50 protein-coding genes and 13 pseudogenes (1 of these 63 running past the window's edge) are annotated in these 57671 nt (G+C 34.1%); 44 read left to right on the forward strand and 19 right to left on the reverse strand.

The window, feature by feature from the left end:
* Positions 1 to 135: 135 nt before the first annotated feature.
* Complete coding sequence (locus MHH59_RS28530) at positions 136 to 810, reverse strand: hypothetical protein (RefSeq protein ID WP_340853411.1); 675 nt, start codon at positions 808 to 810, stop codon at positions 136 to 138.
* Between the two features lie 467 nt (positions 811 to 1277).
* Between MHH59_RS28530 and MHH59_RS28535 the strand changes: the two genes are divergently transcribed.
* Together MHH59_RS28535 and MHH59_RS30930 are read left to right on the forward strand one after the other, a co-directional pair.
* A complete protein-coding gene (locus MHH59_RS28535; protein WP_002016670.1) occupies positions 1278 to 1448 on the forward strand; it encodes a hypothetical protein in 171 nt (56 codons plus the stop codon).
* Between the two features lie 38 nt (positions 1449 to 1486).
* Positions 1487 to 1594 (forward strand): IS3 family transposase, encoded by a 108-nt coding sequence (locus tag MHH59_RS30930; RefSeq protein ID WP_374102185.1) that lies wholly within the window; start codon positions 1487 to 1489, stop codon positions 1592 to 1594.
* 98 nt (positions 1595 to 1692) lie between these two features.
* Here the strand turns inward: MHH59_RS30930 and MHH59_RS28540 are convergent, their stop codons facing one another.
* Positions 1693 to 1989 carry a hypothetical protein gene (locus MHH59_RS28540; RefSeq protein ID WP_002016668.1) on the reverse strand — a complete coding sequence of 99 codons (297 nt, stop codon included), beginning with the start codon at positions 1987 to 1989 and terminating at the stop codon, positions 1693 to 1695.
* A gap of 1150 nt (positions 1990 to 3139) precedes the next feature.
* Here MHH59_RS28540 and MHH59_RS28545 point away from each other — a divergent pair.
* A complete protein-coding gene (locus MHH59_RS28545) occupies positions 3140 to 4141 on the forward strand; it encodes a LacI family DNA-binding transcriptional regulator (RefSeq protein WP_340853412.1) in 1002 nt (333 codons plus the stop codon).
* A gap of 88 nt (positions 4142 to 4229) precedes the next feature.
* On the opposite strand, the gene MHH59_RS28550 is transcribed toward MHH59_RS28545, so the two are convergent.
* Positions 4230 to 5510, reverse strand: a complete 1281-nt coding sequence (locus tag MHH59_RS28550) for an MFS transporter (RefSeq protein WP_002016662.1) — start codon at positions 5508 to 5510, stop codon at positions 4230 to 4232.
* A gap of 491 nt (positions 5511 to 6001) precedes the next feature.
* On the opposite strand from MHH59_RS28550, the gene iolG reads away from it, so the two are divergent.
* The 7 genes from iolG to MHH59_RS28585 all read left to right on the forward strand — a co-directional run bounded on the left by iolG (position 6002) and on the right by MHH59_RS28585 (position 14609).
* Positions 6002 to 7027: an inositol 2-dehydrogenase gene (gene iolG / locus MHH59_RS28555; protein ID WP_340853415.1), complete on the forward strand. Its 1026-nt coding sequence runs from the start codon at positions 6002 to 6004 to the stop codon at positions 7025 to 7027.
* A 104-nt stretch (positions 7028 to 7131) separates the two neighbouring features.
* Positions 7132 to 8130, forward strand: a complete 999-nt coding sequence (iolC, locus tag MHH59_RS28560; RefSeq protein ID WP_201055175.1) for a 5-dehydro-2-deoxygluconokinase — start codon at positions 7132 to 7134, stop codon at positions 8128 to 8130.
* A gap of 77 nt (positions 8131 to 8207) precedes the next feature.
* Positions 8208 to 9671, forward strand: coding sequence for a CoA-acylating methylmalonate-semialdehyde dehydrogenase (locus MHH59_RS28565; RefSeq protein WP_201055177.1), 1464 nt, complete (start codon positions 8208 to 8210; stop codon positions 9669 to 9671).
* A 154-nt stretch (positions 9672 to 9825) separates the two neighbouring features.
* On the forward strand, positions 9826 to 11760 hold the full coding sequence (gene iolD, locus MHH59_RS28570) for a 3D-(3,5/4)-trihydroxycyclohexane-1,2-dione acylhydrolase (decyclizing) (RefSeq protein WP_201055179.1): 1935 nt from the start codon (positions 9826 to 9828) through the stop codon (positions 11758 to 11760).
* Positions 11761 to 11882: 122 nt separating this feature from the next.
* Positions 11883 to 12779, forward strand: a complete 897-nt coding sequence (gene iolE / locus MHH59_RS28575; RefSeq protein ID WP_340853421.1) for a myo-inosose-2 dehydratase — start codon at positions 11883 to 11885, stop codon at positions 12777 to 12779.
* 88 nt (positions 12780 to 12867) lie between these two features.
* Positions 12868 to 13713: a class II fructose-bisphosphate aldolase gene (locus MHH59_RS28580; protein ID WP_340853424.1), complete on the forward strand. Its 846-nt coding sequence runs from the start codon at positions 12868 to 12870 to the stop codon at positions 13711 to 13713.
* Positions 13714 to 13817: 104 nt separating this feature from the next.
* Positions 13818 to 14609 carry a 5-deoxy-glucuronate isomerase gene (locus MHH59_RS28585; protein ID WP_201055183.1) on the forward strand — a complete coding sequence of 264 codons (792 nt, stop codon included), beginning with the start codon at positions 13818 to 13820 and terminating at the stop codon, positions 14607 to 14609.
* A 685-nt stretch (positions 14610 to 15294) separates the two neighbouring features.
* Here the strand turns inward: MHH59_RS28585 and MHH59_RS28590 are convergent.
* Both MHH59_RS28590 and MHH59_RS28595 read right to left on the reverse strand, forming a co-directional pair.
* Positions 15295 to 15453, reverse strand: a complete 159-nt coding sequence (locus MHH59_RS28590; RefSeq protein ID WP_098180350.1) for a Phr family secreted Rap phosphatase inhibitor — start codon at positions 15451 to 15453, stop codon at positions 15295 to 15297.
* Entirely contained in the window at positions 15453 to 16553 is a 1101-nt protein-coding gene (locus tag MHH59_RS28595; protein WP_201055184.1) for a response regulator aspartate phosphatase, read from the reverse strand. Before MHH59_RS28595 ends, MHH59_RS28590 begins: the two co-directional genes overlap by 1 nt.
* 364 nt (positions 16554 to 16917) lie before the next feature.
* Here MHH59_RS28595 and MHH59_RS28600 point away from each other — a divergent pair, with 364 nt between their 5' ends.
* The 4 genes from MHH59_RS28600 (at position 16918) to MHH59_RS28615 (ending at position 21573) form a co-directional block, all read left to right on the forward strand.
* On the forward strand, positions 16918 to 17136 hold the full coding sequence (locus MHH59_RS28600; protein WP_002144183.1) for a hypothetical protein: 219 nt from the start codon (positions 16918 to 16920) through the stop codon (positions 17134 to 17136).
* Positions 17137 to 18230: 1094 nt separating this feature from the next.
* The gene (locus MHH59_RS28605) at positions 18231 to 19652 is read left to right on the forward strand and encodes an IS110 family transposase (RefSeq protein WP_340853427.1); all 1422 of its coding nucleotides are present in this window, start codon (positions 18231 to 18233) and stop codon (positions 19650 to 19652) included.
* Positions 19653 to 19733: 81 nt separating this feature from the next.
* A complete protein-coding gene (locus tag MHH59_RS28610) occupies positions 19734 to 20615 on the forward strand; it encodes an aminoglycoside 6-adenylyltransferase (protein ID WP_340853428.1) in 882 nt (293 codons plus the stop codon).
* Between the two features lie 397 nt (positions 20616 to 21012).
* Complete coding sequence (locus MHH59_RS28615; RefSeq protein ID WP_340853429.1) at positions 21013 to 21573, forward strand: GNAT family N-acetyltransferase; 561 nt, start codon at positions 21013 to 21015, stop codon at positions 21571 to 21573.
* A gap of 123 nt (positions 21574 to 21696) precedes the next feature.
* Here MHH59_RS28615 and MHH59_RS28620 read toward each other — a convergent pair whose 3' ends face one another.
* A complete protein-coding gene (locus MHH59_RS28620) occupies positions 21697 to 23079 on the reverse strand; it encodes an alpha/beta hydrolase family protein (RefSeq protein WP_201055186.1) in 1383 nt (460 codons plus the stop codon).
* Between the two features lie 488 nt (positions 23080 to 23567).
* Between MHH59_RS28620 and MHH59_RS28625 the strand changes: the two genes are divergently transcribed.
* The 7 genes and pseudogenes from MHH59_RS28625 to MHH59_RS28655 all read left to right on the forward strand — a co-directional run.
* Positions 23568 to 23960, forward strand: a complete 393-nt coding sequence (locus MHH59_RS28625; RefSeq protein ID WP_340853432.1) for a collagen-like protein — start codon at positions 23568 to 23570, stop codon at positions 23958 to 23960.
* A gap of 53 nt (positions 23961 to 24013) precedes the next feature.
* Complete coding sequence (locus MHH59_RS28630) at positions 24014 to 24508, forward strand: hypothetical protein (protein ID WP_340853433.1); 495 nt, start codon at positions 24014 to 24016, stop codon at positions 24506 to 24508.
* 23 nt (positions 24509 to 24531) lie between these two features.
* A pseudogene (locus MHH59_RS28635) lies at positions 24532 to 24756 on the forward strand (DDE-type integrase/transposase/recombinase); the annotation flags it as partial.
* Positions 24757 to 25411: 655 nt separating this feature from the next.
* Positions 25412 to 25846, forward strand: coding sequence for a sodium:proton symporter (locus MHH59_RS28640; protein ID WP_340853435.1), 435 nt, complete (start codon positions 25412 to 25414; stop codon positions 25844 to 25846).
* A gap of 238 nt (positions 25847 to 26084) precedes the next feature.
* Positions 26085 to 26786 (forward strand): YrrS family protein, encoded by a 702-nt coding sequence (locus MHH59_RS28645; protein WP_201055191.1) that lies wholly within the window; start codon positions 26085 to 26087, stop codon positions 26784 to 26786.
* A gap of 43 nt (positions 26787 to 26829) precedes the next feature.
* Positions 26830 to 27288 (forward strand): annotated as a pseudogene (locus MHH59_RS28650) (Rpn family recombination-promoting nuclease/putative transposase); the annotation flags it as partial.
* Positions 27289 to 27559: 271 nt separating this feature from the next.
* Positions 27560 to 27655, forward strand: a pseudogene (locus MHH59_RS28655) (helix-turn-helix domain-containing protein); the annotation flags it as partial.
* A gap of 155 nt (positions 27656 to 27810) precedes the next feature.
* Here the strand turns inward: MHH59_RS28655 and MHH59_RS28660 are convergent.
* Positions 27811 to 28119 (reverse strand): annotated as a pseudogene (locus tag MHH59_RS28660) (amidohydrolase family protein); the annotation flags it as partial.
* A 411-nt stretch (positions 28120 to 28530) separates the two neighbouring features.
* Here MHH59_RS28660 and MHH59_RS28665 point away from each other — a divergent pair.
* The 7 genes and pseudogenes from MHH59_RS28665 to MHH59_RS28695 all read left to right on the forward strand — a co-directional run bounded on the left by MHH59_RS28665 (position 28531) and on the right by MHH59_RS28695 (position 32273).
* Positions 28531 to 28916, forward strand: a pseudogene (locus MHH59_RS28665) (DUF6018 family natural product bioysynthesis protein).
* A 48-nt stretch (positions 28917 to 28964) separates the two neighbouring features.
* A complete protein-coding gene (locus tag MHH59_RS28670; protein ID WP_181777929.1) occupies positions 28965 to 29102 on the forward strand; it encodes a hypothetical protein in 138 nt (45 codons plus the stop codon).
* Between the two features lie 102 nt (positions 29103 to 29204).
* A pseudogene (locus MHH59_RS28675) lies at positions 29205 to 29324 on the forward strand (DUF6094 domain-containing protein); the annotation flags it as partial.
* A gap of 65 nt (positions 29325 to 29389) precedes the next feature.
* Positions 29390 to 29961, forward strand: a pseudogene (locus tag MHH59_RS28680) (hypothetical protein); the annotation flags it as partial.
* Between the two features lie 16 nt (positions 29962 to 29977).
* Positions 29978 to 30690, forward strand: a pseudogene (locus tag MHH59_RS28685) (transposase).
* A 318-nt stretch (positions 30691 to 31008) separates the two neighbouring features.
* Entirely contained in the window at positions 31009 to 31638 is a 630-nt protein-coding gene (locus MHH59_RS28690) for a hypothetical protein (protein WP_113937310.1), read from the forward strand.
* On the forward strand, positions 31638 to 32273 hold the full coding sequence (locus MHH59_RS28695; protein ID WP_002069133.1) for a hypothetical protein: 636 nt from the start codon (positions 31638 to 31640) through the stop codon (positions 32271 to 32273). The genes MHH59_RS28690 and MHH59_RS28695 overlap by 1 nt, the downstream gene beginning before the upstream one ends.
* 53 nt (positions 32274 to 32326) lie before the next feature.
* On the opposite strand, the gene MHH59_RS28700 is transcribed toward MHH59_RS28695, so the two are convergent.
* Positions 32327 to 32941 carry a hypothetical protein gene (locus tag MHH59_RS28700; RefSeq protein ID WP_340853441.1) on the reverse strand — a complete coding sequence of 205 codons (615 nt, stop codon included), beginning with the start codon at positions 32939 to 32941 and terminating at the stop codon, positions 32327 to 32329.
* Complete coding sequence (locus tag MHH59_RS28705) at positions 32925 to 33509, reverse strand: hypothetical protein (RefSeq protein WP_340853442.1); 585 nt, start codon at positions 33507 to 33509, stop codon at positions 32925 to 32927. Before MHH59_RS28705 ends, MHH59_RS28700 begins: the two co-directional genes overlap by 17 nt.
* 124 nt (positions 33510 to 33633) lie before the next feature.
* On the opposite strand from MHH59_RS28705, the gene MHH59_RS28710 reads away from it, so the two are divergent.
* Both MHH59_RS28710 and MHH59_RS28715 read left to right on the forward strand, forming a co-directional pair.
* A complete protein-coding gene (locus tag MHH59_RS28710; protein WP_340853444.1) occupies positions 33634 to 34017 on the forward strand; it encodes a hypothetical protein in 384 nt (127 codons plus the stop codon).
* A gap of 16 nt (positions 34018 to 34033) precedes the next feature.
* Entirely contained in the window at positions 34034 to 34672 is a 639-nt protein-coding gene (locus MHH59_RS28715; protein WP_002204088.1) for a nuclease-related domain-containing protein, read from the forward strand.
* A gap of 776 nt (positions 34673 to 35448) precedes the next feature.
* Here MHH59_RS28715 and MHH59_RS28720 read toward each other — a convergent pair.
* Positions 35449 to 35565: a YjcZ family sporulation protein gene (locus tag MHH59_RS28720; protein ID WP_002069235.1), complete on the reverse strand. Its 117-nt coding sequence runs from the start codon at positions 35563 to 35565 to the stop codon at positions 35449 to 35451.
* Positions 35566 to 35991: 426 nt separating this feature from the next.
* Here MHH59_RS28720 and MHH59_RS28725 point away from each other — a divergent pair, with 426 nt between their 5' ends.
* Entirely contained in the window at positions 35992 to 36417 is a 426-nt protein-coding gene (locus MHH59_RS28725) for a DUF4879 domain-containing protein (protein ID WP_340853445.1), read from the forward strand.
* A gap of 23 nt (positions 36418 to 36440) precedes the next feature.
* Positions 36441 to 36960: pseudogene (locus MHH59_RS28730) on the forward strand (transposase); the annotation flags it as partial.
* 172 nt (positions 36961 to 37132) lie between these two features.
* Here the strand turns inward: MHH59_RS28730 and MHH59_RS28735 are convergent.
* Positions 37133 to 37330 (reverse strand): hypothetical protein, encoded by a 198-nt coding sequence (locus MHH59_RS28735; RefSeq protein ID WP_113937305.1) that lies wholly within the window; start codon positions 37328 to 37330, stop codon positions 37133 to 37135.
* Positions 37331 to 37619: 289 nt separating this feature from the next.
* On the opposite strand from MHH59_RS28735, the gene MHH59_RS28740 reads away from it, so the two are divergent.
* The 3 genes from MHH59_RS28740 to MHH59_RS28750 all read left to right on the forward strand — a co-directional run bounded on the left by MHH59_RS28740 (position 37620) and on the right by MHH59_RS28750 (position 40011).
* Complete coding sequence (locus MHH59_RS28740) at positions 37620 to 38813, forward strand: oxalate decarboxylase family bicupin (RefSeq protein WP_340853766.1); 1194 nt, start codon at positions 37620 to 37622, stop codon at positions 38811 to 38813.
* A gap of 45 nt (positions 38814 to 38858) precedes the next feature.
* Positions 38859 to 39101 carry a hypothetical protein gene (locus tag MHH59_RS28745; protein WP_113937304.1) on the forward strand — a complete coding sequence of 81 codons (243 nt, stop codon included), beginning with the start codon at positions 38859 to 38861 and terminating at the stop codon, positions 39099 to 39101.
* A 457-nt stretch (positions 39102 to 39558) separates the two neighbouring features.
* Positions 39559 to 40011 (forward strand): CBO0543 family protein, encoded by a 453-nt coding sequence (locus MHH59_RS28750; protein ID WP_002204079.1) that lies wholly within the window; start codon positions 39559 to 39561, stop codon positions 40009 to 40011.
* 345 nt (positions 40012 to 40356) lie between these two features.
* On the opposite strand, the pseudogene MHH59_RS28755 reads toward MHH59_RS28750, so the two are convergent.
* Positions 40357 to 40515: pseudogene (locus tag MHH59_RS28755) on the reverse strand (IS4 family transposase); the annotation flags it as partial.
* A gap of 414 nt (positions 40516 to 40929) precedes the next feature.
* Between MHH59_RS28755 and MHH59_RS28760 the strand changes: the two are divergent.
* Complete coding sequence (locus MHH59_RS28760) at positions 40930 to 41124, forward strand: hypothetical protein (protein ID WP_002204078.1); 195 nt, start codon at positions 40930 to 40932, stop codon at positions 41122 to 41124.
* Positions 41125 to 41254: 130 nt separating this feature from the next.
* On the opposite strand, the gene MHH59_RS28765 is transcribed toward MHH59_RS28760, so the two are convergent.
* Entirely contained in the window at positions 41255 to 41392 is a 138-nt protein-coding gene (locus MHH59_RS28765; protein WP_082179736.1) for a DUF3956 family protein, read from the reverse strand.
* A gap of 63 nt (positions 41393 to 41455) precedes the next feature.
* Positions 41456 to 42161, reverse strand: a pseudogene (locus tag MHH59_RS28770) (IS6 family transposase).
* 725 nt (positions 42162 to 42886) lie between these two features.
* Here MHH59_RS28770 and MHH59_RS28775 point away from each other — a divergent pair.
* The 5 genes and pseudogenes from MHH59_RS28775 to MHH59_RS28795 all read left to right on the forward strand — a co-directional run bounded on the left by MHH59_RS28775 (position 42887) and on the right by MHH59_RS28795 (position 48063).
* Positions 42887 to 43651, forward strand: a complete 765-nt coding sequence (locus MHH59_RS28775; RefSeq protein WP_002204075.1) for an ADP-ribosyltransferase — start codon at positions 42887 to 42889, stop codon at positions 43649 to 43651.
* A gap of 391 nt (positions 43652 to 44042) precedes the next feature.
* Positions 44043 to 45410: a glycosyl hydrolase family 8 gene (locus MHH59_RS28780; RefSeq protein ID WP_016093800.1), complete on the forward strand. Its 1368-nt coding sequence runs from the start codon at positions 44043 to 44045 to the stop codon at positions 45408 to 45410.
* Positions 45411 to 45816: 406 nt separating this feature from the next.
* Positions 45817 to 46477, forward strand: a pseudogene (locus tag MHH59_RS28785) (IS6 family transposase).
* Positions 46478 to 46643: 166 nt separating this feature from the next.
* Positions 46644 to 46853 carry a hypothetical protein gene (locus tag MHH59_RS28790; protein WP_080020964.1) on the forward strand — a complete coding sequence of 70 codons (210 nt, stop codon included), beginning with the start codon at positions 46644 to 46646 and terminating at the stop codon, positions 46851 to 46853.
* 637 nt (positions 46854 to 47490) lie between these two features.
* On the forward strand, positions 47491 to 48063 hold the full coding sequence (locus MHH59_RS28795) for a tyrosine-type recombinase/integrase (RefSeq protein ID WP_340853449.1): 573 nt from the start codon (positions 47491 to 47493) through the stop codon (positions 48061 to 48063).
* 94 nt (positions 48064 to 48157) lie between these two features.
* Here the strand turns inward: MHH59_RS28795 and MHH59_RS28800 are convergent, their stop codons facing one another.
* The 3 genes from MHH59_RS28800 to pdxR all read right to left on the reverse strand — a co-directional run bounded on the left by MHH59_RS28800 (position 48158) and on the right by pdxR (position 52673).
* A complete protein-coding gene (locus MHH59_RS28800; RefSeq protein ID WP_201055194.1) occupies positions 48158 to 49048 on the reverse strand; it encodes an ETX/MTX2 family pore-forming toxin in 891 nt (296 codons plus the stop codon).
* Positions 49049 to 49551: 503 nt separating this feature from the next.
* Positions 49552 to 50982 (reverse strand): IS4 family transposase, encoded by a 1431-nt coding sequence (locus tag MHH59_RS28805; protein ID WP_340853453.1) that lies wholly within the window; start codon positions 50980 to 50982, stop codon positions 49552 to 49554.
* A 290-nt stretch (positions 50983 to 51272) separates the two neighbouring features.
* Positions 51273 to 52673, reverse strand: a complete 1401-nt coding sequence (gene pdxR / locus MHH59_RS28810; RefSeq protein WP_085311910.1) for a MocR-like pyridoxine biosynthesis transcription factor PdxR — start codon at positions 52671 to 52673, stop codon at positions 51273 to 51275.
* A gap of 131 nt (positions 52674 to 52804) precedes the next feature.
* Between pdxR and MHH59_RS28815 the strand changes: the two genes are divergently transcribed.
* Entirely contained in the window at positions 52805 to 53698 is an 894-nt protein-coding gene (locus MHH59_RS28815) for a DMT family transporter (protein WP_371411794.1), read from the forward strand.
* 262 nt (positions 53699 to 53960) lie between these two features.
* Here MHH59_RS28815 and MHH59_RS28820 read toward each other — a convergent pair.
* Positions 53961 to 54641, reverse strand: a pseudogene (locus MHH59_RS28820) (MBL fold metallo-hydrolase); the annotation flags it as partial.
* Between the two features lie 231 nt (positions 54642 to 54872).
* On the opposite strand from MHH59_RS28820, the gene MHH59_RS28825 reads away from it, so the two are divergent.
* On the forward strand, positions 54873 to 55151 hold the full coding sequence (locus tag MHH59_RS28825) for an AbrB/MazE/SpoVT family DNA-binding domain-containing protein (RefSeq protein WP_201054001.1): 279 nt from the start codon (positions 54873 to 54875) through the stop codon (positions 55149 to 55151).
* 447 nt (positions 55152 to 55598) lie between these two features.
* On the opposite strand, the gene MHH59_RS28830 is transcribed toward MHH59_RS28825, so the two are convergent.
* Complete coding sequence (locus tag MHH59_RS28830; RefSeq protein ID WP_340853455.1) at positions 55599 to 56501, reverse strand: TetR/AcrR family transcriptional regulator; 903 nt, start codon at positions 56499 to 56501, stop codon at positions 55599 to 55601.
* Positions 56502 to 56692: 191 nt separating this feature from the next.
* On the opposite strand from MHH59_RS28830, the gene MHH59_RS28835 reads away from it, so the two are divergent.
* Positions 56693 to 57671, forward strand: partial view of a DHA2 family efflux MFS transporter permease subunit gene (locus MHH59_RS28835; protein WP_340853456.1) — the 5' portion only. It continues 521 nt past the right edge of the window; 979 of the gene's 1500 nt are visible here — the first part of the coding sequence; it begins with the start codon at positions 56693 to 56695; its stop codon lies off the right edge, out of view.

Raw genomic sequence — 57671 nt, forward strand, 5'->3', positions numbered from 1 at the left:
AAGAAGCTAAAGTATGATAGATGTCACTTATGGTCACTCGAATATCTATTACTAATTTACTCTATTTAAAAAAAGTAGCTGCACAAAAGCGCTGCTACTTTTTTTCATACAAACATTATTATGCAAATAAAAACCTTAACGTAAACTTGCGCTTAATGGTACTTGAGAATAAACTTTGAAATTACTACCATAAGTACCGTGTTGAGAAAATGAGGAAGAAATTGAGCTGTTCCAACTTTTGTAGGTAGATCCAGATGTATCTGCTCTTAGAAGTACGTTTGAAAAGCTAGCTTGGCTAAAAGAATTACTTCCAGTATCTTCAACGCCCTGAACCATTTTTACTGGTTCATATTGAGAAAACGTACCATATACAGGTTGATTTACATATTTAGGACTTCCATTTACATATATAGTAACCGTACCATTTCCGTTATTAACTAGTTTAAGGTTTACTCGATCACCATCTTTAATTGATGTATCATACTGTGTGTTCCAATACTTACTGTTTTGACCTGATTCATTATATCCTGAATTAAGAAATACTTTATATCCACTTGATGTTTTTGAAATACCACCCTCAACTTTAGATGCTCCAATACCTAAATACCAATTCACATATCCATCCTTAACAACAACTGATTTTGGTAGATTTATATCAGCTGCAATCCCGGTATAGTTACTATTTGTAACACTTTTTACAGCACCTTCTGTAGCTGCAAAACTAGTAGTTGAAAACATTAATAGAGAAATTAGAAGTGAACCAACTAGATACATCATTTTTTTCTTACTTTTCCTTAATACTTGATTCATGTTAGATCCCCCATATTTTAAATTATTAAATTGTATGGAAAGTTGGCCAACTAACTACAACTTACAAATTAAAGATATATCAGGTTTCATTTAATGTATATATTTTCCTGTTATAAGTCATTGAAATGTCAAATGAATTTGATTTTTCATATTTATCAATATAGATGGAGTTGACAGAATAAAGTAGTATGTCTATTTAAATGTAAGAAGATTTTGTTAAAAAATATAAAAACCTATAGGTCTGTTGGGGATAGTATGTACTACGATTCATTTAGGAGAGAGAAATATGGAATGAATATAGTTTTTTTCAATGGGTAGATCTGAAATATTTAGAAATAGATTAAAAACAAAGGAAATAAATGAATCGTTTTTCTTAAGGAATTCATTGAAATAGTTAGTAGACGAAAGGAAATATATGATTTATAAGACAGGGATTTCCTATATAAAAGAAGAAAGGGGATCCAGCTATGGGAATTACAAATACAAGATCAAAGTTAGATAATGCAGCTATTGAAGAGGCCATAGAGGCATTAAAAGATGAAAATGAATGTTTATGTATGGAAATCGATTACTTAAAAAAGTTAAAGGCCTTCCTTCAAAAAGAGATGGAATTACAGACCAAGACAAAGCAAGAGTAATTTATCTTACAAAGTTCGAAAATATATAACATATTAAGATAGTACTAGATAATTATAGAGGTCATTACAATCGCAAAAAAATCAAAGTATACTTAAAAGGAATGAGTCCAGTACAATACTGGACTCACATTCAAACAGCCGCTTAATTTTTTGTTTAATTCTTCAGGTCCAGTTGATTATAGGCAATCAATTGTTGGCTTGCTACGCTCAGTGAGTGTTATTCTTTAACTCATCTCATATAACGTTAGTTTAAGTATTGAGAGTAAAAGAATAGGAATAGAAAAATTAATGTTTTGCTAAATAATCTATTAAAGAAACTTAAAGGAATAACAAGTTCTCCTATTGTAAGGATTTTAAGTTTATCCTTATTTAGTCCTATTATTAATTCTTTTAATGTTTGGAAGTTTATTTTATTAACGAAAGACCAACTTGGCACAGCTTTTGTATCTGTACCTATTTTGAAAATAATATGAATACTATGTGCATGAAAACCGCTTATTATTAAAATAAGCATAAATCCTAAAATAATGAACCAAGTCATTTTTCAACACCTCCTTTCAGTATCTAATATTAAGATATTAAAACTGCTGAGAAAGTGTGCTGTTGTCCATGAAAAATATTGAGAAATTGTTGAGGAAACATTGAGGATGTTGCAATGCTATTGATTGTAGCTGAGTTAATAATGCTTGTCATATTATATGTGTGAAAAAAGGAAATAGGAAAGAGAACAGTTGCGTAGACTGTTCTCTTAAGGAGCGGAAGTGCTGAACATTTTCAATGACAATGATTCAAGCATTCCGTTAATAGTATGTGTAAATATTTATAATCCATACAAGCAAGGTGGCTAGAATAAATAGCCGCCTTGCTTCAGGGAGAATTCAAGAAAATTAGAGATTCATTATGGATACAGATTGGCTGTTACCAATCTATTATTAGTATTGGAAATAATTACATAAATTATTCGTAAGTTAAAATCTCAATTCATCGTAGGATGAGTGACATGCAAAGTAAAAAGAGCACTTTTTAAAAGTGCTCTTTTTAAGGTGTGTATTAGGAATTGAAAGAGGCATCAATGACAATTTAGAAGGAGATATCTCTATACAACATATGGAGGTACTATGGAAGGGTGACGATAAAACATAAAAAGAGCAGTTAGAATGAACTAACTGCTCAGCTCCAGGGGGATTGGAGACTTGGTATTTTATATTATTAGCAAATTTTCGGTGTATTATTCGAAAGTAGATATAGATAGATAATTATTAATATTGTATTAGTACATTTTATCCTTTAAATAGTGTTCCTCCATCAGTAACATGGGACTCTCCAATTTCTCCAACTTCTTCAGCAGGAATAAGCGGTAAATTATTATTACCTTTTTCATTATTCCTGTTCATAGCATTAAAAATAATTAGAAATTACCGTGAGGTGGTGTAAAGGAGAGAAAGAACGTGAGTTCCTGCATTCTCTGGTTGTAATGAGCCTTGCATGTGGAGATTAAATGTCTAATAAGTATATTGGTCAAATTTTTTTCTACTGGTGTTTCATTAAGGTTGATTAGTTCATAAATATGAAGCACAACGATAAAAGATAGAAATACTTACAAATTTTAAGAGAATTCCTTTTGTCTACCAAGAAGCAAAATATTTTTATGATAAAATATAGAAAAAGATGATTAAGAAGGGACAATTAAAGTGAAACCAACAATTTATGATGTTGCTGAAAAAGCAGGCGTATCAATAGCGACTGTATCCAAAGTAATTAATCAAACGGGGCGTATTAGTGAAAAAACAATAAACAAAGTAAATAAAGTAATGGATGAATTGGATTACCAGCCAAGTAGTGTAGCAGCAGCGTTAACAGGTAAAAAAACATATACGATTGGGGTACTTGTCCCAGACATTTCAAACCCATTTTTTGCAGAAGTAGCAAGAGCTTTTGAAAATAGTGCACGAGAATCAGGATATACACTCATTTTATGTAGTACAGATCATCAAACAAAACGTGAGCACGAATATATTGATTTATTATTTAAAAAGCAAGTAGATGGCATTATTATTGCGACGGAGCTAAATGATTATAAACTAGTTAAAAAAATCGTGAACCGAGATTTGCCACTTGTATTATTTACCGTAGATCATCCTTCCATCACAACTCATGTTGTGACAACTGATGATATGAGGGGAGGCTATCTAGCTGGACAGTATTTAACGCAGAAAGGCCATAAGTCTTTAACGATTATGATGGAGAAGGATAGAAAAAGTAGCATAGGGAGACTGAATGGTTTCAAGCAGGCTCTTACGGATTCAGGGATTTCGTTAGATGATGATGCTATTATTAGCTGCTATTCGACAGTAGAAGATAGCAAACGTGCAAGTAAAGAATTAATTAGTTTGCCTAGCAGGCCTACAGCGGTTTTTGCTTGTACAGATTTAATTGCTATATGTCTTATGAATGAAGCAAGAAAACAGGGACTTTCGATTCCGGAAGATTTATCAATTATCGGATTTGATAATACAATCTATGCTGAGATTGCTGATCCAGGGTTAACGACGATTGAACAGCCAATCACACAAATGGCAGCCTGTACATTTGAACAACTCTTAAAAACGATGGAAATGAAGGCGCATGCTAAGCAAAAGATTACAATTATTCCTCAGTTAGTAGAGCGATCCTCAGTAAAGGATATTACATGAAAACTTTTTTAATAGCCTACTTGAATGTAACGAAAAGAAGGTCATCGTAACCATGTACAGTTATGATGACCTTCTTTTTATTTAGAGTTTATACTGAGAATTGCTCGCCGTTTTTCGTATTTAAATCCTGCTTCATCTCATTCTCCTTTGGAATAGTAAGGAAATGAGTTAGAAATGCACCAAAGAAGTACAAACCAGCAAAGATCCACATCACGCCGCCTACACCTAATGGACCGATGAAGGCAGTTACTACTAATGGACCAACAAAAGCTGATAATCCTGAACCTAAATTTAATACAGACATGGCGGCTCCTTTATTTTCAGGAGCTAAAGATGGTACTAAAGCTGTAAGAGGTACATAACCGGCAAGTGTTGCTCCGTAGCAACAGGCAACAAATAATATAGCCCAATAATTATGTCCTACCATTTGTGGTACATAATAGAGTGCAAGAGTTACAATTCCGCAACCGACTCCCCCGAACCATTTAATCGTATTTACCCAGCCCAACTTGTCTCCAACAATACCAAAAATAATATTAAACACCATATTTACAAAGAATAGAGTGCCCCAAATTTGAAGCCATTCCGTCATTGTAAAATTATATTTCATCATATAAGTAGGCAGGAAAACAACAAATCCAAACTGAGCGGCCGAGTTTATTATTTTTACAATACCGCCTATACCAACTTTAGGGTTTTCAAATGCGATGGTAATGCCTTTTAGTAATTCACTAGATTTGTTAGCGCTTACGGTTTGTGCCTTAAATCTGTCCTTATTTACAACAATTGAGAATAATCCCCCAACGACAACAAAAATTAAGGCGCTCCATAAAGTAGCGATTTCCCCAATCTTAGGAACCATATAGCTAGAATAAAAGGCTCCTATAACACTAAGCCCAAGCTGGAATACGAACCAGAACCAGCCAACTGCTCTTGAAAGCATTTGCTGTGGAGTACTGTAAGATACCCAAACTAGAAAAGAATAAGCAAATAAAGGATAACCGAAACCTCGTAGGGCATAGCAAAGTAATATAACGGGATAATTCATATGTTGAATGCCTATACCTATGAATCCAATGGAACCTAAAATGAATGATATTAAACCAAACGTCATGACTTTTCTTGGTCCCCACATTTGTACAAATACCCCCGAAAACCAGGAAGAAGCGGATACAGTAATTCCGTAAATAGTAAACAGAAAAGCAGCGTGTTCTAGCGTTAAGCCATTCTCAACGAGATAAGGGGATAACCATCCTTGTTCTAAACCATCCCCAATCATAAATACAATAATCCCTATGTATCCCCAAGTTAAATTAGAAGGGATACCAATCTTGTCCATAAATGTTTTGTTTGAACCAATTGCGTTCATTCTCCCACCACCGATATTTTTTTGGTTAAGCGCTTAATTCTTTTTGATAAAAAAAGTATACGCTTACATTATGAGGTCGTCAATGAAATTTTTTGACAATTTACAACTTTCTTTCATAGGGTGCAATCTATTTACTTATCGGACACTAAAATAATTGTGAGTATGAAAAGAAGGGAATACCTTATAGATGGGAGTTTACTATTTAAAAGGCTCGGTTTTCTTTGTTATATCAGTATTTTAAAAGAATATATTTATAGCTTTTTAGATTATTTATTTCTAATTATTATTTTTTATTTTTATGTAATACGTTTATTGAGGGAACTTAAAATTCAGATGAAAAGGGGAGTATTCCAAAAAATAAAAATGTTTTCAATTTAGAATCAAGTGTGTATAATGAAGAAAAATAGGGAAAGCGCTTAACTAACTTGATGCGCTAAACCCTATAGACTTTCATTTCGTTTCTTAAATTTTAATATAGAGGGAGAAATCATATGAACGTTTTAAAGATTGGGATTATTGGTGCTGGAAGAATTGGGAAATTACATGTTGATAATTTGCAGCTTATGCCACAAGTAAAAATTAAAGCGGTTTCAGATGTAGTAATTAGTCATCTAGAAAAGTGGGCTCAAGATAAAGGGATTACCACTCTAACTAAAAACTATCAGGATTTATTAGCAGATCCAGAAATTGATGCTGTCTTTATTTGTTCACCAACAAATACACATGCGCAAATTATTAAAGAAGCGGCTCTTGCCAAAAAACATATCTTCTGTGAAAAGCCTGTTAGTTTCTCAGTAGAAGAAACTTTAGAAGCATTAGAAGTAGTAAAAGAACAGGGAGTATCTCTTCAAGTAGGTTTTAACCGCCGTTTCGATCCTAACTTCAGAAAAGTCTATGATCTTATTCAACAAGGAGAAGTGGGACACCCACATATTTTAAAAATTACGTCTAGAGATCCACAACCGCCAAGTATAGAATATGTTCGTTCTTCAGGTGGATTGTTTATGGATATGATGATTCATGATTTTGATATGGCTAGGTATGTGATGAATAGCGAAGTTGTTGAAGTATTTGTATATGGTACAACATTAATTGATCCATCCATTCAGGAAGTAAATGATGTTGATACAGCAATTGTCACATTGAAGTTTGCGAATGGAGCTTTAGGGGTAATTGATAATAGCCGCCAAGCTGTTTATGGATATGACCAACGTCTTGAAGTGTTTGGTGAAAAAGGGGCTGTCGCTGCGGATAATTGCTGTCCGACAACAGTACAAGTGTCAAAAACAGAAGGTGTTGTAAAAGATAAGCCACTTTATTTCTTCTTAGAGCGCTATACGCAGGCTTATATTGAGGAAGTAACACAATTTACAAAGTCAATTATAGAAGGACAAGCTGTTATTTGCAGTGGTAATGATGGGTTACAAGCGGAGCGAATTGCGAAGGCCGCGAAAGAATCTTTACTAACAGGAAAACCTGTTCAAATTGAGCATAAACAGCCTGCTTTAAATCAATAAAGAGAGCGCTTACTTCTAAATAGTTAAAGAGTGGTGAATAGTATGGCCATAAAATTTCTGAACCATATCATTTACCTTTACATAAAGCACGGGAGGTAGTAGCAATGAATCCACTTATTTTTAAAGAAGATTGTCCATTAGATCTAATTGCAGTTGGACGTTTATGCGTTGATTTAAATGCCAATGAAACACAACGTCCTATGGAAGAAACAAGAACGTTTACTAAGTATGTGGGAGGATCTCCTGCGAATATCGCAATTGGTGCGGCGCGTCTTGGCTTACAAACAGGATTTATCGGTAAAGTGTCCGATGATCAAATGGGCCGTTTTATTACAGGATACCTAAAGGATAACAATATTAATACAGATCAGATATGTATTGATCGTACTGGTGCAGTGACAGGTTTAGCTTTCACAGAAATTAAAAGCCCTGAAGATTGCAGTATTTTAATGTACCGCGACAATGTCGCAGATTTAAATCTTGATCCAACAGAAGTATCTGAGGACTATATTAAACAATCAAAAGCTCTCTTAATTTCAGGAACAGCTTTAGCGAAAAGTCCTTCTCGCGAGGCGGTATTTTTAGCGCTAGAATATGCGCGTAAGCACGATGTAGTCGTATTTTTTGATGTTGATTACCGCCCTTATACATGGCAGTCAGAAGCTGAAACGGCTGTGTATTACAATCTAGCGGCCGAAAAGTCTGATGTCATTATTGGAACGCGTGAAGAATTCGATATGATGGAAAAACTATTAAACTACGAACAGTCTAATGACCAAGTTACGGCTGAAAGATGGTTTTCTCATCATGCGAAGATTGTAGTTATTAAGCACGGCGGGGATGGTTCAATTGCTTATACGAAAGACGGTCAATCGTACCGCGGCTGTATCTTTAAAACAAAGGTATTAAAGACGTTTGGTGCTGGCGACTCGTATGCATCTGCGTTTATTTACGGCTTAATGCAAGGGCTTGAGATTCCTCAAGCGATGCGATTAGGTGGCGCTTCTGCCTCAATCGTTATTTCTAAACATAGCTGTTCAGATGCAATGCCAACAAGGGCAGAGATTTCTGCATTCATGGAAACGGCTGAGGAAATGGTATAGAAACATCATAAATGAGTAATCAAGTAAGGGCGTATCTTATGTACGCTTCTACATTACATAAAAGGGAGAGAATGAATATGACAGTAGAAACAGCACAAATTGTAAAAAACTACATTGGCGGCGAATGGGTAGAATCTTCTTCAACGAAGATGGAAGCCGTATATAATCCTGCAACGGGAGAAGTAATCGCCCGGGTACCACTTTCAACAAAAGTAGATGTTGAACTAGCCGTACAAGCAGCAAATGAAGCGTTTAAATCTTGGTCCAAAACAGCTGTGCCAAAACGTGCTCGCATTTTATTTAAATATCAACAATTACTAGTAGATAACTGGGAAGAGTTAGCGAAACTTATTACGATTGAAAATGGAAAAAGTTATAACGAAGCTTACGGTGAAGTTCTTCGTGGTATTGAGTGCGTGGAGTTTGCTGCAGGTGCTCCTACATTAATGATGGGAAAACAGCTTCCTGATATTGCGACAGGTATTGAGTCTGGTATGTATCGTTACCCAATTGGTGTTATAGGCGGGATTACACCTTTTAACTTCCCTATGATGGTTCCATGCTGGATGTTCCCACTTGCAATTGCTTGTGGTAATACATTTGTGTTAAAACCTTCAGAGCGTACACCACTTCTAGCAGCGAAATTAGCCGAATTAGCTGAAGAAGCAGGCTTACCAAAAGGTGTATTAAATATCGTAAATGGCGCACATGATGTAGTAAACGGTCTTCTTGAACATAAATTAGTGAAGGCAATTTCATTTGTAGGTTCTCAGCCGGTTGCAGAATATGTATACAAAAAAGGAACAGAAAGCTTAAAACGCGTTCAAGCACTAGCGGGTGCGAAAAATCATTCTATTGTATTACATGATGCAAATCTTGAACTAGCAACAAAGCAAATTATTAGTGCTGCATTTGGTTCAGCTGGTGAGCGTTGTATGGCCGCTTCTGTTGTAACAGTAGAAGAAGAAATTGCTGATCAACTAGTTGGAAGATTAGTAGAAGAAGCAAATAAAATTGTGATTGGTAATGGTCTTGATGAAGATGTATTCCTAGGACCGGTTATTCGTGATAACCATAAAGAGCGCACAATTGGTTACATCGATTCAGGTGTAGAACAGGGCGCTACATTAGTTCGTGATGGACGCGAAGATGCAGCTGTAAAAGGAGCTGGTTACTTCGTTGGGCCAACAATTTTTGACCATGTTACAAAGGAAATGAAAATCTGGCAAGATGAGATTTTTGCTCCTGTTTTATCCATTGTTCGTGTGAAAGCATTAGATGAAGCAATTGAAATTGCGAATGAGTCTCGCTTTGCAAATGGAGCTTGTATTTATACAGATAGCGGAGCAAGTGTACGTCAATTCCGTGAAACAATTGAATCAGGTATGTTAGGTGTCAATGTTGGGGTACCAGCACCAATGGCATTCTTCCCGTTCTCTGGCTGGAAAGACTCTTTCTATGGTGATCTTCATGCGAATGGTACGGACGGCGTTGAGTTTTATACTAGAAAGAAAATGCTTACATCTCGCTGGGAAAAGTAATCATTAAGAGAGAAGTAGAATCACTCTAGTTGTTCGTAAGCGAAAGTAACGAAAGTAGTAAAACATAAGAAGGAAGTATTAGGAGTCTATCAAATTCCTAATACTCCTTTTTCATATGTAGAATGAATGATAGAGATAGAAAGGAGCAAACAAAATGCAAACTGTTAGAATGACGACGGCGCAAGCATTGGTGAAATTTTTGAATCAGCAATACGTAGAGTTTGATGGAGAACAACAAAAGCTTATTAAGGGTATCTTTACTATTTTTGGTCATGGAAATGTAGTAGGCCTAGGTCAAGCTTTAGAAGAGGACGCAGGAGAACTAGAAGTATATCAAGGAAGAAATGAACAAGGGATGGCAAATGCTGCGATGGCTTTTGCAAAACAAAAACATAGAAAACAAATTATGGCATGTACTTCTTCTGTTGGTCCTGGATCAGCAAATATGATTACCTCTGCTGCAACAGCTTCTGCAAATAATATTCCTGTTTTACTACTTCCAGGTGATGTATTTGCAACGAGACAACCTGATCCTGTTCTTCAACAAATTGAACAAACGCATGACTTATCTATTTCTACGAATGATGCTTTTCGTGCGGTAAGTAAGTATTGGGACCGGGTGAACCGTCCTGAACAATTGATGACAGCTATGATTCAAGCCATGCGTGTTTTAACGAATCCGGCAGATACAGGAGCTGTAACAATTTGTTTACCACAAGATGTCCAAGGCGAAGCGTGGGACTTTCCAAGTTACTTCTTCCAAAAGCGTGTTCACCGTATTGAACGTCGTCTCCCTACAAAAGCCAGTTTAGCGGATGCGGTGGAATTGATTAAGAGAAAGAAAAAGCCAGTTATGATTTGCGGTGGTGGTGTAAGGTACGCAGAGGCAGCAGAGGAACTGAAACAGTTTGCTGAAGCATTCCGCATTCCATTTGGGGAAACGCAAGCTGGGAAAAGTGCGATTGAAAGCAGCCATCCATATAATCTTGGCGGCATCGGAGTAACTGGAAATTTAGCAGCCAATACAATTGCAAAGGAAGCGGATCTTGTTATTGGAATCGGGACGAGATTTACTGATTTTACAACGGCATCTAAGCAATTGTTTCAGAATGAAGAGGTTGAGTTTTTAAATATTAACATTTCAGAATTCCATGCGAACAAGCTCGATGCATTGAAGATGATAGCAGATGCAAAAGAAGCACTTCTTGCCCTAATAGATGAACTGCAAGCGATTGAGTATCAATCTAGTTACACAGTAGAAATCGCTAATGCAAAAGAGGATTGGGAAATAGAATTGGTACGTCTATATAATGTTCGCTTTACAAATCAAGATTTTAAACCAGAAGTTGAAGGTCATTTCGATGAGAATTTAAATGAGTATGTAGACGCACTTGGTACACAATTAACACAGACTGCAGTCATTGGACAAATGAATACATTACTTGATGAAGATGCAATCATCGTTGGTGCGGCAGGAAGTCTTCCAGGTGATTTACAAAGAATGTGGGCATCAAGAAAACCAAATACATATCACATGGAGTATGGATACTCTTGCATGGGCTATGAGGTTGCAGGCGCACTTGGTGCAAAGCTAGCTGAACCATTGAAGGAAGTATATGCAATGGTAGGGGATGGAAGCTACCAGATGCTTCATTCTGAGCTCGTTACAAGTCTTCAAGAAAACAAAAAAATTAACGTTTTATTGTTTGATAACTCCGGATTTGGCTGCATTAATAACTTACAAATGGGTAACGGAATGGGGAGCTTTGGAACAGAGTTTCGCTACCGAAACCAGGAAACTCGTAAATTAAACGGGGCTATTATGAAAATAGATTTTGCAGCTAGCGCGGCTGGATATGGCGTAAAAACGTATCGTGTTACATCGATAGAACAATTACAGGAAGCGCTTATAGATGCGAAAAAACAAACAGTTTCTACATTGATTGATATTAAAGTATTACCAAAAACAATGACAAATGGATACGATTCATGGTGGCATGTAGGTGTTGCAGAAGTATCTAATAGTCAAAGTGTACAAGCCGCGTATGAGAGTAAAGTAAGTAACTTGCAAAAGGCAAAATCTTATTAGATTAGGACACAAAGAGAGTTTTTTATCTACATGCATATTGTTTAGTAAGCTCTCTTTTTAACAAACAGATAGGAGAATTTAGCGAAACTCTATAACATTTTACAAAGAGGAGAGACAAGGGAATGTTCAAAGAAAATACGATTAAGCTTGGGATTGCACCAATTGCTTGGACAAATGATGATATGCCGGAGCTAGGAGCAGAAAATACGTTTGAACAATGTATTAGTGAGATGGCACTAGCTGGATTTAATGGAAGTGAAGTAGGTAATAAATATCCGAGAAATACAGTTGTATTGAAAAAATCTTTGGAATTACGAAACCTGGAGATTGCTAGCGCATGGTTTAGTGCGTTCTTGACAACGAGGCCGCTTGAAGAGACAGCACAAGCATTTATTAAGCATAGAGATTTCTTGCATGATATGGGTGCAAAAGTCATCGTTGTTTCAGAGCAAGGACATAGTATTCAAGGTGTAATGGATGTGCCGCTATTTCAAAACAAGCCCGTTTTTACAGAAGAAGAGTGGGATAAGCTTGCAAATGGGTTACATCACCTCGGTAAATTAGCTCAGGAAAAGGGGCTACATATTGTATACCATCATCATATGGGTACGGGTGTTCAAACAACGGCAGAAATTGAAAAGTTAATGGATATGACGGATCCAGATTTTGTATCCCTGCTTTTTGATACAGGTCATCTTGTTTTTTCAGGAGAAGAGCCACTTTATATTTTGAAAAAATATTTACCTCGTATTAAACATGTACATTTAAAAGATATTCGTGAGGAAGTAGTAGATGCTGTAAAGGAAAACGAATTAAGCTTCTTACAGGCAGTGAAGAATGGTGCATTTACAGTTCCCGGGGATGGCGTAATAGTATTTGATGAAGTGTTTACTACCCTTGCGAACTCTGAGTATAAAGGATGGTTTGTGGTAGAAGCAGAGCAAGACCCGGCTTTAGCGAATCCTTTTGAATATGCATTAAAAGCCCGGAAATTTATACAAGAGAAAGCAGGTCTTTAATTTCCGCATGGTGAGATTACATAAGGAGTAAAACGACGAGACATTTGTTTTCTATTTAATAAATAATATTGAAACAGGTGAATGTGTAATGCCATTAGTGCAAATGAAGGGTATTTTAATTAAGGCAAATCAACAGAATTATGGGGTCGGAGCTTTCAGTGTCGCTAATATGGAAATGGTAATGGGAGCTATCCAAGCAGCAGAAGAGTTACGTTCGCCGCTTATTCTACAAATTGCGGAAGTTCGTTTGAATCATTCGCCAATTCATCTGATTGGTCCTTTAATGGTTGCTGCGGCGAAAAAAGCGACTGTCCCAGTAGCAGTTCACTTTGATCATGGTATGACGTTTGAAAAGATTAAAGAGACATTAGAAATTGGTTTTAGTTCGGTTATGTTTGATGGCTCTCACTATCCGTTAGAGGAGAATATTCAAAAGACAATAGAAATTGTAGCGCTTGCGAAACAGTACGGAGCGACGGTAGAAGCTGAGATTGGCAGAGTAGGTGGTAGTGAGGACGGCTCAGAAGATATTGAGATGTTGCTGACAAGCACCACAGAAGCAAACAGATTTGCAGAAGAAACAGACGTTGATGCGTTAGCTGTTGCGATTGGAAATGCGCACGGTATGTACAATGGAGATCCTGATTTACGATTAGACCGCTTGCAGGAGATTAATGAGGTAGTTCGTATTCCTCTCGTATTACATGGTGGTTCTGGCATTAGCCCAGAGGATTTCAAACAATGTATTCACCATGGTGTTCGTAAAATTAATGTAGCGACAGCGACGTTTCAGAATGTAATTGCTGCGGTTAACACTGCTGCCCTAAATACTCCTTATTCAGATTACTTTACGTATCATCAAGATGTAATTGAGGCCGCATACGAAAACGTTAAAAATCATATGCTCATATTCGGAAGTGAAAACAAAGCATAACCAGAAAGGTTTTCTTCATTAATATCAGAAGAAACTCGAAATTTAGTTAGCTGATAAAGATAGAGAATGATAGAGTAGCCATTAATTAAAAGGGGGAGAAAGCCGTGTTAGGAAAATTAGGTGAATTAAATGAAGGGTATAATGTATTAACAGAAATGAACGGTCAATGCAGTGATATGTTAATGGATATAGGCATATATAAGATGTCTAATGGAAAAGAAGAGTTGCTATTTGATAATAAGAATGAAACGGCAGTACTTTTACTAGAAGGGGCAATACGTTTAGAGTGGGATGGAATGGAACAAGTTATTCAAAGGCAGTCTGTTTTTGAAGAAAACCCTTGGTGTTTACATGTGGCTAAAAATGTGAAGGTTACAATTACTGCTCTGTCAGATAGTGAAGTGCTTGTTCAAAAAACAGATAATGATCAAGAATTTGCGTCTAAGTTGTATACTCCAAATGAGTGTCAAAGTGTTGTAGCTGGAGATGGAGTATGGGAGGGAACAGCGCAGCGTGTTATTCGGACAATTTTTGACTATAACAATGCAGCATATTCTAATATGGTAGTAGGAGAAGTTATTTCTTATCCAGGGCGATGGTCCAGTTACCCACCGCATCATCATGACCAGCCAGAGGTATATTATTATCGCTTTAACAAGCCGCAGGGATTTGGATGTGCCATGGTTGGGGAGGATGCTCATCGCGTTGTACATAATAGCTTTATTACAATTCCGGGTGAGCTAGACCATCCACAAGCAACAGCGCCTGGATATGCAATGTATTTTTGTTGGATGATTCGACATCTTGAGAATAACCCATGGAATGATCGTATCATGGAGGAAGAACACAAGTGGTTATTAGAACCAAACGCGAAAATTTGGCCAGAAAAAGAATAAAAGAAAATAAAGGTTTTGGCAAAAAATGATTTTACTTGTGATGGTTTTTGCCCAGAACCACCAATTTTTTTGTGAATTTAGGCAGGTTCTTATATGAGATCGCATAAGAGTCTGTTCGCGTGCTCCACCTTTCTTTATGTACAATAAGGATAATAGATACTATAGACATGGAGAGGAAATCCATGTCCACTAAATTAGTTAATTTACGCATTTTAACAGGTTTCTTAAATGCAATTCTAGAGGAATCTTTAGATGCATCAATTACAGATTTTCCAAACGTGAAGTGATGATTTTAATTGAAAAAGGTAATTTGGAAGGGGTTGCAGTATTTGTAAAAGAAGAAATTACGATCTTGAAATAAAGAAGTTTGTTTGTTTAATTCACTTTGCAAATTAAACAACATTATTATTTGCTAAAATCGAAAACATTAAAACAAAAACAAATTTCTGTAAGATTAAAAACGAGCGCTCCAATTCATAGCGATAGGATGCTCGTTTTCTATTTATGTATAGAAAACCTCGTCTATTTTTAGTCTATCTCCCTACGTACAATTATAGTAACGTGAATAGTCCGAAACAATTATGTTTCGGACTAGGGGTTCGATATTTTATCCATTTTATTCAACATTTTTTAAGGATTAAGAGTCTGAATTTTCTGATTTATAAAGTAAGAAAAATGTATTACGTTAATCAATAGATACCCCACTAGAGACAATCGGTTTTGTTGGTGCTGGCGTATCTCCGCCATTAAACGAAGAGTGTTGTGATACATTTAAACTAATCATGCTACATGCTAATGCACTTACTACTACCATACTTAATAACACTTTTTTTATTTTTCTCATTACTTTAACGCTCCTTTTCTCAAATGATTCTTATTGGCATTATTGCTAATGTAGAAATATTTGCTCGCCTTAACATGATTATCTGCCTGGTAAAATTGGAGTGCTAAAATCTCTGCATGTTCTTTTACACAATCCCACATGCCCTCTTTTTCAAAATAAGAAATTGCATCAGTAACTACTTTTTCTAGTTTAATTCTAGGCAGTTCTGTGATTAGTTCATTTAAAACTGCGAAACGGTGCTTATATTCCTCATTTCCGGATTCATTTGTATATTTCATTCCCTGTTCGATATATGATTTTGCTGTTTCAACGCCTTCTAATTTATAATATGCTCTTGCTAAGACAAATAATGCTTTAAAATGGTTCGGTATTTTATTTATAATTTCAGAACTCTGTCGGATCGCCAATGGATATAAATCTTGAATATTATATAACCAGCCCAAATTGTAACGTACTCTTAATAATAAATGTTCTTTATCATACTTCTTAAAAACATCAATAACCGTATTGAGACATTCTTCAGCTCTTTCAAACTCTCTTAGATCTATACAAGCTAAGCCATATACATTGTCGCATAAAGCAATATTGATTTCATATCCTACATGATTCAGGTATATTTCTTTCGCTTTTACTACATGTTGAATCGCTTCAAATGGCTGATAAGACTGATAAAAGTAAGTTGAAATTCTATACTTAAACTCGGCTTTTTCTACTTCATCAGGTATATCAATTAAAAGTTCTTCCGCCTTTTCAAAATGTGTTCTCGCTTCAGTATAATTTGCTATAATTGTAGAGTGGATTGCCTTAAAGAAATGATAGTAGTAAGCTAAAAATGAAAATTCATCTTTGATATTAGGGAGCTCTTCTATTTTATTAAAAGAATCTTTAGTAATACTCATTCCATCTACCAAGACCTTATATCTAAAATTCAGTAGTGAATAATAGAATGATAAATATTGGTCTGTTTCTATTCCTTTTAAATTTTCTTGTACTTTTAGATATGTTTGTTTTGCTGCTTTTACATGATATGAACGGATTTCTTCATACCATTCATTTAATATTTTCATCAATTGCTCATTGCTTTTTTCTTGAACAGTCATAATATCCCCCTTTTCTCCGTATAGGCTTATTCTGATAATAACAGGAATTAGATACTTTAAATTTCACTATGAGTTTTTTTCATAAATATACAGAATATTCTGAATAAATTGAGTGTCCATACTTTATTTAATGCGACAAAATATAAGAAAGTATGAGTTTCGTCGATGGATTTTTTAGATGTTTAAACCGTTCCTACTGAATTTTTCTTATAGGAGGTGGCGTAGAATTATGACAGAAACGGAGATGGTATACACCGCTAGTGTATTGAGAAATATATAGCGATATTAAGCTTCAAGGGATTCCACGAAGATAAATAGAAGTATACCTATATCTATTTATAATGAAAAAGGGGCGTTGGTTAGTATGATAAGTTTTGGGATTAATTTACGCACTATCATTAGTTATACACAAGAGAGTAGGAATCGTAATAATATAAAGATTATAAGTCAGTTAGGAATAAAGTTGTTTGATATATACGGAGAACCGTTACCAGTATCAGATGTTAATCGAGAGTTAGTGACGGCTTTAAAACGTCAAGACATAAATAAGCAACGATATATAATAAGTCATTTAGAAGGATAGAAAAACTGATATTATGGGGCGTTTCTTTACAGGAGGCGTTTTTATTTTGCGTAGAAATGAGGATGTAGCCTTTGCTTCAAATAGAAAAATGATAAAATACTGCAAAAATAGTAAAGGAGAAGGATGGCGAATGAAAGGAATCGTTATTTTAGGCAAGGAGAGGGGGACTTAATACTATTTGTTTGACAGAAAAAGATTCATTTACAGGAAAGCACCGACAAGTGAAGAGAAGAGGCATCATAATTCATTGTAGGTCGTTTTTTCTGGTTTGAAATATATTATTTGTGACAATTAAATCGTACATTGATATTGCAATTTTTATGTGGACAGGCATTACCTGACCACAATTGTCGTACTAAATGCGAGTACGTACACGTATGTTGAACAAAACTTAACATGTACAGAGATAATAAGGTTGTTTAATTTACAATAAAGTCGTTTCTGTAGTGTTTAAAGAAATGTAAGTACCATTTTAATGAACTACATGCTACGGAATTAAGTCTATAATTTATAGTTGTAAGATGAATAATAATGAATAAGGAGAATAATTAATATATAATTTAAGAAGAACCAATGTACCTTTATTTTAAACGTGAGCTCTTTAGAGAAACTTTGAAAGTCGTTTGGGGACATTGGTTTATTAATTTTACTAGATGCGATATTATAAAATTGTGCAGTGACCTTTAGGTGATTCCGACCATTAACTGGACTGGGGCTATTGTTCATAGACCTCTAATATTGATGTGAGGCACTCCATTCAATTAGAAAGATGGCACTGCACATTAAATTAAATATAAATCAACGGATTACCTGTCAATTTCGACAGGTTTTTTATTATATCAAAAGGAATATTATAGTTAATGTCGAATACTCCTGTTTAATAGACTATATAGAGAAATTTTAAAACAAATATAGTGAATAGTGTGCAGTTGAAACTCTAAAAGTGTATGGAGCTAGTGAGTCTAGACTCTTTTCTTAAATCTGAGATTAAATATCTGGCGATATAATCCTAACATGCTACATTGGGCCTAAGCTCTAACAGAAACTTGGATGGTCAGATATAATCATATTGCTTACTGTTCGGAGAGGAAATCATGAAAAATACGATTACTCCTTTTAGTTATGGGAATCATTCGGATGATGGAGCTCAAGATATTCGTAAGTTTTATCAGTTTTATGTTGGGATAGATATTGGAGCTAGTTTTCATGTAGCTTCTTGTATTAAATTTGATGCTTTTTTGGACCCTAAAGGAATTGCCTGGAAACGAACAAAAACGATGAAACTTGATTCTGATAGTGCAGGAATCGCAGAATTTTTAAAGGCTTTAAAACAAATAGGAGAACAATTTAATATCACAAAAGATGATTTCCTAATCCTGTTAGAACCGACTGGTGGACATTATTCTTATTTAGTTCAGCAAGTGTTATTGAATGAAGGGTATCAACTCTTTCAGGTAGAGAATAAAGCAGTTGGTGAATTTCGTAAGAATAATTTAGGTATCTCAGAGAAATCGGATTCAATGGATGCCAAAGTAATGTCCTATATGGGGTGGCATAAACAGCTCCATCCTCACATGCAGGGAGTTACTTTAATAAAACCTCAAACTGTCTTACAATCCCTATTTCGGACAGTCATGCGAGATCGATGGTATTTAAATGTTCAGTTAACCCGTAGAAAAAATCAAGTTCAGCAATTATTAAAAGTAACACACCCAGATTTAAATAAGGCATTTGAAAAATTGGGTACTTCTTCAGTAATGAAATTAGTATTAGAATATCCTACGGGCCTTCACATGAAAAAATCATCGGAAGATGAACTGTATAAAGCAATTTCTAAAGCTGGAGCTAAGAATGTGGCGAAAAAGGCTGCTAAAGTGTTATCTGAAATTATGCCCTATACAGTAGCTGTACCTGTGGAACATTTAGTTGGAAGGCAAAGATGGGTTATAGAAGAAGCCTTACGGCTTGAGGAAAGTATTAAACTTATTGATATGGAAATTCATAATCTCCTTTGGGGGAATTCTGAAAAAGGGATTGATTCACATCCATATACAGATTTACTCCTTTCATTCCCTTTTGTAAGTGAAAATATAGCTTGTACGTTAATCGGTGTAATAGGTGATGTAGATCGATTTAATACATATAAAGAGTTTAAGAAATACCTTGGTGTTTCAGCTGAAAATTCGCAATCTGGGACTTCTGTACGCTCGACAAAACAGACATATAGTGGTGTTCGTGATGCACGTCGAGTACTTTATCAGATGTCCATGATGATGTTAGCAAATGGAAAACGAAAACCTACGGTTTTTAAAGCATATTATGATCGTAAAGTGGAAGAAGGAATGATAAAGAAAAAAGCAATTGGTCACCTTTGTGGTAAAATTGCAAATTTAATCTATACAATTTTAAAAAGTGGCCAGAAATACGATCCAAAAATACATGCAGCAGCTTGTGGAATAGAGTGGGATGAAGTGTATAAATTAGAAGAAAAACAAGAGTCTGTACTATTAAATTAGAGGTACAGGATACTTTAACAATAACTATAAAGTAAAGTTACAAAATAGCAAAAAGGAAACGGGATTTTGAGGTGAATAGTAATGAGAAGTGAAAAAGAAATGTTTGATTTAATAATAGGAACAGCTAAAAAAGATGAACGAATTCGAGCAGTATATATGAATGGTTCAAGAACAAATCCTAATGCTCCAAAAGATATCTTTCAAGATTACGATATTGTTTATGTAGTGACAGAAACAGCATCTTTTATAAAAGATAAGACCTGGATTCATACTTTTGGAGATTTACTCATGATACAAGAGCCTGATAAAAATAATGAATCAGCTGGTATGGATATGGATTTTGATAGGTCTTATGGGTATTTAATGCTTTTTACAGATGGAAATCGTATAGATCTTCATATTGAAACGAAAGATACAATGATTGAGGGATATATGAATGATAAACTTACAGTTTCATTATTAGATAAGGACAACATTCTACCACTTATTCCAAAGCCTACAGATATTGGTTATTATGTGAAAAGGCCAACAGCATCTATGATTATGAGCTGTTGTAATGATTTTTGGTGGTGTCTACAAAACGTTGCAAAAGGGATTTGGCGTGATGAATTACCATATGCCAAGCAAATGTTTGAATATGTAATAAGAGGTAGATTAGATCAAATGGTTTCTTGGTGGATTGGTATAAAACACGACTTCCAAGTTTCAACTGGAAAAATGGGGAAGTATTTTAAAAGTTATCTTCCTGAATCGTATTGGAAGATGTATGAAAAAACTTATTCTGACAATAATTACGAGAATTTTTGGGATTCTATATTTGTCACTTGTGAATTGTTTAGAACTTTAGCAGAAGATGTTGCGGATAACTTACTGTTCACATATCCAATTGACGACGATATAAACATGACGAAATATCTTAAACATGTAAGAAATTTGCCTTCTGATGCAAAAGAAATACTTTAATTAAATCTATATAAGTTATAGTTTTTTCCAAAAAAGTAGTTAAATAATGGGGATTTTCTTGAATAAATAACAATTTTTCATTCATTTTCCTAAGTCTATTAAAATACCATAGATCCCTACTTTTTTAGTTGAAAGTAGGGATTATTTTTTTGGGGGGAGAATTTGGACTTCCCCTAAAGTACTACACTACATTTAAAATAAGGTTTTTTAAAAAACGCCAGTCATGTTATTCAACAATCGGGCCATATAACGGAATGGAATGTTGTAAAAATTTAAAATGTTTAAAATAATTATTATTAAGTTAAAGGACAGCGATTGTAGAAAAAGGTGATACGATTTTCTCTTACTTAAGAATTGTGGAAGGGTAAAAAATCCGAGTAATTATATTCCGAAAGGTGTGTTTAATATACTATCAACTAACGTTTTTACTTATAAATCTAAGGACGGAAAAACAGTAACAATTAGAGAAGCTAAAGAACAGGATGCAGAAAGAATGTTAAATTCTGCTTCAAGAGCTTTAAAAAACGCTCCATACATGCTAAGTACGGTTGAGGATGTAAAGCAGATGAGTGTTGATGCTATTCAAAAAACGTTAAAGGCTTATTATGAAAATCCAAATTTTGTACAGTTTATTGCTGAAGTGGATGGTAAGTTAGTCGGTGCAATAGATTTTAAGAACGGAAACAAAGAAAAAATTAGTCATCAAGGTTTTTTTGCGATGACCATACTACCTGAATATCGAAATTATGGTATTGGAAGAGCTCTTCTAGAAACGTTAATCAATTGGGCTAAAAATAACTGTAAGATTGAAAAAGTTTGTCTTGAGGTAATGGAAGATAATTTAGGTGCAATCAGGTTATATAAGAATCAAGGCTTTTTTGAAGAGGGTAGAAAAGCAAAGGGTGTAAAATTGGATGGAGGCTATCAAGATTTAATATTAATGGCTTTATTCGTTTGAAATTGAACATTATTCAAGAACAGGGTGCTATTTTTGCACCAGAACCGTATCACGTGTATGGAATCATTAATATCAAAAAAGCCATCACGCAATGATGATTGCATGATGGCTTTTGTTGTTTTCTTATTTCTTTGTCTCATTGACCCATGTAGCGATGTCCTTGATGACATACGCAGGAACATTGGAAGGGACTTCGTATTCACTAGGGTGACTTAATTCCCCGTCGCCCTCCGTGAAGAAGTGATTCAATTTCGGGTATTCTTTGAAATGAACATTACTGCGGCTTGAAAGCCCTTCTTGCCATTTCGTAAACTCGTCTTTTACTGTTACTTGATAATCACGTGCGCCTTGCAGAATCAGTAATGGCTCTTTTCGTGATTTCGCTTCCTCAACTGGACGCCAACGAGTCACATCATACATGAAATGTGGAGAAAGATAATTATAACCAGCTGGTGGGTGATCTGGATCAAAAGTAGGGTCCTCAATGTAAGCGAATTGTTTTTTTATTTCATCAATATATTCCTTAGGTGCTCCGAGGTACTGATACTGATCAAGGAGCATGTCAGTAAACGGACGTGCAGGTGGTGCCATTAAAATACTTCCTCTTACAAGTGATGAAGGTGCTTTGCTTAGTATGCGCGGCATGGTGCCAGCACCTTGGCTATGTCCGAGAATGAAAATGTTATCTGGGTCAATGCCTTCCTGCTGCGCTGCTGATTTTGCTGCATATATGGCATCATCTGTAGTATCTCGGTCTAACGTTACAGGTTCTGCACTCATTTTAAAACCGTGTTCTAAGGAACGTTTCTCATAACGTAACACTGCGATACCGCTTGATGAAAGACCAGCTGCAAGGTCTCTAAAGATTTTAGCTCCCATAAATGTACTGTCACGATCATGCGGCCCAGAACCGTGAACAAGAACAACAACAGGTACTTTTTCGCCAGGTTTATGTTTTGGAACCGTTAATGTGGCTGGTAACGGGTATGTAGCATTTCCAATGACGATTTCTCGTTCTTGGTAGGAATCAGGTTGGTCATAGCTAGGATGCGGGATGGTATAAGATTTCTCTGGCGCCGTCCTTACGCCAACCTCATCAACTTTGCCGCCAGGCGTGAATTTAAGGAGTAGTGGAATAGTAGTTCCTTCGATAGCTCCTGGAATTTCAACCGTTTGATGGACCAAGTTTCGTTCTTTTATAACAGGTGTTCCCATGCTTGTAATTCTGCTCCCGCCACTTTGTGTCCACCAGCTTTGTAATATGTTTGCCGTAAACTTGGATTGAAAAGCTGCAGACGTCAACTGGAGTGCCTCTGCATATTTACCTTGTTGGAGATATGCAAAAAATAAAGACGTACGCTCGGTTAATGAGACTTGTTTCTTTTCTGCAGTTTGTGCCCCTTGTGTATCCCCATGAATAGCTGTTGTAAGCGGAAAAGAAGAAACACCTAAAGAAAAGAGTAGGGTAAAAGAAAGTGCTGATTTTTGTAACTTCTTTGTTTTCATCCTGTTTAACCCCCAAAATGTAATGGTATGAAATAGGTATGGTAATTAGTGGAATGTTTCCCTATTGGGGTTTCGTTACATGTAAGGAGGAATCCTGCATACATATCATAAAAAGCCCGTTTGAAAGAGTGGAGGAGTTAAGCAATGGATTTATACATAAATCGTTGCTAAATCATAGAAATCGATCGTTTTTCCAACAATGATTCCAATCCCGTTATGATGTAGGGGAAGAAAAACAAGAAGAGAGGGAGGCATACGATGAAGAAATTTTTATGGTTCATTTCTACATTGTGCATGTTTGATTGGTAACAGTGTGTAGTAGCAAAGATGACACTGGAATTTCCATTACCCCATACCGAAAAAAAAGGGTATAGGTATACTTTCCTGTTTAAAATGTTGTTCGTATAGGATGCGAATAAGCTTCCTATACGAACAACATTACATATTAATAATTTACAGGGTTTTAAAAATAAAGAGGTGGTTTTTAAATGTATAATGAGTCAATATATTATCCTTATATAAATTATGATCAATGCTTCGATCGTCAATTCCCTGGTCCTCAGATTCCAGGTATACCTGGAATGCCAGGTTTTCCGGGTGTACCAAGTTTTCCAGGACAGCAAAGTTCACAAGCTCCAACATCTCCTCCTCCATCATTTATTCCTCAACAATCAACTGCTTCACCATCTGCTGTTGATCCAGGGGCAATTTCATTATGTTTATTTCGAAATACTTATATATGGCTTAGTAATGGTGAACAATTTTGGTATTTCCCAATTTTTGTAGGACCAAGGTCTGTTGCTGGTTTTAGATGGAACGGTAGGTTTTGGGTTATTTTTGGAATTGATACGAGAAGGATTATTTCATTTACATGTTTTTAAAAATTATAGAGTAACGATAGAGGTTTAATTATATAAACAAAAGAGGTATTTGAATGAAAAAATTTCAATCATTTGATGGTACAATAACTATGATTAACGATTTTGTAACAGGATCAAACGAAGATATAGGATGTAATAAATTAATGTCCGTAGATAATGGTTATGGGAATCTAATAAATTTTGTAGTGAAACCAAATACGTATTTTATCGACTATGCAACGGTAGTAGTAGGAGATAAAGTAACTGGGTTTTACGATGCTAACGCTCCTGCTCTTCTCATTTTTCCACCACAATTTCAAGCGATTGTTATGGCAAAATATACACCGCATCAAAATGTAAAAGTAGACTATTTTAATGAACAGTTGGAGAGTAGTGATGGAAAATTAAAATTAAATATTTCTCCTTCTACTCAAATTTTATTAACAAATGGTCAATTCTTTACAGGTAATCTTGTAAATCGAAATTTAATAGTTATTTATAGTTTTACAACAATGAGTATACCAGCTCAAACTACACCATATAAAATCATTGTTTTGTGTCAAAAGTGATTTCTATTCTAAAGGGTCTCTCGGTTTATCAAACTACAATCCATTGTAGAATCAAAAATTTTAGCCATCTTATTGACCAGGATCATAGGCATGTCAAGAGACGTTTTGCTAAATCTGCAGGATTTCAAAATCTTCGTCATGCTTCACGTACGATAAAAGGTATCGAGACCATTCATGCCCTATATAAACAACGGCGAAGTCTTCAAAGAGACTCCGCCTTTTCAACGTACAATAGTATTCCTTTCTAAATATGAAGATAAAAGTATCATAAATACATCAATATCATGAAGATACAGGAACCTAATATGTAATATTGCATATTAATGAATTTATATGAGTATATATAACATGAAAATCACTATAACGAACATGCAGGTTTCCTTTTTTATTTGTTATTTTTATCAGTAAAGTAGACCACATATCAGCTTCAGATACTTGTTTTATGATACAAGTAATCAAACAAAAGGAGGGCCATACAACATAATTACACCATTATTAACAGGGCACTCTTTTAAGTACAGGAGATTATTAGCGGGTGGAGAAAATGTTGAAAATATAGAGACAGATAAACATATTCCATATGAAAAAAATGAATTGCAGCAAACTCTAGAAAAGTACGATTCGAAGGAGTTTGAGTTATAAAAAGAAAATAGATAAATTGACAAGAGAAAAGCACTTTGTGTATATCACAGGTGTTTTTTATTTTCATTTTGATATAGGGCTTGAATTAAATTCCCATGTTTTTTTGCGGCCATCCAATACTACATATGTACATATTCATTATTGAAATTAGTAATAATAAAATGTATTATTGAAAAGCACTATTTATAATTCAAGTAATCAAGGCTATGTATCCATAATAATTTGAACATTCAGAAATTATAATATTATCATAAAAATGAGGTGAGGTTAATAGAAACAGTACATATTAAATGGTATGGATTTTATAGTTTAAATGATTTTTATAATAGAGAAGAAGCTTTTAAGAAGGGAATATTTGCAATCTCTAGAGTATATGCTAAGAATGAAACATTGATCTATATAGGAAAAACCAAAAGAAGCTTTATACAAAAGATAAGGGAACTTAATAAAGATTGGATTTTTGATGAAAGTGAATTAAAGATTACATTAGGAATAATAGAGTCTCCTAGTGGTGAAAGTTACTCTGAAAAAAAGGTAAAAGAGATAAAATCCCTTTTGATTTTACGACATACCCCAGTAGAAAACAACACATCTTTATTGTACCATAGAGGGCAGTTTAATTTGAAAATTATAAATAAGGGAAGAAGGGGCTTAATTGTTAAAAAGATTTCTACAGGAGATCTAATGTGGACGTAATTGGAATCACCTTTGAATAAAATTGAAGGTTTCTTACGAACAGATGCTTATCAATTTTTAATGTATTAAAATATTTTTGAATAACATATGTCAGATGCTTGAAACAACACGAATTTTATTATGATATGAAATCTTGTATGGGAATTGTAATTCATTTCCATTGTTTAATAAAAATATTAAGAATTATAAGAATAATGCATAAAGATTAGAAGAGAAAATAAACTCGGAGGTTTAAAAAATGGGACAAGGAAGCAGGTTTCAAGAAAAACAACAAAATCGTCGTAAAAAGGTGATTTTTAATATTGCATTTACTTTGGTATTAGTGACAGTTGGTATAGTGACATACCAGTTGTTTTCCCCTTCTGATACATCAAAGAAAGCAATTGCTCAAGAAAAGAAAGCAACAAAGATAGAAGAGAAGAAACATAAAGAGAAAGAAGCAGCGCAGTTAGAAGAGAAGAAACGTGAAGTGAAAGAAGCGGCGCAGTTAGAAGAGAAGGAACGTGAGGAGAGAGAAGCAGCACTGTTAGAAGAGAAGAAACGTGAAGAGAGAGAAGCAGCACTGTTAGAAGAGAAACAAAAAGCAGAAAAATCAGTAAAAACGAGCGAAAATGAAAATAAAGAGGGAGAAAAAACGGCATCTCAAGAAAAGGGTTCTCAAACTAATCCTTCTTGGAAGCCAATTGGTACAGAGCAAGGAGCAAAACCTGCAATGAAATTTAAAGAAGGAACAGTAGATTGGAATGAGATGAAAAAAGCAATTTCTTATGCTGTTGATGTTCCAGAGGGTCAATTGATTTTTGATTTTATTGGAAATAATGGTGAAAATAAAGCCTACGGTAATGTACGAGATAAGCAAAGTAATAAAAAATATAAGGTTGATATTGATTGGGTAGAGAATCAGGGCTGGAAACCAGTATTTGTTCAGGTGGTAAAATAAATAAGCAAAATGTAAATGCTATCCTCTCTTGTTGTGAGCGACTAAGAAGCTATTAAGTGATGATATAGAAGTTCATATAGTAGAGATTCCAAAGTTGATGAAGCAATGGCGCGAAGAGAAAGTCAATCCGTGGGAAGATTCGTTTGTTCGTTGGTTATTATTATTACCTGCGAATGAAGATGAACATCTCACACAAACATTGGAGGATATTGCCATGAACCGAGATCCGATTTTACAAAAAGCAATGAATAAATGGGAACGTATGAGTCAAGATTCTTCTTTCCGTCAAGCATATGAAGCAAGAGAAAAGGCCTTAATGGATGAGGCAGCAAAATTTGCTCATGCAGAACAACAAGGAATTAAAAAGGGAATTGAACAAGGGGTTGAGCAAGGAAAGATGCAACTCATTCGAGGCATGCATAAAAATGGTGTGTCTGTAGAAGACATTGCAAAGCTTACAGGATTACAAGAAATAGAAATACAGCGATTTTTGCAGAGCTAGTTCTTAGAGAAAGCATTTTATCCAATAAAATGCTTTCTCTAACTCTGCCTGAAAAGAAGATGAGATGTCTCAATCTTCTTTTTCTATTTTTAGGGGATACGGAAACATCAATATCAAGCTAATGAAAACGAAATAATCCAAGACTGAAAACTCCTTCCTCAAAATATAAAGGTGTGAAACACTAATTTTAGGTGGGAGATGAATATCAGTAGGCTTAAGCCTACGTTTTTTTTTTACTGTAGATATCGTATAAAAAGGTGAGGTGCACCCTATGTTAGTAAGTAAAGCATATAAATTTCATATCTACCTAAATAAGAAACAAGAAATATTAATTGCTAAAACCATTGGTTGCAATCGCTTTGTATTCAAAACATGAAATAAATTAGCTAAATTCTTCTCTAAACAAAAGACCACTGATTTATTAAACCGATGGTCTTTTGTTTATATATTATTCATTTGTATAAGTGTCATATTTTTCTAGTGTCTTTAAATGATTTTTGTAATAGAAGCTTCTTATCTTTCTTATTCAAATGTTCCCTTCACTATCGGAACTTTATTTTCTACCATAAACTTGCCTTTTGCAATGACGCTGTGAATGTCCAACGTTTCTTTTTCCAACAATACGATGTCAGCATCCTTCCCGGTTTGGATACAGCCCTTACTTGAAAGTTTCAGCAATTGTGCGGGATTCATGGTAATGACTTCTAGTGCCGTTTCTAACGGAATACCTTCCACTAAAACAGATTCTCGTACTTCGTGAAATAGCGAAGATACTTTTCCAACTTGAAGGCCTGCATACTCCCCATTGTTGTCAAAGAAGGGGAGAGGTGCATGGATTGAAGTTGGTAAGACACTTAACCCTTAACGTATTACCCAAATACCTTTTGACTATCGGCCTTCACAAGCTTGAGGAATAAGAATTCGTTTGGATAATGCGTTAATTCTAATTAATAATTCTTGAAATAAATAATGTTATTATGTAATATATAGGTATATTGTTAGTTTATTTGATTCCGTTTATTCCCACACCTTTTTGTGTTGTGGTTGAGTTGTAGAAGCAAGTTGCGTCTTGTTTCATTTTTGAAAGGGCTTCTTTGAGCCGATTAGTGTATATATAGCTTATTTTGCTATGCACATTATTAATCGACTTGAAGAAGCCCTTTTTGTGTTGTTTTCAAGTTTGTAGGCAGGGTTATTTATGATTCATAACATAACAAAGTAAATAGTAGAGGAGATAGTAAAATGAAAAAAGATTGTAGAAACTTAAGACTAGTACCAACAGTAGAGGAACATAAAACACGAATGGAAAAAAATCAGAAGTCATATGCTTTATCTGCACTGTTAACCGACTCTAGATCGAGAATTAATCAATTACGAGGTTGTTTAGAGGCAGAAATCATATTACCTGATGGTAAAAAGCAATATTTTAAACCAAACTCTATTCATGAAAAAAAGCTACTCAAGAAATTACATTATTTATTAAGGGCATCCAGGAAACAAAAGAAGGCTATGTCATCTTATGGCGCTTTGTCGGGCAACAAAGTTTTTACCATGGTTCAAAGATTGTAGCTGAACCGAAGTTTCGTAAATTCATGTGTAAGATGAAAGATTATTTTTTCGATTATTAAGAAGTGGTTTATGAAACTGAAAAATAAGAAGGATAGAGGGATATAGATATGAAAAAAGATAACATTTGGACAGTATTAGATGATCCAAAAGAGCAGGAAACAAAAGAGCAATCCCAAGAGCCGGATGATATTTTTGCTGGTATGGATGAGCTATCGGAGATTACAGATGAAGAACTACCATTTTAATAAAGTCGGGGTAGTTTATAGAAGGTAGAAGGAAGAACTAAGTGATGTATATACTTGGATCTTCCTTTTTTATTGTAAAAAAAGAACTCGGAGGGAATCGTTATGCGTATAGGAAATGATTTGGCGGCTGGATTTTATCCAACACCACTAACAGTAGGGAAACACTTAGTACAACTATTACAAATGGAATCAGAGCGAGCTTATGCTTGCTTCGAAAGTTGCTCGTACGGTTCCAACGGGAGCTGATGGGAAACACAGTTAAGCTGTGCGCCCATCTTCGACCAACTCAGTTAATTGCCCAAAAGAACAAAGCTGCAGAAGCAATGAACGGTGATGCAACAAGCGGTGGTCTGAATGCAATGCTTGGTGATACAGGGGATATACAGACTCTATTAATTCAAGATATTAAGAGTGGCAATCAATTAAAAGGTTCAACAGAGGAATGGACAAAAGCAGCATCTGATGAATCGAAACGTGTTCTTGCAAATATCGGTAATGTAATTACGCCTGTATTTGAAACAATTGAAATTCAATTCACGAATTGGGTGGAAAAATTACCAGAAACAATGGACGTTGCATTTATGAAAGAGGCTCTATTTGTACAAAGGGCTGTTGAATGTATTAAAAAAGAGCAATTACCTGGTGTTCGAATGAAGCACAATGTACTTGAAATAGATGGAAAAAAGAAGATCTCATACGAGCTTTAACAACACTGAATACAGATAAGCGTATGCTTGTACAAAAACAAGATATTGCATTCTGGGATGAATTGATAGTTGAAGTAGATGCTTCTCAAAAGAAAGGGAAACGAAAAAGTAAAGTAATTGATGGACAATTCGAGTTCGATTTATTTGGTTAAATGAGAGGAGAAAATCATGTTTACAATACTTCTTATCGCACTAATTTGCTATATGTGTTTTGTTGTTTACAAAACAAGAAAACATATGTTGATAGAAGAAAAGAAAAAAGAAAAAGGACCAGAACCGGTGGAACGACCTGTTTATTGGTGTCCGAGAAAAAATAGACCCATTGGCAGGGAACAGGAACGCATTACTGCTCCTACGAAGGAAATCACCTTAGAAAAAGATGTAGCAAGTATATATGATTTAGTTGCTTCGTCGGTTCAAATGAATTTAGGTGAAGAAAAAAAACGTTAGAACAGGACAAGGAAGTTGCAAAAGAAGTGGAGTATGCTGAAGATTTTCACCATACTCCTGCTTCTGAAGCAGTATACGATATCCCTTTTCCTAGCGATGAGGATATACCAGAGGAATTATTAGAATATGAGGAGACATTTCCGGAACTAGAACAGTTGCCGATCCCACTAGAAACAGAGCATATCTTTCCTATTCAACAAGGAGTATCAGGGGTAGATGATATGAATTTGGTAAAGTGGACTGTAAAAGTAATAGGACGAGAACAAGGACTGACACGCGTACTTAATATGTCTGATAATAAGCGTTATTGGATTCATACAGAGGGAGAGATATTACCAGAAAATCAACAATTGTACATAGAATTACAAGCCGATTCACCGTATTCTTATACATTAGTTGAATGGAGAAATAGACAACTAGGGAATATATGAATCTATTTCCTAGTTGTATTTTCTTAGATAAATAGCATGAAATACAGCGTTTTACCACTCATTTGTACAAGGATAAAATAATTTTTATTTTTGTACAAATGAGTGGGACAGAATGATTCACCATATAAGGATATTCGACTATAATGAAACATTGTACGTCATTGTAATATTACAATGTTTTGAGATTTAGGTGATTAACAGTCTTAGAACAGGAGAATTGAGAACTTTTCGTAATATTACAATGCTTTAAATAGATAGTATGAAATCATGAGTATTGTATGAAAAAATTTTTATCAAAGTAAATAGGAGTGATAATATATGGCAATCGATCATATAAGCAACAACGTAGTAGAAAAATTAGAACAAACGGTGCGCTATGAAAAGAAACAAATCCAGGTATTACGTGTAAGTAAAAGTAGTTCTAATACACACGCTTACATGATTTTTCCGGAATTCTCAGAGGTTAAAATTTCAAATACCGAACTGGATGAATATATAGAAAACCTATCAACAAGCGTGAAGTATGTCATTGATCGCAAGTTGAGTCAACAAGAAATTGAAAAACAAAATCATTCTTTCATTATGACGTGTGCAGTTGAGGAAGATGGTGTGATAGATGATGAAACTCTTCATTTTAATACGACTTATGTCAAACCACCAACGATTGCAAATAAAGTATTTAAGTTAGTGTGTGGATTAGGCAATCGTTTAGATAGCTTAAAAGAGTTACATATTACAGTATTAAATAATAATATTAATCGAATTGAAATTGAATTTTATAATGAAAATGAAACATACATGGCAGTAGAGAAGGAAGAAATCGCGAATGCAATTATGGGAGCATATACAAAAGCAAATATCTATTACTCAGCAGATCTCTATTATGTTGCAGAAGGAAATCAAATCAAATTAAAGAGCGTTAAACCAAAATTAGCGGGTGATGTGTGATGAAACAAGAAAAAGGGATGATAGGAGTCTTATGTACGCTTGTTTTGATGGTTTTACTTCTTATCCCCTTACAAGCAGCTCATGCATCTGTAAAAGTGGACTTTAATGAATTAAAAGGGAATGATGTTTCGTCATCCTTTAAAGAGGGATTAAACAATCGAACCAAAACACCAGAGAAGGATGATTCATTCGGTTCATCATTAATACAAAAAATTGAGGGTATGTATGCACCTGCCTTTAAAGTAGGGGTAAATATCTTTTCTATCTCTTTCGTATTAGGCGTTATTGTCATGGTTATGGCATTAATTACGAAGAATGGTCAATGGATGAAGTGGGCGACAGGAAGTATGATCTTTTCATTCGTTAGTATGATGGCGATGAGACTAAGTGTGTACTTCTTATTCAGTTCCGATGTAGTTTCGTTTATGAACATCTTTACGGATTTTTTAGACCTGTTTAAATCAACAGCACTTATTTTTACACCATTTATGTTAATTGCAGGTATTCGTTTACGAAAAATTCATGAGAGTACGAAACAACCTGAGTATTATCGTTGGTCCAATCGTGTCATAACGGGATCTTGTTTACTCTGTATGTTAGCAGTACTCGCTCCATGGCTATTTGCGAATATGTAAAGAAACACATATAAGAGTAATGAAAAAGGTACTGAATCTATATTCAGTACCTTTTATCTACCCATATGATTTCTTCGTTCGTATTCTTCAAATACTTCCGGTGATATAGGGGATAATATGCCACTTAGATATACAGCTGTAAATAAAAAGTATTGTTCATCTTTTGTTTGAACTGTAAGAGTGCCGTGTTCCTCGTTATTGGGGATAATTCGTTCAATTTTCAGTTGTTTTTTGTCGCAAATAATTGCCTTGATTTTATAGACGTTATGTATTGGTAATCTTTCGATATACAGACAACTACGCTCTAACAGATAGAAAATGAGTGCCATTTGTAGAATGAACACAATTTGTAGTAGAGATGGTATGCCTGCAAAATAGACAAGAAAAATAGAAACTAAAATAATATTTAACTTCGAAAACCATTTCTCGTATTGCTTCATAGAAAGAATACTTTTTTTCGTTTGAAAGACTTGGAATCTCGTTATGAGGAACAGGATTGTAAAAATTCCTTCATAAATAAGCCAAGTATGCCATTCCAACTTAGAAAGATCTAGTACTAAGTAAATGATGCCGGTAAAGATAAGGATTGGTACCAGATGTACCAGGCTAAATAATATCGTATGTTCTAACATTCTTTTCTTGTAGAGGTGATTAGTAATTGAATCCAAGTTTCTTAACTCCTTCTGCAATTTTCATGATGAAACCACCAATAAGTAGATGGTATTCGCCTATTCCTTTTACGTTTACATACCAGCACATATAGTGCCTAATACCTTCTTTTGCTCCATGATCATGTAAAGGGAAAGGAGATGCGTATTTTTCAGATGACATATTATTATCACAGAAAGGAACCTGTCCTGCAAGAGCAAAACGTTTCTTTGCATCATTTACAATCCAACAACCATAATCTGCTGCTCCATACCATAATGCTTCTTTATGGATCGGATCAATAGAAGGTTGTGCTGGATAATTTTCAGCTAGTATTTGTGCTTTTTCTTCACGAAGTCGTTGATGAATATGTGAATTCAATGGATCTTCCGTTCCGATTTCATAGGTTTCCTCAAAATTCCCACACTCATAAGGGATAAGGGGATCATTTGAATCAGCTGCTAATTGTAGACTGCAAGAATCCGATTTTGAAAGATAGTATACACAGTCTTTGCAGGTGAAAAGGTTTGAAAAAGCTGAATCTGTTTCTTGTTCTGTTACCGTATTATCTACTACAAGTTTTAACATGTCTATCACAATCCTTTTTAGGCTAGTTCGTAAATTAATATAGACGTATCATATCATGCTTATTTTTAAATGTAAATATTTACCATTTAAAATGTGCTAATTTATTTTGAAAGGACTGTTTATTTTGAAAAGAAATCGAGAATATATTGCTTTGCGAAATTCTATTTTGGTAGGTTGGTTGCTCACAATTATCGTTATAGGTCTATCTATCTATTTTTCTTCTATTGTGTATTTACTAATTGGATGTTTCATTCTGTCGCTTAAATATGGATTAATGGGTACCGTAAAGAATGTGGAAAAGCGTTTACCTACCTGGGCTAATTTTGGCGTCATTGAAAAGCCAGTGAATCGAAGGGTGACAAGACCCTTTCAATTTCGGGGTGGGCTTATTGCTTCATTAGCATTGGGATTTGTAGAGATGGTGATAAAAGGCCTATGTATCTCATATTTTATTTTAGGATTAGAAACTCATGTGTATCGTTTAATGCGCAGAAACGCAAGAGTGTGAAAGGGAGGCTTATATTATGAAAGTATTAATATTTGAATTAGTTCTCATTGCGATTCTGATTCCGTTGAATATCATTGTAAAAAGACATGTACCAAAATGGAAAGGAAAAGCCGGAGAAAAAATGGTGAAACGCATCTTAAGCAAATTAGAACCCGAAAGTTATTATGTGTTACATGATGTGACAGTTAATACTGAGTATGGTGATACAACGCAAATTGACCATATTGTAATAGCGGAAACAGGTGTATTCATTATTGAAACAAAAAATTATGAAGGTTGGATCTATGGGAGCGAGAAAGCGGCAAGATGGACACAAGGTATTTTTAGAAAAAAACACTCCTTCCAAAATCCGTTTAGACAAAACTATAAACATATTAAAGCGGTTGAATGGATTATGGAGCAGCAGCTGCCGTACATATCCATTGCAACATTCCATCCAAAATGTAGCCTGAAAAGGGTAGACGTTCATTCTAAAGCTAAACACGTCTTATATTATAACAATCTGAAGAAATGCATTGAATCTTATACTGACGTTCAATTAACAAAAGAAGAGGTCCAGTGTATCTATCAAACTATATTGCGGGCAAATATTACTGATAAGGATATTGAAAAGAAACATTTGAAATATTTACATAATAAGTTCGCTAAACAATAAGAAAATGAGGAAAGAGACATGTTATATATAATAGGGTTTGTCGTAATATCTGTAATAGCTATTCGCCTTAACATGAAGTATTACAAACTAAAAGGAAACTCAGAAGATTTAATAATGAAGAAAAATGATTAGAGGTTTTTTATATAATGTTTTAAAGTCCATTTCAATTGAAATGGACTTTAGTATTCACGCATGGTTATTATAAATCGTTTTTATTTTTGTTTTGAGAATGTCCAAGAATGGTACCTTTACATATGGTGCCTGCCCTCCTCCGACTTGAACCAATTTACTGGATATTAAGTAAACACGTTCTATAAAACAGAATCATTTATTTTTTACTAGATTGTTAGTGTACAAATACAAGAGAATCGAGATTATTTGTTTGGCTAGATTAAAGCAACGCCACATCTATATGGTTGAGATGTGTTACGCCTTCTAATCGGAGAACCAGCTTTATAGAACGTGTCCACAATTTATATTTTACTACATGTAATATTCATTTGATGTAATTTTTACGAATATGCATAATTACATAAAGTTTACGGGAAAAAGAGAGTATACTTTGATATTGTGTAATAAAGATAAAACCCACCTACGGAAATAGGTGGGTTTTTTAACGCATAAAGAAAAGCACTCCTCTTGAAGTGCCTCTCATTACTTAATCTACATAAGATTTTTCTTACAGCACAAATATATCTGGGTTCCCACCCAATTTATATTTTACAACATCTCTTTATAAAGCTTAATTAATTTAATGTGAATTTTCTAATAGTTTTTTAGCAGAAGCAAGAAGCTCCAACGATGATTAATAAAATAAATAATACAACTAATAAAGCAAAGCCTCCAGCAAAGCCGCCGCCGCCACAACTACCGCAACTACCACCAAATCCCATTTTAATCTCTCCTTTGAGTAGGAGGGGAAAATTAAGGTCATTCATGTATTTTAACGGGTTCACTTTACCTTATGTTTTTACGGATTAATTGAGCAGGTCCTTTTGAAAATAAAGAAAAGACACCCTAAGGCGCCTTCCTCCGACTTGAACCACTTTAATTTTAATAATATGTATTGGACTCCCATCCAAATAATATTTTACCACGTTAAGTTATTCTGTTCATTGAGAAATATGATTCAAATCTATATTTTGGGTTAATAGTTTTTATATCGAAAATAGTGGATGGATTATCCTGTATGTCAATCGATATGCTAAATTTCATATCGAAAAAAGTAGAATTTGTTAACGTTTTCAAAATAAGGAATATTCTTATAAATCGCTGCTAATATCAAACTTGTACTTATTATAAAACAAGGGGATGTTTATATGTTTAAAAAAGTTACATTAGGGATATCATCATTAGCGGTGGCAGCGGTAGTTGGGTTAGGAATGGCATCGGAGGCATCAGCAGTACCAGCAGTACCTCTAACTTCTTTAAGTGTAGTAAAAGTGGAATCACAATTGGGTGGAGTTGAATACATTACTCCAAATAGTTTTAGTACAACTAAAGATCATGGGGGAAGTTACTTATATGTTTACACAAAAGAAATAGGATATGGCCAGTTTCCTTTTGCCAAAATGAATGGATTTGATGTAAAAAGTATTGGTTCACAAATAATTGGTGGTAATCCTATTGTAGGTTGGGAATATAAATGGGACGCATCAAATCATCAAGAAGGGACTTTTGAATATCAAAAGACTTCAATAAATTATCCAAGAGATACGTGGCGCACTTCGTTATATATTAAATAATCAGTTTTATATATTCGTAGCATGAAAAAAAGAAAGGAATGAAGTATTCTCCTCGTAGTAAACGACTCAGCGGTATTAATGTATATATGACAAGCACCCCTACAGATATTGTCCCGATGGGACAGGTACATGACTGGTATTCTTTGCGTTGGCAAATCGAAATTTTATTTAAAACGTGGAAGTCATTCTTTCAAATTCATCATTGTAAAAAGATAAAACCAGAACGATTAGAGTGCCATTTATATGGTCAATTGATTGCCATTCTACTCTGTTCTTCTATCATGTTTCAAATGCGCCAATTGCTCCTCATGAAGAAAAAACGAGAGCTTAGTGAGTATAAAGCCATATATATGATTAAAGACTATTTTCTTCTTCTATTCCAAACTATACAGAAAAACACCCAAGAGCTATCAAAGGTGTTACTTCGTCTGTTTAATCTTCTACAGCAAAACGGACGGAAATCTCATCGATATGAGAAAAAAACGGTCTGATATATTAGGTGTTGTTTACAATTGTACCATGTCTGATAATCAAGCCGCTTAATTCAAAAAAGTGAAACCCGTTAGGGTTTATTTCGTATGCAAATCTTTCAATCACCTACACTTGCCCTTTAGAAAAAAGAAACAATCTCGCCTAAAATTGACTTTGCATAAGCTTAGCTTGATAGCGATGTGGCGGTACCCCATAAAGAAAAAAGGAAAGCAAATAGCCTTCTTTAGAAATAATATGATGAACCAAACGGAATTGTTGAAAAACCAGTTGGATGTATAACATGGTGTATAACATGATGATGTATGACATGTGAAAAAAAGGGATCATGTATCATCACATGGTGAATTGCCTGCTGTGTCTCTTGTCCAGAGTGTAATGTAAGTGCGAATTGCCGTGCATCGTTAGAATATGAAATTCCCATAATAACTTATTTCTCTCCTTTCGTAGCTATCAGTTATGAACTTTTTACATGATATGAACTCTTTACATGTTATGTCTTTGTACATAACAAAGATCTTATGTTATTGAAAGTGTATTCATAAAAATATTTAGAAGTGGTTTCTAATATTAATTTTAAACTAAGGGAGCATTTCTTTATTAAGGGATGCCCTGTATTTTTTATCAATAGGCACAGTAACCATTTGAAGCCCAAGTCATATACTATGAAAAAGAATTTTCCCTTAATAATCTCATTAACGAGGGGTGTTATGATGGATAAACGAACTGTTAATCAAGTGGGTGGGAACGTGCCTCAACCTATCCGAAGTGATGGAGCTGGAGGGATTGACTCAGGCCCGCGTAATATTATGCGAGATATTCAAAATCCGAATATGCTCGTCCCACCTATTACAGATGCAGGATTAGTTCCTAACTTGAAATTCTCATTCTCAGACACTTCTATGACATTAAATCACGGGGGATGGTCACGGGAGATTACTGTTAGAGAACTTCCGGTTTCGACTACGATTGCTGGGGTAAATATGAGTTTAACGGCCGGAGGAGTACGTGAACTCCATTGGCATAAACAAGCAGAATGGGCATATATGCTTTTAGGAAAGGCACGCATAACAGCCGTTGACCAAGAAGGGAGAAATTTCATTGCTGACGTTGGGCCAGGTGATCTTTGGTACTTTCCAACTGGTATTCCGCATTCGATTCAAGGATTGGAGCATTGCGAATTTCTGCTTGTCTTCGATGATGGACATTTTTCTGATCTATCTACTTTATCTATTTCCGACTGGTTTGCACATACGCCAAAAGAAGTTCTATCGGCTAATTTCGGAGTGCCAGAAAGTGCTTTTAGCTCTATTCCTTCAGAGCAAATCTATATTTATCAAGGAGAGGTACCGGGTTCGCTTGAGAGTCAGGAAGTCCAGTCACCTGAAGGAGAAATTCCTTTAACCTTCAAGCACGAATTGTTAAAACAAACACCTATCAAGACCCCTGGTGGTAGCGTTCGAATTGTAGACTCTACAAACTTTCCCATCTCAAAAACAATCGCAGCCGCACTCGTTGAGATTGAACCAGGTGCAATGAGAGAACTTCATTGGCATCCCAATAACGACGAGTGGCAGTATTACCTTACCGGACAAGGGCGAATGACTGTATTTACTGGAAACGGTGCAGCACGTACATTTGATTATAGAGCCGGTGATGTCGGATATGTACCCTTTGCAACTGGACACTATATTCAAAACACCGGTACAGAAACATTATGGTTTTTAGAAATGTTCAAAAGCGACCGCTTTGAAGATGTGTCGCTGAACCAATGGATGGCACTGACTCCTAAAGAATTAGTTCAAAGCAACTTAAATGTTGGATCAGAATTGCTCGATTCTCTACGCAAGGAGAAATGGCCAGTTGTGAAATATCCCGGGTTTTCCTACTACCCAAAAAACAGGTAAATAAGAGTAGATTTGTTTATCCATATAGTTATGGAGCTGATTACTATGTACAAGACAATCTACGACCACTCAGCTGAGATTACACAAGCAGTTATAAAAGCAAGAGGGGAAGCAATTAATGGCGAAAAAGAATTGATAGAAACTTACCTAAGTGATGAAGCTGTTACCAACTTATATAAAAAAACATTTAGAGTTCTATCTAACCAATTAATTTTCTATGAGGTTGTCGTGGGGGAGAATTATTTCCTCCAACCATCGAAATATTGTCAATCAGGGGTCGTTTATTGAAATTTCTTAGATGCTTTTTAAAATTAGTTGAAAATTGCGGAAAATCATTTTAAAAAGTTTGTTCTTAAGGAGTCCTATAAGAATTATCTTGAAGGACCTTTCTTTATTAAACTTTTTGTGAAAATTTGAACTTAAACTAACGGGTGCTTTAATTGAGCAAGAAACCAAAATCTTTTAACTTCCGAGAACGGAAATTATGTAAATACGAAACCCTTTAGCCAAGTAAACTGAAGGGGTTTTTTCTAGATACATTGAATACCGATAAGTGCAGTTATGTAATCTAGATGTGTATATGGGATATATTTTTGAGAACAAAATAAGAGTTAATCAGTCTTATAATTTAATCATAATTCAGTTGATTGTAATTATCATGTTGCGTTGGTTTGGAAAACCTTTTTAGTTTAAATTATAAGGAGTAAGGTGAAAATGGTTATAAGGAAAGGAAGGTAGAGTCAAGATGCTATTTAATATTCTAATTGCATTTGTGTTACCTTGGACTGTTGGAATTCTTCACCTTTACAAAAAAGAGAGAAGAATTATACCTCTGATCGGCTCATTTTTTTGTGTCGTTGCTTTTGTCGTAAATGAATTCGGCCTTTATTGTGGTTTTTGGAGGATTGCTCCTTTCCTTGATCAAAAAACCTTGTCTGCTTTACCCTTTAATATAGGACTTTATCCGATTTTGGCAAGTTACTTGATATTCTTTATAAAGAAAACCCAAAGACCTTACTTGATGGTCTTTTTCATATCCCTATTTACTACTCTTCTTGAAATGACATTAGTTTCAAGTGGGAAAGTCGTATATGGTAACGGCTGGAATATTATTTGGACATTTTTCTCCTATATCATCCCTTATATGTGGGTGTACTGGTATTACCTCTATTTAAGAAAGTTACAAGTCATGAGCTAAATCCTGAAGGCAACATAATAGAATTCGAATGTTTTTGATTGTCGATAACGAGATTTATGTGAACTAGTAGTATGCACCCTTACCTTGTTTATTTGCAGTTTTTTGAATGTATACTCTTGTTAGTGATTTTGGAGAAAATGAGTAATTTGCTATAAAATCAAGAAAACGAATGTAAACTAATGGTTAAACATTTACATTTGGGTTTTTAAACTTTTACAACTAATTTTGTAATAAAATTCTCAAAATAGATGCAACCTCTATTTATAGTTTTAATATTAAAAATTAACAAAAAATACAATGCAATATAAATAAGATAGTTTTTTCCGTTTTCGTTCTTGTTGCCTACATGCTTGATACTTTTTGGGTGTTTTTTTGTATAGCTTCATAAACTAGGTATAGATGATCTTGAATCATATAAATCGCTTTATATTCACTTAATTCTTTTTGTTTTTTCTGTTGTAACAGTTATCTCATTTTGAACATAGTGGAAGAATGAAGAAAAATAGTAGCATCTAAAATACGTATACGTTGAAAATAGGACGTGTATTAGTCTGTCCAACATCAGAGAGAGTTCATCCACCGAGTGTTTGGACTTATAGCATAAAATACGATTCCGTTAGGAACCTACTATCATCCATGTTCTTCATATATTTGCACCAGAACCCTTTTTTCTGTTCCCATAATACTTTTCTAGGTTTCTAGATACATAGAATACGGATAAGTGGGGTTATGTTAACTTGATGGGCATGTATGGTAACTCCCAATAGCAATTCTCGTAGGCGCTGCCGTGATCGGTTTAGCGTCTTATTTGTTGTTAATGAAAATAGGTAAAGAAGATAGACTAGTAAACAAGCTGTTTTCTACTTTTAAACATAGAATATGATGAATCCTATTAAAATAAGGGGGGGACTTATATTCATGAGAGATGATTGTCGTTTCGAGAACTTCAGAGATTGTGATAGATTTTGGGATGATTTAATGTTCGGTAGACGCAGACATAGAGATTTTGATGACCGTCGTTGTAGACGTGACCGTGACTGCGATTGTGATGAATGTCGTCGCAGACGTAACAATGATCGTGACCGCGATTTTGATGACCGTCGAGATTGGTAAATCCCTTTGGAAGAGTGCTTTGAAGAAAAGCACTCTTTTTTTTGTTCAAGAATTTTCTGGTCTTATTTGTTAAGGGAAGATAAGGATAAATAAAAAAAGAGAGCCGAAGCCCTCTTTTGGAATCGGTTAATTAAGAACAAATTGGAATTCCTAATGCTATTAAAGTCAATGCTACTTCAAGAGAAATCTCAAGTCTAGCAACTTCGATTCCAGCTACTGAGACAACTAAAAAAGGTTGGTCATTTACGAATAGAATACAGCTTGTCAGGTTCTGGTGCAAACATTTTTTGAAGATATAAAGAAGTGAAGAGATTCCTAACGGAATCCGCTTTTATGCTGAAATACCGAATAGTTGATGAATGAGGTTCACTTGATTTTGGACAGACTTCCCCCCTGAGAGGTTTGTCCTTTTTTCATCATATGCATGGCTTCAACACCTCTCAATATAGAAGTTGCTGTTTTAAATGACTTGAATCCCAACATAGAACGCACGTGTTTCTTAATAAAACGATGATCTTGTTCCACTATATTATTGAGAAATCTAACTTGCCTTAGTTGTATGCCTTCAGGCATATGTTTCTCTTCTTTTAACTCTTGAATCGCTACAGGGTAGGCAGGGTTCTTATCTACTGTTATCACACGAGTTTAGACACGTACGAAAAAGCCAAGGCTTTCTTGAAAAAGCGCTTGGCTGCTTGTTTATCTCTTGATTTACTTAGATAAAAATCAATGGTGTTCTCTTCGGAATCTACAGCACGATATAAATACATCCATTGACCCTTTACTTTGATATAGGTTTCATCGACCCTCCATGAGTCATTTGTTGATTTAAGATGATAGCGTACTTTCTCTTCTAATTGAGGTCCATATTGATGAACCCAGCGCATAATTATTGTGTGAGCGATTGATAACCCTCGTTCTTCCATCATTTCCACCAGGTTACGAAAGCTAAGATTGTACCGCAGGTACCATCTTACTGTTAATAAGATCAGTTCAGGCTGATAATGTTTCCACTTGAATAGGTTTTGCTTTTCCATACTGATCACATCCTTTTTAGAGTACTAGTATCAGTATGTACAAGTTTAAGAGATTTTTTGCACCAGAACCCAAATTGTAAGCACATTAAAAGATTAATAGACAATCCTGTCTTTAGAGAGTATGAAAAGAACATCTGAAATTTTAAAATTTATTGAGGATGGTATAAAAGGCAGCGATAGGTACGGATTATAAACTTTGGCTAAAGATTCGAGAATACAATCAAATTAATCGCTACATTTCTTGGCCAAACCTCTTGTCAAGATTCTCCTATAAAAATAGTGGGAAATATAAAATCAGACGAATGTTGAACATGTTTTTTGGAATCTATTATTTTTTATCTATGTATTTCTTTTATCTGGGAATCATAAAAGGATATTACTATTACATTATAGTTTTTCATATACATAAAACTATTTCTCAATTAATTCCTAGAAAATATGTATAGTTACCCTCACTTCATATTAATATTTAATTAATCTGTATAAATATCAAGATAATTAACGAATAATGACTTTAATTCTCTTATGTATTCCTTCTCATTTATGTTGAGTTTCGTGAGTATCAGTTACTGTAATCTTCGAAAATTATTTTTATAAAATATCCTATGTTATAAAAATATAAAAAACATATCAGGTCAGACTTCTTTTGAAAAATATTTAAAAGTATTACGAAACTAAAAAAAAAAGAGTACGTTTGTTATGTAAATAAATTTTAAGGAGTGGTAATGTTGAAACGTTCACTAGGTTTATTATCAACTGCTGTTGTAACAGCATCAATGTTATTCGGTGTAAGTGGTCACAGTGCATATGCTGATTCACTTTCAGAAGAAAAAGATATGTATCAAGTAGCGGCAAAAGAATCAGCTGAATGTAAGAAACAAGGACAGTATAAAGTGTGTGAAACGCCAGAACAAGCAAAAAAATGGGGAGAAAAACAATACAATAAATGGAAACCAAACAAAAATGAACAGACTGTTTTAAATAGCTATACAAAATATGCTGGGAAATTTAATACACCACTTAGAGATAACAAAGGAGACATAACAAAGATTAAAAATCCAAACGACAAAAATAATATTCTAGCTTTAGACAGCGTATTAAATAGGGGGGAGATACCTGAGGACGTAATTTTATTCAGAGGAGATGACCCTATTGCATTTATGGATGACCCTAATAAATTAATAAAAAATGGCAAAATCGATAAAGAAGAATTTAATAAATTGAAAGAAAAATATAAAGGGAAATCTAAAACGGAATATGGATATATAAGTACTTCTTTGCTATCTAATACTCCAATAGTTAGCACAAAAGTTTTCCAAATAGAATTTAAAACATTAGCTGGAACACACGGAGGATATATAGAAAAACATAGTTCTTATCCAGGACAATATGAGTTTTTACTACCTAGAAATACAACTTATATTATAAGTAAAATGGAATTAAGTAATGATGAAAAGCATATAAAGATTGAGGCATTAGTAAAAAGGTAATAACAAAATCACCTTCGTATTATTCAAAGCTTTCTTCTAATATAAGTTTTGAAACTTATATAAATAGACAGTAACGCGACTTAAATTGATAGAATAGTATGAATATATAAGTTGACGGATGTACAGCAGCACTACATATCTTACGTTAACATGTTATGAAATTTGATAGAGTTGTTATATTGAAAGTACATTTGGTCTATTAGTGGCTGTTGTGATAGCGGGAACACATGAGAGTATATAAACTTACGTGGGTTATTATCCATGATAACTTGAATTTCTATTACAGGAACCATAACTTACATCATAAGTAAAATGGAATGGAAACATTAGTAGAGTAGTGTTCATAGGATCGTGTCTGTATTTAAAAATATTTTTTTAAGGAGCAGAAAAAATGAGCCGAAAAAAACAGATATTCACCGTTATATGTGCATTTGGGATAGGATTAGCAAGTTATACTAATTGTACTTCTGCAGAGGTTTTAGACAGTACTTCATTAAGAAATACTTCAACTATATCAAATTTTTCCCAAGTATCAGCTGTTGCTAAAGAGATGAAACCCTTTCCACAGCAAGTAAACTACTCTGGTGTTATTAAACCAAATCATGTTTCGCAAGAAAGTTTGAATACCTCAGTTATAAATTATTATAACAATTGGAAAAAGAAGTATCTAAAGAATGATCTTTCTTCACTACCAGGTGGCTACTATGTCAAAGGAGAGATTACTGGGAATGCGGATGGTTTTAAACCGTTAGGAACTTCAGAAGGCCAAGGTTATGGTATGATAATCACGGTCTTAATGGCAGGTTATGATTCAAACGCCCAAACTATTTATAATGGCTTATTTAAGACAGCGAGAGCTTTTAAAAGTTCCGAAAACCCAAATTTAATGGGTTGGGTTGTAGCCGATAGCAAAAAGGCGCAAGGGCATTTTGATTCTGCGACAGATGGGGATTTAGACATTGCTTACTCACTTCTTCTTGCTCATAAGCAATGGGGATCAAATGGCACAATCAACTATTTGAAAGAAGCTCAAAATATGATTACAAAAGGTATTAAGGCTAGTAATGTGACCAAAAATAATAGTTTGAATTTAGGTGATTGGGGTTCGAAAAGTACATTTGATACTAGACCTTCTGATTGGATGATGTCTCATTTAAGAGCGTTCTACGAATTTACAGGGGATAAAACTTGGCTTCATGTCGTTGACAATCTCTACAATACTTATACGCAGTTTACAAATAAATACTCGCCAACTACAGGATTGATTTCTGATTTTGTTGTAAAAAATCCACCACAACCTGCACCTAAAAACTTTTTAGATGAATCAAAACATACCGATGCATATTACTATAATGCGAGTCGTGTACCACTCCGAATTGTTATGGACTATGCAATGTATGGAGAAAAGAGAAGTAAGGTGATTTCTGAGAAGGTTACTACATGGATAAAAAATAAAACAAAGGGTAATCCATCTAAAATTGTAGACGGTTATAGCCTAGATGGAACAAATATTGGTGATTATCCAACAGCTGTATTCGTTTCACCATTTATTGCCGCTGGTACAACCAATAGTAACAATCAAGCTTGGGTGAATAGCGGTTGGGATTGGATGAAGAATAAGAAAGAAAGCTATTTCAGTGATAGTTATAATCTATTGACCATGTTATTTTTAACTGGGAATTGGTGGAAGCCAATTCCTGATGAAAAGAATATACAAAGCCCAATAAATTCAGAAGTTCAGTCTGAATTTAAGGAATAGCTTATAAAAAAACGTAGGACTACATACTCCTACGTTTTTTGTTCACACATTTTCTTGTTTATATGAGAGGGAGTACTCATCACTAACAACTTAGCATTTCTGATTCTGGTGCAAAAAATCTATCAAACTTGGACATTCTGATACTGGCATGCTAAAAAGGGCGTTATCAGTATGAATATGCACTATTTATTCAAATGGACACAAACAAATTTTTTTAATTGAAGATATTAATCCTAGAAATTCAGGGGAAACATTTTTGATTGTTGAACAAGAGATTCTTAGAAATAACAGAAAAGTATTGAAACGTTTTTATGGGTTCTGGTGCAAAAACTTTGAAGTATACGAAAATGGTCTATCAAACTTGGACATACTGATAGTACTACTCTATAAAAGGTACGTGATCAGTATGGAAAAGGAGAATATATTTAAGTGGAAACATTATCAACCGGACATCATCTTGTTAACTGTACGTTGGTACCTACGGTACAACTTAAGCTTTCGTGATTTGGTGGAAATGCTGGAGGAAAGAGGATTATCCATTGTTCACACAACGATTATGCGCTAGGTTCAATTAGAAGAGAAAGTATGATATCACCTTACATCAACAAATGACTCATGGGGAGTCGATGAAACCTATATTAAAGTAAAAGGGCAATGGACGTATTTATATCGTGCCGTTGGTTCAGAAGGGAATACCATTGATTTTTATCTAAGTAAATCAATGAATAAACAGGCAGCCAAGCGCTTTTTCGTACATTTCTAAACCTCACGTGATAACAGTAGATAAAAAACCCTGCCTATCCTGTAACGATTCAAGAGTTGAAAAAAGAGAAATATATGCCTGAAGGCATATAACTAAGGCAAGTTAGATATCTCGATAATATAGTGGAACAAGATTATCATTTTATTAAGAAACGTGTGCGCTCTATGTTAGGGTTCAAGTCATTTAAAACAGCAGCCTCTATATTGAGTGGTGTTGAAGCCATGCATATGATAAAAAAGGACAGATTGATTTACGGAATCAGTATGTTCACAATCAAAAAGAATTCATCAATTATTTGGATTAACAGCGTAAAGAGCAATTCCGGTAGGAATCCTGATTGTTCCTTGAAATGTGTCCTATATTTGAAACAGAACCGGTTAAAATTAAGATGGTTCAAGTTGGAGGAAGGAACCTTATGGTGTCTTTTTAGTAGACAAAATTATATAAATAAACGGATAACAGAAAGGTAAGTGAATATTATAATTAATTTTGAACCATTTAATCCAACAATAAATGACATAGCGATCAAACTTGCTATGGTACTGTTTATACCATTATTCTTAGCATTGCTTGTCAAAGTCATACTTATGAAATTTATGAGAGAATCGCTTGTTGGCAGACTAGCATATCTATCTTGTCTATTTTTTATGTACTATGTATTTAAATTTGTTACAGAGTAGAAAGGCATCTTAGGGTGTCTTTTCTTTATAAATAAAAGTAACGTAGTATTTAAATCTATACGTTCACACAAGATTACATGGATTTAGTTCTGTAAATCTATAAAATTTTAGTTTGGATTTTCTTGTCCCAATCAAGTTCCAAAAATGAAAGTTTAGAGTTTCATGTCTTTGTACAACAACAGCTGTAGAAAGACATAAAAGTCTAAACTAAAATCTCATGAACAATCGTTGATAAATAGCCATTATCATAAATTTTGTAGGTACTTTCATGTCTCAATAACGGGACATGAAAGTCTAAACCTTTTGAACATAGGACAAGAAACTCCAAACTACTTAGCCAGTAATAATACAATAAACTGAAAGTAAACTTTTACATAGAAGTTTGCTTTCAGTTTCATCAATAAGAAAAACCACAACAATTGCTGTGGTTTTTCTTATTAACCGACCAAAGTTATATTGTAAATGTTCATAGCATTGTATGTTGAATTTCAATTGTAAGTTCTAATGTAAACTTTTATTCGAAAGTTTACATTCATTTCCCCTAAAACATTGACTTTTATCTAATTCCATTGATATTATAAAAAAAGACAAAAAAGTATACATTCAAATCATTGAAAATAAAGGGATTGAAAAACAGATGGATAAAAAGCAACATTTAATTGATGTACAACCAATTCGGAGCATAGAACAGCTTAATGATATGAAATGGTCGCTCAAACGTCATTGTTCTGATCGTGATTACATTTTATTTCTAATGGGTATTAATACAGGGTTACGTGTAAGTGATTTACTTAAAATGGAAACAGGTGAAATTTTAAAACTGAAGCGAAAAAAACGGAAAGAATTTAAAGTAAAAGAAGGAAAGACAAAAAAGGAACGTATCATAAATATTACATCCATTTTTGATGAAGTATTGCCATATGCTGAAGAGCTAAAAAGTACCTGGCTATTTCCTTCTAGAAAAGGAGATAAACCCATTAGTAAAATTCAAGCCTATCGACAATTACAAAAAGCCGGAGATTTTGCCGGTGTAGAATCCATTGGTACTCACACCATGCGCAAAACCTTCGGCTATTGGTTCTATAAACAAACAAAGGATATCGCTATGCTTCAAGAAATATTGAATCATAGTACACCACAAATTACCCTAAGATACATCGGTATTAATAAAGAAGAGAAAGATAATGTGCTTGATACATTCCGAATCTAATTTTAATTTTTTCTTATAAAATAACGTGTTTAATATAAGGGGGCACTTAACTTTTTTAACCCCTTATATTAGATTATTAATTAGACATTATCTTTTATTTAATTACTCTAGTGTCAGTCGAAAGTGTTTTAAACTCAACTGGGACATTTTTCATCTCTAGTTTTACTGGATTTCTAGAATCAGTAATGTCTGTAAGAGTTCTAGTTAGACGTGTTCCAAACTCAGTGCTAAACTGGCCAATACCTGTAGTCTTAATTCCAAATCTATCGTTCCCTACAGCTGAATCTCTTATGACTTGTTCAAATCCTTGCTTATCGGCTGCAAGTCCTTGTACTGAATATAAAAGCTGTGGTGACATCGGCTGATTATTATAATAATAAGTAACATCACCGTAGAGATTTGCATCAATTTTATTTTTTCCTGAAACCTTAACTTTTTCAAACACATATTCAACTTTATATTTTTTTCCAGCAGGAACTGGAACTTCTATTGAAGGAACAGTAAATTTTCTTTTCTCCTTTGTTTCATGAGTGTCTGAAGTAGACATGTTATATTCAACACTAAAACTTTGTGAAGCTGAAACCATCAATACCGAAAAACTTGCGTTATAATTATATCCAAATTTCCATCCGCTTGTATTAGTTGTACTAGTCGTTTCTTCAAACTCATGTTCATACCCAGTGCTAGGCATATTTACTGTATGTCCTAAATTATTTTCTAAAATATCTGACGAAACAGTTAATACTTGTGAATTTTCAACCATAGAACCATCGATAAGATTTCCCTTTAATTCAATATCTTTTATAGTATGACTTCTGTACTCTTGCCCCCCCCAAGCAGCACTCTGCGCCATTTTCTTAACTCTCTCGTCAATATCCTGATATGCACTGTTCCTGCTACTTACATCTGCTTTTGCGGGTGTGGATCCAAAAATTAATCCCATACTCATAGTTGTTGCTACCAATGAAAACATTAATTTTCTCATGAATTTCCCCCTTATTTCTATTTTATATAACTTCAATTACAATACTAGCCATTGTAACATTTTTACGCAATTTACTATGAAAAGCCCCATTTCTCAGACTCACTGACTACATTTTTTGCATTTTATAATAGAATTGACTATAGCAAACAGTCAATAGTTAGAATAATTAGAAGTAAAACAATTTTCAGAATGTAATTTCTGTATTATTTTTCATTATTTAGACACAAATAAGAATTCTAAAATTAAGCAATATGTTCTAATTGGGGTCATTATACATGCCATCAACTTAAGAAATTGGTAGTTCCCCAAAACGAAGAAAAATTCCGTTTTGGGGACACTCAAAATATTAGCTTGATAGGCATGTGGCGAGACCCCATCGCTATCAAGCTAAGCTTATACAAAATAAATTTTAGGCGAGATTGTTTCTTTTTTCTAAAGGGCAAGTGTAGGTGATTGAAAGATTTGCATACGAAATAAACCCTAACGGGTTTCACTTTTTTGAATTAAGCGGCTTGATTATCAGACAGGGTACAATTGTAAACGACACCTAATATATCAAAGACCGTTTTTTTCTCATATCGATGAGATTTCCGCCCGTTTTGCTGTAGGAGATTGAACAGGCGAAGTAACACCTTTGATAGCTCTTGGGTGTTTTTTTGTATAGTTTGGAATAGAAGAAGAAAATAATCTTTAATCATATATATGGCTTTATACTCACTAAGCTCTCGTTTTTTCTTCATGAGGAGCAATTGGCGCATTTGAAACATGATAGAAGAACAGATTAGAATGGCAATCAATTGACCATATAAATGGCACTCCAATCGTTCTGGTTTTATCTTTTTACAATGATGAATTTGAAAGAATGACTTCCACGTTTTAAATAAAATTTCGATTTGCCAACGCAAAGAATACCAGTCATGTACCTGTCCCATCGGGACAATATCTGTAGGGGTGTTTGTCATATATACATTGATACCACTGAGTCGTTTACTACGAGGAGAATACTTCATTCCTTTCTTTTTTTCTCTTACAGCTTGATCTTGTAATCGTTTTTGTTGCTGTTGTTTTGTTAATCGATGAACAATTACACGAGCTGGCACTTTATCAATCATTCCTACATAAGCATCAGCTATTTCACATGTTTGTCCTGGTTGAAGGGAGCTCATTAACGTCTCCATATCTATCTGTATATACTCTGTACCTTTCTTAATTCTTCCGTCTTGAAAATAATCAGGGTTAGGATTTTTTTGATAAATACGTGTATTCGACTTGATACGAGAGATATAGTAGGCCTCTTTATCTTGTATATATTGAAGGTCTTTTAAATGAAAATAACCTAAATCTCGGATACATAAATCATTCGCTGTCACAGTTGGGGCACACAGAGAGCCGTAAGTGCGATCATGTTGTTTACCTGGACCTGTATGAATATGTAGGAACTGTCCACTTAACAAATCATACTCAAGTTGAATTTTTATCCCAGCTGTATGGCTGCATCCTCCTGTACCTGGATAAACCGATGAAAATACATTCGGGAGTTGAAATGCCGTTGAATCTAAAATACGAATACGCTTGAAAACAGAAGTGTATGGAGAAGAAATTGGCATAGATGTGGCCAATTTTTTGCTTAGTAGTTCGGCTAGTAGGTGTTGTAAAAGTTGGACGGCCGCCTTATTAAACCGTTGATTCAGTCCCTCAGGACTGATGAGTACTTCTGTTGATGCTTCTAAACAGCTAGATAACTGAGTTAAAGAAGTCATAGCTACATTTTGGCTCAACCATACACATAAAGCTACTAAATCTTTTGCTTGGTACTTACTGGTTCGTTGTACAAAACCAACATCTCTAGCAAGATCCCGTAAGGTATTTTGAGATAAAAAACTTTGAATCTCTTGAGCAAATAGTTGTAATTCGTCAGATACAGAAATAGACATAAAAACGCCATCCTTTCCTATGATTCTACAGAAAGAATAACGTATTTTTTTCATTTTGAGGATATTTCTTTTTATTAGCTGGATAGCGATGGGGTACTTCAAAATCTTAAGTTGATGGGCATGTATGGTACCCCTAATATAAACTCAACATTAATTTGAGAATACTCTTCAAAAAATTTCTTTTTCAAAAAATCTTTTTTGATTATCTAGTTTTTGAAACAATGTGCTTGCTTCTTGACCATAATCTCTAAATATACCTCCAGTAACAGGATCGTTTACTTCATTTAACTTTAATTTTTTTCAAGCCATATATTTGCTAATTTACAGATACCTTCAGTAATCTCATGTTCACTTAAGTTTCCTAAACCTAATTGAATATGTGGATATTTAGGTGCTTTTTTAACAAAATATTGAGAGCATGGATAAACAGTAACGCCATTGCTAAATGCTTTATTTATCAAATCTTTCTCGCTCATTTGAGTTTTGACTTCAATAACTACATAAATACCAGAGTAGTAACCCTTGATTTTTATATTGTTTTTAAAATGCTTATTTATCTCTTCGCATAGTACTTTTATTTTACGTTTATAAAGAGTTTTCATTTTCCTTAAATGTGCATACCAATATCCCTCTGATATAAAGTAGGCTAGCGTTCTTTGATGAACAGAAGAAGCAGTTTGTTCTAGTAAAGGCCCAATTTTCTCATACGTAGGAAGTAATCGTTTAGGTAATACCATGTAACTTACACGGATTGAGGGTAATAATGCTTTAGAAAATGTGCTTAAATACACAGTTCTATCATTAGAATCTATACTATGTAAAGAGGGGACAGGTTGATGAATATAACGAAATTCACTATCGTAATCATCCTCAATAATATATCCATTAACCTGTTCAGCCCAGTTAATGAGTTGTAACCTTTCACTAACAGGCATCGTTAATCCATATGGAAAATGATGAGTTGGTGTAACGTATACCAATCTTGTGTCTGTTGTACACAATTGATCAACGTCAAGGCCATTTTCAATAACAGATATAGGTTCAACGGAGAATGACTGTAAGGAAAAAAGTTCCCTTGCTCCATTGTAACCAGGGTCTTCTACAGCTATCCGATGAAATTCTTTTTTTAAAAGAAGGGTCAAAATCAATAACAAATGTTGTGTACTGCTACCAATCAGTATTTGCTTATTAACAGCACTTACACCTCTTGATTGAAACAGATAATCTGATATAGCTGTCCTTAACAACATGTCCCCTTGTTTTTCCCCGTAGGAATACATGATAGGATCCATTAAGACTTTATTTGTTAGGCTTCTCCACTTTGCAATAGGAAAGTTCTCCCTGTCCACCGTACCAATTTTAAAATCAATGGTTTTTCTTATATCTTTTTGTCTTCCTCTAGGAGTTACTACAGTAGGCTCATATGTAAGTACTTGATTAGACATATTTGCCTGTACAAAATAGCCCTTTTTATTTTCACTTCGTATATAACCTTCTGCTAGAAGTTGTTCATAAGCCACTTGTGTAGTATTTCTACTTACATTTAAAAGTTCTGCTAATTGTCGAATAGAAGGTAGTTTTGTATCATAGGTAATTTTTCCTGATAATATTTGCATCCGTATATAAACATATATTTGCTGATACATTGGAACATTACCACTCTGATCTATATTAAAAATGAGTTCTTTCACTTAATACACCCCAACTGTCATTTTAAATTATTATAAACTGTACCTTTTACAAATGACAGTAAAGATTAGTATTAAGTATAGGAATTCATACAATATTTTTTAAGAGGAATGATGATAAGTTGGTTAAAATTATGTATTTATTTTGTTTAATTGTTTGGGGACTTAATTTTATTGTAGTTAAGATTCAAGGTACACCAGTTAGTCTAGAACTCTCGTTATTATACCGTTTAGTTCTAACGGCAATCTTATTTTTAGTTCTCATATGGTTTATTAAACCTAATGGAAAACCTAATAGAAAAGATATTCCATTTGTCGTTTTATTTGGCATTTGCAATTTTGCATTGAGTTACCTATGTCTCTATTATGCTACTATAATGAGTTCTGCTGCTATCGTAACGTTGATTTTTTCATTGAAAGTTATTTTAACTCCAATTGCCCTTCGAATTTTTTTGAAAGAGAAGCTACATTCTCGTGTTTTAATTGGAGGAATTCTAGGAGTGCTAGGCGTATGTATTCTTATCTATCCGAATATAAACAGTTTTAAAGGATTTGATGATGTAAAAGGAATTATGATGGCTATTCTAGGTACTATTCTTACAGCGATAGGAGATGCTAGCTCTGCAAGAAATTCAAAACATAAGGTTAATCCCGTATATGCAAATTCAATTGGCTTTACAGCAGGAAGTGTATTGATAGGAGCGATTGTATTACTTCAAGGAGAAAAACTAGTCTTTCCAACATCTATTTCATACTTATCTGCTTTACTATACTTAACCCTAATTGCTTCTTTTGCAGCATGGTTATTCTATTTGAAACTTGTAGATAGAATTGGAGGGGCAAAAAGTGGTTATATGGTAGCACTTTTTCCTGCAATTGGAGGAATAGCTTCTGTGATAATTGGCGAATCAGATTTATCTGTATATTTATTTGCTGGCTGTCTTTCAAGTTGTATTGGAGCTGCTATTGCTTTAGGATTTGGAACAAAATATCAAAATATAGAATTACGGATAAAAAAGACTAGTTAAAAATCAGAATTTAGTGTTGATAATGGTTGGAAGCGGAACATGGTGATTTATTAGGGGGCACTATACATGCCCATCATGCTAAGGTCTTGAAGTATCCCCTAAACGGAATTTTTACTTTTCTACAGTTATTTATGTGAATTCAACTCGTTTTTTTCGTTTTGGGGGTGATTGATTTCTTAGGTTGATAGCGATGTGGCGAGACCCCATATAAATCTAAAAATAAAGAATGACTGTTAAAACAGTCATTCTTTATTTTTAAGATTTAAGTATGAAAAAGTGTTCCTTGTAAAGCTTTTACATAGCGATCAGCAGATCTTTGAACAGCTTCATTTGCATCCTCGATTATTACTCTATGAAATGCATTATACAAACGATTAAAAGGTAAGTCTTTAATCTTATCTACCATTTCTTTTACTTTATCAGCTGGTAACGGAATCAAATTTGGATAACTATACATAAAACTTACCCACTGATGATCTGCAACGACTTGAATGATATCACCTGTCAGAAGAAGACCCTTTTTATCACTGCCATCTTTCCAATGTAAAATAGCTCCACCTTTAAAATGTCTTCCCAAAAGATAAATTGTGATCTCATCAGTTAATACCAAAGATTCTCCCGACCAGAAAATAATTTGTTTACTTGAACGATTTACCCACTCTTTATCATCTTCATGAATATAAATTGGAACATTAAATGTTTCTGCCCATTCTACTTGTGTAGAATAATAGTGAGGGTGGGAAAGTACAATTGCTTGTATACCTCCCAATTTATGTATCTCTTGTATTGTATTTTCATCTAAATAAGTAATACAATCCCACAAAACATTAAAATTTTGACTTTGTATTAAATAAGCTGTCTGCCCAATTGCAAATTCAGGTTTTGTAGTAATGCTATATAAACCAGTTTCTTCTTTTAAAATTTCATTTTTATATAATTTACTTTTTTACATTTATTTAATATCGATTTATCATAATTTATATAATGTAGAATGGAATGGAATCGAAATGCTATTAGGTAGCCCACATAGATATAGGTTCTATAGGGGCGCTTTATTTGTATAGAATTACCATGGATTTTCAATTATTTTGTTTTTCAAATTTAGTTAAAGCTTGTTACAATAACAAAGAATACACATGGGTACATTAGATTATGAAGAGGGGAAATGAACAAAATGAAATCAACAGGGATAAATCGAAAAGTAGATGAATTAGGGCGTGTGGTAATCCCAAAAGAACTTAGAAATACGTTAGGTATTAAAGAAAAATCACCATTAGAGATCTTTGTGGAAGACGAAAACATTGTCTTACAGAAATATCAACCTGGTGGCGTTTGCGCCATAACAGGAGAAATTTCAAAAGATAACATATCTCTAGCGAACGGAAAGATTACATTAAGTCCAGAAGGTGCAGAGCTATTAATAAAACAAGTACAACAGTACATTGCAAAGTAATTGGCTCCTTAATAGGGGCTTTTTCATTTTAATGTAATAACTTTATTTATAATAATTAGAATAAATAAATAAATAAGATAACAAGTAATTAGTCTACATTTATATTTTTTTACATTTGTTGTTTCCTGTTCAAGAATTCTTATGTTAATAAATATGGATATGAAATAAAGTCACGATATTTATAAGAAAGATGCGATGCTATATCTTTTCAATTAAAGGATTCTAAATGTATTTTGATTAAAATTTTTTATAAAAATTGAACATCCAGTCACAAAGAAAGACTCTATTTTGATCAAATTTTTTTCAAAATGGAGTCTTTTTGTGTAACACAGAATGTGGATTTGTAAAAGGTTATTAATCATGCTTTATTCCAAAGCTACATTAAGGTTTTTTTGGCTATAGTGGATACTTTTTTTGTATCCACGATTTTTAAAATTGGATTTTCCGCTAAATTGGATAATAATTCATATTTTTTAAAATTTTCTCGTACTGTATATATTCCTGCCTCGTATTGAGTTCATGACTGTTTTTCAATGTCGATAAAGCACTCTCGATTAAAAATCCCCTCGGATTTCCTTTATTATACATAATTTCTTCTTGGATAAAATGCAACAGACTTAAATAGGTAGTGATTTTCTGTTCTTTAACATTTAATGTCTTCTCAATTGTTTTTTTTAAGTTTAGCGTAGCAATTGAGAACTCATTATTAAAAAAATCATTGTAACTTGATTGAGGTAATAATTCATTTATGTGATCGGGTGTAAATAGCTGAATGTCTTTTTTACTAATATCTTCTAAGATGGTATTTACTCGATCCATACAATATGAAACAATCTGCTTTGTTGTAATTGTTTCATTCCAGACATTATTCGTATGAAGGATATTCTGCAAAATACCAATGAAAATAACAGCACAATCCATTAAATAAATTGCTTTATTCTCTGGGAAGATATTTAAGAATCGTTTATATACCCAATTTAAAAATAGATATTTAGACTGTTTTATGAATGTAATCAACTCTGGATCATTAGATACAATCACGTCTTCGATTAATTGCATTAATTTATTTTTTTTATTAAGCTCCATTATAAGAATAACTTGTTCTATATAGACAGTGATATCTGTATAATCTTCTCCAATGAGTAGTTTATCCCGTTCTATTTCTATCTCTTCTAGAATGGAACTGAATACAGTTTTAAACAGTTCGCCTTTGGAAGAAAAATAATTATAAAAAGAACCCTTTGAAATCCCACTATGATTTAAAATATCTTGAATAGATGTAGCATGATATCCTTTTTCAATAAATAATTCATGTGCCTTATCTATAACATATTTTTTTTTCTTATTCATTATCTGCACTCCTTTATAAGTTATGCTTCCATATTTATAATAAGATTATAACAAAAATATACCATTTGTACAATTTTGTACAGATGGTATATTTTTGTTGATAATAGACCGCTAATGATGTATCATAGGTTTCATTAAACCGAAAGTATATAAATGTACACAAAGTACAAAAATGAAGGGAGTGTATATACATGTCCGAAAAACAATCAAAAACTTCTTTTGGATTATTGTTTATATTAATGACTGGGGCATTCGTTGCTTTATTAAGTAACACTTTACTTAACATAGCTCTACCAGCTATTATGAAGGATTTTGATGTGAGTGCTTCAACCGTACAATGGTTGTCGACGGGATACATGTTAATCAATGGGATTTTAATCCCGACAACTGCATTTTTAATCAAAAAATATACAGCTAGACGTCTATTCTTAACCGCTATGGGATTATTTACAGTTGGTACATTAATCGGTGGATTTGCACCAAGCTTTCCAATATTATTATCTGCTCGTATGATTCAAGCTTCAGGAGCAGCACTTATTATGCCGCTACTAATGAACGTATTATACACAACATTTCCACCCGAAAAACGTGGTTCTGCGATGGGAATGTTTGGTTTAGTAATGATTTTCGCACCAGCTATTGGGCCAACATTATCTGGATGGGTTATTCAACATTATGATTGGCCAATTTTATTCTTAATGATGGTACCAATTATGTTCTTAGTCTGGATTTTAGGTTACTTTAAATTACAGGATTATAAAGAAAAAACTAATGATACCATTGATGTTTTATCCGTCGTGTTATCTGCGTTAGCCTTTGGTGGTATTTTATATGGATTTAGTTCTGCTGGTAACAGTGGCTGGGATTCGCCAAATGTTTATTTAACAATTGTCATAGGATTGGCATCATTAGTAGGGTTAATTGTCCGTCAATTTAAGCTTGATGAGCCAATGCTTGATTTTAGGGTATATAAATATCCAATGTTCGCTCTATCATCCGTCATTTCTGTCGCGTTAAATATGGCAATGTTCTCTGCCATGTTGTTGTTACCGATTTATCTACAAAACATTCGTGGCATTTCTGCTATGGATTCTGGCTTACTCATGTTACCAGGAGCGTTAATTATGGGGATTATGATGCCGATTACAGGGAAATTATTTGATAAGTTTG

The organism is Bacillus sp. FSL E2-0195, from assembly GCF_038003645.1.
In the GTDB taxonomy this organism is placed as follows: domain Bacteria; phylum Bacillota; class Bacilli; order Bacillales; family Bacillaceae_G; genus Bacillus_A; species Bacillus_A mycoides.

Coding starts and splice junctions, on each gene's coding strand:
- iolG (WP_340853415.1), top strand. CDS start 6,002: ATGAACGTTTTAAAGATTGGGATTATTGGTGCTGGAAGAATTGGGAAA.
- MHH59_RS28535 (WP_002016670.1), top strand. CDS start 1,278: ATGGGAATTACAAATACAAGATCAAAGTTAGATAATGCAGCTATTGAA.
- MHH59_RS28540 (WP_002016668.1), bottom strand. CDS start 1,989: ATGACTTGGTTCATTATTTTAGGATTTATGCTTATTTTAATAATAAGC.
- MHH59_RS28715 (WP_002204088.1), top strand. CDS start 34,034: ATGAAAGTATTAATATTTGAATTAGTTCTCATTGCGATTCTGATTCCG.
- MHH59_RS28695 (WP_002069133.1), top strand. CDS start 31,638: ATGAAACAAGAAAAAGGGATGATAGGAGTCTTATGTACGCTTGTTTTG.
- MHH59_RS28670 (WP_181777929.1), top strand. CDS start 28,965: ATGAAAAAAGATAACATTTGGACAGTATTAGATGATCCAAAAGAGCAG.
- MHH59_RS28780 (WP_016093800.1), top strand. CDS start 44,043: ATGAGCCGAAAAAAACAGATATTCACCGTTATATGTGCATTTGGGATA.
- MHH59_RS28590 (WP_098180350.1), bottom strand. CDS start 15,453: ATGAGAAAAATAAAAAAAGTGTTATTAAGTATGGTAGTAGTAAGTGCA.
- MHH59_RS28815 (WP_371411794.1), top strand. CDS start 52,805: ATGTATTTATTTTGTTTAATTGTTTGGGGACTTAATTTTATTGTAGTT.
- MHH59_RS28550 (WP_002016662.1), bottom strand. CDS start 5,510: ATGAACGCAATTGGTTCAAACAAAACATTTATGGACAAGATTGGTATC.
- MHH59_RS28705 (WP_340853442.1), bottom strand. CDS start 33,509: ATGTTAAAACTTGTAGTAGATAATACGGTAACAGAACAAGAAACAGAT.
- MHH59_RS28620 (WP_201055186.1), bottom strand. CDS start 23,079: ATGAAAACAAAGAAGTTACAAAAATCAGCACTTTCTTTTACCCTACTC.
- iolE (WP_340853421.1), top strand. CDS start 11,883: ATGTTCAAAGAAAATACGATTAAGCTTGGGATTGCACCAATTGCTTGG.
- MHH59_RS28580 (WP_340853424.1), top strand. CDS start 12,868: ATGCCATTAGTGCAAATGAAGGGTATTTTAATTAAGGCAAATCAACAG.
- MHH59_RS28825 (WP_201054001.1), top strand. CDS start 54,873: ATGAAATCAACAGGGATAAATCGAAAAGTAGATGAATTAGGGCGTGTG.
- MHH59_RS28800 (WP_201055194.1), bottom strand. CDS start 49,048: ATGAGAAAATTAATGTTTTCATTGGTAGCAACAACTATGAGTATGGGA.
- MHH59_RS28735 (WP_113937305.1), bottom strand. CDS start 37,330: ATGGGAATTTCATATTCTAACGATGCACGGCAATTCGCACTTACATTA.
- MHH59_RS28565 (WP_201055177.1), top strand. CDS start 8,208: ATGACAGTAGAAACAGCACAAATTGTAAAAAACTACATTGGCGGCGAA.
- MHH59_RS28830 (WP_340853455.1), bottom strand. CDS start 56,501: ATGAATAAGAAAAAAAAATATGTTATAGATAAGGCACATGAATTATTT.
- MHH59_RS28745 (WP_113937304.1), top strand. CDS start 38,859: ATGTACAAGACAATCTACGACCACTCAGCTGAGATTACACAAGCAGTT.
- MHH59_RS28740 (WP_340853766.1), top strand. CDS start 37,620: ATGGATAAACGAACTGTTAATCAAGTGGGTGGGAACGTGCCTCAACCT.
- MHH59_RS28690 (WP_113937310.1), top strand. CDS start 31,009: ATGGCAATCGATCATATAAGCAACAACGTAGTAGAAAAATTAGAACAA.
- MHH59_RS28750 (WP_002204079.1), top strand. CDS start 39,559: ATGCTATTTAATATTCTAATTGCATTTGTGTTACCTTGGACTGTTGGA.
- MHH59_RS28610 (WP_340853428.1), top strand. CDS start 19,734: ATGAGAAGTGAAAAAGAAATGTTTGATTTAATAATAGGAACAGCTAAA.
- iolD (WP_201055179.1), top strand. CDS start 9,826: ATGCAAACTGTTAGAATGACGACGGCGCAAGCATTGGTGAAATTTTTG.
- MHH59_RS28720 (WP_002069235.1), bottom strand. CDS start 35,565: ATGGGATTTGGTGGTAGTTGCGGTAGTTGTGGCGGCGGCGGCTTTGCT.
- MHH59_RS28775 (WP_002204075.1), top strand. CDS start 42,887: ATGTTGAAACGTTCACTAGGTTTATTATCAACTGCTGTTGTAACAGCA.
- MHH59_RS28530 (WP_340853411.1), bottom strand. CDS start 810: ATGAATCAAGTATTAAGGAAAAGTAAGAAAAAAATGATGTATCTAGTT.
- MHH59_RS28805 (WP_340853453.1), bottom strand. CDS start 50,982: ATGTCTATTTCTGTATCTGACGAATTACAACTATTTGCTCAAGAGATT.
- MHH59_RS28630 (WP_340853433.1), top strand. CDS start 24,014: ATGAAAAAATTTCAATCATTTGATGGTACAATAACTATGATTAACGAT.
- MHH59_RS28795 (WP_340853449.1), top strand. CDS start 47,491: ATGGATAAAAAGCAACATTTAATTGATGTACAACCAATTCGGAGCATA.
- MHH59_RS28625 (WP_340853432.1), top strand. CDS start 23,568: ATGTATAATGAGTCAATATATTATCCTTATATAAATTATGATCAATGC.
- MHH59_RS28645 (WP_201055191.1), top strand. CDS start 26,085: ATGGGACAAGGAAGCAGGTTTCAAGAAAAACAACAAAATCGTCGTAAA.
- MHH59_RS28760 (WP_002204078.1), top strand. CDS start 40,930: ATGAGAGATGATTGTCGTTTCGAGAACTTCAGAGATTGTGATAGATTT.
- MHH59_RS28605 (WP_340853427.1), top strand. CDS start 18,231: ATGAAAAATACGATTACTCCTTTTAGTTATGGGAATCATTCGGATGAT.
- MHH59_RS28595 (WP_201055184.1), bottom strand. CDS start 16,553: ATGACTGTTCAAGAAAAAAGCAATGAGCAATTGATGAAAATATTAAAT.
- iolC (WP_201055175.1), top strand. CDS start 7,132: ATGAATCCACTTATTTTTAAAGAAGATTGTCCATTAGATCTAATTGCA.
- MHH59_RS28725 (WP_340853445.1), top strand. CDS start 35,992: ATGTTTAAAAAAGTTACATTAGGGATATCATCATTAGCGGTGGCAGCG.
- MHH59_RS28600 (WP_002144183.1), top strand. CDS start 16,918: ATGATAAGTTTTGGGATTAATTTACGCACTATCATTAGTTATACACAA.